At 68.8% G+C, this 56204-nt stretch carries 44 protein-coding genes and 11 pseudogenes; 26 read left to right on the top strand and 29 right to left on the bottom strand.

The window, feature by feature from the left end; all coding sequences use genetic code 11:
- The 16 genes from ACZ7M7_RS43360 to ACZ7M7_RS43435 form a co-directional block, all read right to left on the bottom strand.
- The coding region (locus ACZ7M7_RS43360) for a transposase (RefSeq protein ID WP_472127283.1) at nucleotides 1-177 on the bottom strand (177 nt) is incomplete at its 3' end.
- Between the two features lie 520 nt (nucleotides 178-697).
- Complete coding sequence (locus ACZ7M7_RS43365) at nucleotides 698-1735, bottom strand: hypothetical protein (RefSeq protein ID WP_472127222.1); 1038 nt, start codon at nucleotides 1733-1735, stop codon at nucleotides 698-700.
- Nucleotides 1736-1778: 43 nt separating this feature from the next.
- On the bottom strand, nucleotides 1779-2405 hold the full coding sequence (locus ACZ7M7_RS43370) for a hypothetical protein (protein ID WP_472127223.1): 627 nt from the start codon (nucleotides 2403-2405) through the stop codon (nucleotides 1779-1781).
- Nucleotides 2405-6385, bottom strand: coding sequence for a LamG-like jellyroll fold domain-containing protein (locus ACZ7M7_RS43375; protein ID WP_472127225.1), 3981 nt, complete (start codon nucleotides 6383-6385; stop codon nucleotides 2405-2407). Before ACZ7M7_RS43375 ends, ACZ7M7_RS43370 begins: the two co-directional genes overlap by 1 nt.
- Nucleotides 6382-7692 carry a baseplate J/gp47 family protein gene (locus ACZ7M7_RS43380; protein WP_472127226.1) on the bottom strand — a complete coding sequence of 437 codons (1311 nt, stop codon included), beginning with the start codon at nucleotides 7690-7692 and terminating at the stop codon, nucleotides 6382-6384. Before ACZ7M7_RS43380 ends, ACZ7M7_RS43375 begins: the two co-directional genes overlap by 4 nt.
- On the bottom strand, nucleotides 7689-8078 hold the full coding sequence (locus tag ACZ7M7_RS43385) for a GPW/gp25 family protein (RefSeq protein ID WP_472127228.1): 390 nt from the start codon (nucleotides 8076-8078) through the stop codon (nucleotides 7689-7691). Before ACZ7M7_RS43385 ends, ACZ7M7_RS43380 begins: the two co-directional genes overlap by 4 nt.
- Nucleotides 8079-8104: 26 nt before the next feature.
- On the bottom strand, nucleotides 8105-8416 hold the full coding sequence (locus ACZ7M7_RS43390) for a hypothetical protein (protein ID WP_472127229.1): 312 nt from the start codon (nucleotides 8414-8416) through the stop codon (nucleotides 8105-8107).
- Nucleotides 8416-10056 (bottom strand): hypothetical protein, encoded by a 1641-nt coding sequence (locus tag ACZ7M7_RS43395; RefSeq protein WP_472127231.1) that lies wholly within the window; start codon nucleotides 10054-10056, stop codon nucleotides 8416-8418. The genes ACZ7M7_RS43390 and ACZ7M7_RS43395 overlap by 1 nt, the downstream gene beginning before the upstream one ends.
- Nucleotides 10044-10415, bottom strand: a complete 372-nt coding sequence (locus tag ACZ7M7_RS43400) for a hypothetical protein (protein WP_472127233.1) — start codon at nucleotides 10413-10415, stop codon at nucleotides 10044-10046. The genes ACZ7M7_RS43395 and ACZ7M7_RS43400 overlap by 13 nt, the downstream gene beginning before the upstream one ends.
- Before the next feature lie 5 nt (nucleotides 10416-10420).
- Complete coding sequence (locus ACZ7M7_RS43405; RefSeq protein ID WP_472127234.1) at nucleotides 10421-10942, bottom strand: hypothetical protein; 522 nt, start codon at nucleotides 10940-10942, stop codon at nucleotides 10421-10423.
- A complete protein-coding gene (locus ACZ7M7_RS43410) occupies nucleotides 10939-14034 on the bottom strand; it encodes a hypothetical protein (protein ID WP_472127236.1) in 3096 nt (1031 codons plus the stop codon). The genes ACZ7M7_RS43405 and ACZ7M7_RS43410 overlap by 4 nt, the downstream gene beginning before the upstream one ends.
- On the bottom strand, nucleotides 14031-15836 hold the full coding sequence (locus ACZ7M7_RS43415) for a M15 family metallopeptidase domain-containing protein (protein WP_472127237.1): 1806 nt from the start codon (nucleotides 15834-15836) through the stop codon (nucleotides 14031-14033). The genes ACZ7M7_RS43410 and ACZ7M7_RS43415 overlap by 4 nt, the downstream gene beginning before the upstream one ends.
- A 16-nt stretch (nucleotides 15837-15852) precedes the next feature.
- Nucleotides 15853-16047: a hypothetical protein gene (locus tag ACZ7M7_RS43420; protein ID WP_472127239.1), complete on the bottom strand. Its 195-nt coding sequence runs from the start codon at nucleotides 16045-16047 to the stop codon at nucleotides 15853-15855.
- Nucleotides 16048-16049: 2 nt separating this feature from the next.
- Nucleotides 16050-16442: a hypothetical protein gene (locus ACZ7M7_RS43425; protein ID WP_472127241.1), complete on the bottom strand. Its 393-nt coding sequence runs from the start codon at nucleotides 16440-16442 to the stop codon at nucleotides 16050-16052.
- A 9-nt stretch (nucleotides 16443-16451) separates the two neighbouring features.
- Nucleotides 16452-17552, bottom strand: a complete 1101-nt coding sequence (locus ACZ7M7_RS43430; RefSeq protein ID WP_472127243.1) for a hypothetical protein — start codon at nucleotides 17550-17552, stop codon at nucleotides 16452-16454.
- A gap of 9 nt (nucleotides 17553-17561) precedes the next feature.
- Entirely contained in the window at nucleotides 17562-18383 is an 822-nt protein-coding gene (locus ACZ7M7_RS43435) for a hypothetical protein (RefSeq protein WP_472127244.1), read from the bottom strand.
- Nucleotides 18384-18804: 421 nt separating this feature from the next.
- Between ACZ7M7_RS43435 and ACZ7M7_RS43440 the strand changes: the two genes are divergently transcribed.
- Nucleotides 18805-21639 (top strand): AAA family ATPase, encoded by a 2835-nt coding sequence (locus ACZ7M7_RS43440; RefSeq protein ID WP_472127246.1) that lies wholly within the window; start codon nucleotides 18805-18807, stop codon nucleotides 21637-21639.
- Between the two features lie 78 nt (nucleotides 21640-21717).
- Here the strand turns inward: ACZ7M7_RS43440 and ACZ7M7_RS43445 are convergent.
- Nucleotides 21718-22394, bottom strand: a pseudogene (locus ACZ7M7_RS43445) (phenylacetate--CoA ligase); the annotation flags it as partial.
- On the opposite strand from ACZ7M7_RS43445, the pseudogene ACZ7M7_RS43450 reads away from it, so the two are divergent.
- The 3 genes and pseudogenes from ACZ7M7_RS43450 to ACZ7M7_RS43460 form a co-directional block, all read left to right on the top strand.
- A pseudogene (locus tag ACZ7M7_RS43450) lies at nucleotides 22385-22636 on the top strand (transposase family protein); the annotation flags it as partial. The pseudogenes ACZ7M7_RS43445 and ACZ7M7_RS43450 sit on opposite strands and share 10 nt — an antisense overlap.
- A 27-nt stretch (nucleotides 22637-22663) precedes the next feature.
- Nucleotides 22664-22822: a hypothetical protein gene (locus ACZ7M7_RS43455; protein WP_472127248.1), complete on the top strand. Its 159-nt coding sequence runs from the start codon at nucleotides 22664-22666 to the stop codon at nucleotides 22820-22822.
- 292 nt (nucleotides 22823-23114) lie between these two features.
- A pseudogene (locus ACZ7M7_RS43460) lies at nucleotides 23115-23819 on the top strand (matrixin family metalloprotease); the annotation flags it as partial.
- Between the two features lie 57 nt (nucleotides 23820-23876).
- Here ACZ7M7_RS43460 and ACZ7M7_RS43465 read toward each other — a convergent pair.
- Nucleotides 23877-26543: a hypothetical protein gene (locus tag ACZ7M7_RS43465; protein ID WP_472127249.1), complete on the bottom strand. Its 2667-nt coding sequence runs from the start codon at nucleotides 26541-26543 to the stop codon at nucleotides 23877-23879.
- Between the two features lie 157 nt (nucleotides 26544-26700).
- Here ACZ7M7_RS43465 and ACZ7M7_RS43470 point away from each other — a divergent pair, with 157 nt between their 5' ends.
- The 8 genes and pseudogenes from ACZ7M7_RS43470 to ACZ7M7_RS43505 all read left to right on the top strand — a co-directional run bounded on the left by ACZ7M7_RS43470 (nucleotide 26701) and on the right by ACZ7M7_RS43505 (nucleotide 31151).
- Nucleotides 26701-26826: a DUF8189 domain-containing protein gene (locus tag ACZ7M7_RS43470; protein WP_472127252.1), complete on the top strand. Its 126-nt coding sequence runs from the start codon at nucleotides 26701-26703 to the stop codon at nucleotides 26824-26826.
- Between the two features lie 41 nt (nucleotides 26827-26867).
- A complete protein-coding gene (locus ACZ7M7_RS43475; protein ID WP_472127254.1) occupies nucleotides 26868-27149 on the top strand; it encodes a hypothetical protein in 282 nt (93 codons plus the stop codon).
- A gap of 317 nt (nucleotides 27150-27466) precedes the next feature.
- Nucleotides 27467-27697, top strand: a complete 231-nt coding sequence (locus ACZ7M7_RS43480; protein ID WP_472127256.1) for a hypothetical protein — start codon at nucleotides 27467-27469, stop codon at nucleotides 27695-27697.
- A 142-nt stretch (nucleotides 27698-27839) separates the two neighbouring features.
- Complete coding sequence (locus tag ACZ7M7_RS43485; RefSeq protein WP_472127285.1) at nucleotides 27840-28046, top strand: IS3 family transposase; 207 nt, start codon at nucleotides 27840-27842, stop codon at nucleotides 28044-28046.
- 1 nt (nucleotide 28047) lies between these two features.
- The gene (locus tag ACZ7M7_RS43490) at nucleotides 28048-28407 is read left to right on the top strand and encodes a DDE-type integrase/transposase/recombinase (RefSeq protein ID WP_472127287.1); all 360 of its coding nucleotides are present in this window, start codon (nucleotides 28048-28050) and stop codon (nucleotides 28405-28407) included.
- Nucleotides 28359-29054: pseudogene (locus ACZ7M7_RS43495) on the top strand (transposase); the annotation flags it as partial. The gene ACZ7M7_RS43490 and the pseudogene ACZ7M7_RS43495, both read left to right, overlap by 49 nt.
- A 46-nt stretch (nucleotides 29055-29100) precedes the next feature.
- A protein-coding gene (locus tag ACZ7M7_RS43500; protein ID WP_472127289.1) for an IS5 family transposase occupies nucleotides 29101-29900 on the top strand; the annotation gives its coding sequence in 2 pieces (ribosomal slippage) (nucleotides 29101-29436 and nucleotides 29439-29900; 798 coding nt in all).
- A 66-nt stretch (nucleotides 29901-29966) separates the two neighbouring features.
- The gene (locus ACZ7M7_RS43505) at nucleotides 29967-31151 is read left to right on the top strand and encodes an IS701 family transposase (RefSeq protein WP_472127258.1); all 1185 of its coding nucleotides are present in this window, start codon (nucleotides 29967-29969) and stop codon (nucleotides 31149-31151) included.
- Nucleotides 31152-31313: 162 nt separating this feature from the next.
- Here ACZ7M7_RS43505 and ACZ7M7_RS43510 read toward each other — a convergent pair whose 3' ends face one another.
- The 4 genes from ACZ7M7_RS43510 to ACZ7M7_RS43525 form a co-directional block, all read right to left on the bottom strand.
- A complete protein-coding gene (locus ACZ7M7_RS43510; RefSeq protein WP_472127260.1) occupies nucleotides 31314-31436 on the bottom strand; it encodes a hypothetical protein in 123 nt (40 codons plus the stop codon).
- Nucleotides 31437-31623: 187 nt separating this feature from the next.
- Complete coding sequence (locus tag ACZ7M7_RS43515; protein WP_472127261.1) at nucleotides 31624-32574, bottom strand: hypothetical protein; 951 nt, start codon at nucleotides 32572-32574, stop codon at nucleotides 31624-31626.
- Between the two features lie 124 nt (nucleotides 32575-32698).
- Nucleotides 32699-33451 carry an AfsR/SARP family transcriptional regulator gene (locus ACZ7M7_RS43520; RefSeq protein ID WP_472127262.1) on the bottom strand — a complete coding sequence of 251 codons (753 nt, stop codon included), beginning with the start codon at nucleotides 33449-33451 and terminating at the stop codon, nucleotides 32699-32701.
- A 41-nt stretch (nucleotides 33452-33492) separates the two neighbouring features.
- Nucleotides 33493-33933 carry an AfsR/SARP family transcriptional regulator gene (locus ACZ7M7_RS43525; protein WP_472127263.1) on the bottom strand — a complete coding sequence of 147 codons (441 nt, stop codon included), beginning with the start codon at nucleotides 33931-33933 and terminating at the stop codon, nucleotides 33493-33495.
- A gap of 511 nt (nucleotides 33934-34444) precedes the next feature.
- Between ACZ7M7_RS43525 and ACZ7M7_RS43530 the strand changes: the two genes are divergently transcribed.
- From ACZ7M7_RS43530 to ACZ7M7_RS43540, 3 genes are all read left to right on the top strand, one after another.
- Nucleotides 34445-34657, top strand: coding sequence for a hypothetical protein (locus ACZ7M7_RS43530; protein ID WP_472127265.1), 213 nt, complete (start codon nucleotides 34445-34447; stop codon nucleotides 34655-34657).
- Between the two features lie 37 nt (nucleotides 34658-34694).
- Nucleotides 34695-35528 (top strand): cyanobactin maturation protease PatG family protein, encoded by an 834-nt coding sequence (locus tag ACZ7M7_RS43535; RefSeq protein WP_472127267.1) that lies wholly within the window; start codon nucleotides 34695-34697, stop codon nucleotides 35526-35528.
- Nucleotides 35529-35878: 350 nt separating this feature from the next.
- The gene (locus tag ACZ7M7_RS43540; protein WP_472127268.1) at nucleotides 35879-36688 is read left to right on the top strand and encodes a S8 family serine peptidase; all 810 of its coding nucleotides are present in this window, start codon (nucleotides 35879-35881) and stop codon (nucleotides 36686-36688) included.
- A 30-nt stretch (nucleotides 36689-36718) separates the two neighbouring features.
- On the opposite strand, the gene ACZ7M7_RS43545 is transcribed toward ACZ7M7_RS43540, so the two are convergent.
- Nucleotides 36719-40858 (bottom strand): hypothetical protein, encoded by a 4140-nt coding sequence (locus ACZ7M7_RS43545; RefSeq protein ID WP_472127269.1) that lies wholly within the window; start codon nucleotides 40856-40858, stop codon nucleotides 36719-36721.
- Entirely contained in the window at nucleotides 40855-43608 is a 2754-nt protein-coding gene (locus ACZ7M7_RS43550; RefSeq protein WP_472127271.1) for a hypothetical protein, read from the bottom strand. The genes ACZ7M7_RS43545 and ACZ7M7_RS43550 overlap by 4 nt, the downstream gene beginning before the upstream one ends.
- Nucleotides 43609-44545: 937 nt before the next feature.
- On the opposite strand from ACZ7M7_RS43550, the gene ACZ7M7_RS43555 reads away from it, so the two are divergent.
- The 3 genes from ACZ7M7_RS43555 to ACZ7M7_RS43565 all read left to right on the top strand — a co-directional run bounded on the left by ACZ7M7_RS43555 (nucleotide 44546) and on the right by ACZ7M7_RS43565 (nucleotide 47163).
- Nucleotides 44546-45088 carry a matrixin family metalloprotease gene (locus tag ACZ7M7_RS43555; RefSeq protein WP_472127273.1) on the top strand — a complete coding sequence of 181 codons (543 nt, stop codon included), beginning with the start codon at nucleotides 44546-44548 and terminating at the stop codon, nucleotides 45086-45088.
- Nucleotides 45089-45101: 13 nt separating this feature from the next.
- The gene (locus ACZ7M7_RS43560) at nucleotides 45102-46169 is read left to right on the top strand and encodes a hypothetical protein (RefSeq protein ID WP_472127274.1); all 1068 of its coding nucleotides are present in this window, start codon (nucleotides 45102-45104) and stop codon (nucleotides 46167-46169) included.
- A 64-nt stretch (nucleotides 46170-46233) separates the two neighbouring features.
- A complete protein-coding gene (locus ACZ7M7_RS43565; protein WP_472127275.1) occupies nucleotides 46234-47163 on the top strand; it encodes a YncE family protein in 930 nt (309 codons plus the stop codon).
- Nucleotides 47164-47201: 38 nt separating this feature from the next.
- Here ACZ7M7_RS43565 and ACZ7M7_RS43570 read toward each other — a convergent pair.
- The 4 genes and pseudogenes from ACZ7M7_RS43570 to ACZ7M7_RS43585 all read right to left on the bottom strand — a co-directional run.
- Nucleotides 47202-47603, bottom strand: a pseudogene (locus ACZ7M7_RS43570) (ATP-binding protein); the annotation flags it as partial.
- A 17-nt stretch (nucleotides 47604-47620) separates the two neighbouring features.
- On the bottom strand, nucleotides 47621-48022 hold the full coding sequence (locus tag ACZ7M7_RS43575; RefSeq protein ID WP_472127277.1) for a DUF6009 family protein: 402 nt from the start codon (nucleotides 48020-48022) through the stop codon (nucleotides 47621-47623).
- A pseudogene (locus ACZ7M7_RS43580) lies at nucleotides 48019-49212 on the bottom strand (DNA primase family protein); the annotation flags it as partial. The pseudogene ACZ7M7_RS43580 and the gene ACZ7M7_RS43575, both read right to left, overlap by 4 nt.
- Nucleotides 49213-49272: 60 nt before the next feature.
- Complete coding sequence (locus tag ACZ7M7_RS43585) at nucleotides 49273-49620, bottom strand: hypothetical protein (RefSeq protein WP_472127278.1); 348 nt, start codon at nucleotides 49618-49620, stop codon at nucleotides 49273-49275.
- Nucleotides 49621-49696: 76 nt separating this feature from the next.
- Between ACZ7M7_RS43585 and ACZ7M7_RS43590 the strand changes: the two are divergent.
- The 6 genes and pseudogenes from ACZ7M7_RS43590 to ACZ7M7_RS43615 all read left to right on the top strand — a co-directional run.
- Nucleotides 49697-49858, top strand: a pseudogene (locus ACZ7M7_RS43590) (IS5/IS1182 family transposase); the annotation flags it as partial.
- A 69-nt stretch (nucleotides 49859-49927) separates the two neighbouring features.
- Nucleotides 49928-51400, top strand: coding sequence for an IS21 family transposase (gene istA, locus ACZ7M7_RS43595; protein ID WP_472127279.1), 1473 nt, complete (start codon nucleotides 49928-49930; stop codon nucleotides 51398-51400).
- Nucleotides 51397-52167, top strand: a complete 771-nt coding sequence (gene istB, locus ACZ7M7_RS43600; protein ID WP_472127281.1) for an IS21-like element helper ATPase IstB — start codon at nucleotides 51397-51399, stop codon at nucleotides 52165-52167. Before istA ends, istB begins: the two co-directional genes overlap by 4 nt.
- A 62-nt stretch (nucleotides 52168-52229) precedes the next feature.
- Nucleotides 52230-52471: pseudogene (locus tag ACZ7M7_RS43605) on the top strand (IS5/IS1182 family transposase); the annotation flags it as partial.
- A 230-nt stretch (nucleotides 52472-52701) separates the two neighbouring features.
- Nucleotides 52702-53777: pseudogene (locus ACZ7M7_RS43610) on the top strand (IS110 family RNA-guided transposase).
- A 17-nt stretch (nucleotides 53778-53794) separates the two neighbouring features.
- Nucleotides 53795-54187, top strand: a pseudogene (locus ACZ7M7_RS43615) (IS5 family transposase); the annotation flags it as partial.
- A 27-nt stretch (nucleotides 54188-54214) separates the two neighbouring features.
- Here ACZ7M7_RS43615 and ACZ7M7_RS43620 read toward each other — a convergent pair.
- Nucleotides 54215-55017 (bottom strand): IS5 family transposase gene (locus tag ACZ7M7_RS43620; protein ID WP_472127291.1). Its coding sequence is split into 2 segments (ribosomal slippage): nucleotides 54215-54703 and nucleotides 54706-55017, totalling 801 coding nucleotides; the frame shifts between segments, so codons are not numbered across the junction.
- A gap of 202 nt (nucleotides 55018-55219) precedes the next feature.
- Here ACZ7M7_RS43620 and ACZ7M7_RS43625 point away from each other — a divergent pair.
- Nucleotides 55220-55357 (top strand): Imm1 family immunity protein, encoded by a 138-nt coding sequence (locus ACZ7M7_RS43625; protein ID WP_472127293.1) that lies wholly within the window; start codon nucleotides 55220-55222, stop codon nucleotides 55355-55357.
- Between the two features lie 150 nt (nucleotides 55358-55507).
- A pseudogene (locus ACZ7M7_RS43630) lies at nucleotides 55508-56110 on the top strand (hypothetical protein); the annotation flags it as partial.
- Nucleotides 56111-56204: the final 94 nt, after the last annotated feature.

The following is a 56204-nucleotide window of genomic DNA, read 5'->3' on the forward strand; positions in this document are numbered from 1 at the left end:
TTCAGCCGGAACATCCCGCCAGCTCACGCTCTTGCACAGCACGTAAACGATGCCTCTCAGCGCAGCGCGGTCATCCGCCGGCAACCGCCCGGGATACCGATGCCGTCTGGGCGGACGAGCAGGTAACAGCGGAGCCACTCGTTCCCACAGGTCATCAGGCACAAGATCAGCGGACACATGACAGATCCTGCCGACACAACACCCAACTGCCAAGCCCCACAGCGAACTTCATTCTGAAACGATCAGTTACTGCCCACGCATCTGATGGGCCCGGTGTTGGTGAGAAGCGGCGGAACACGTCGATGCGCTGTGCTTCACGGAACGGGCCGGTCATCATCGGATACCGCCTCACGCCAGGCCCTACGAACCCGTTGCCACGACCGGAGGACATCAGGCAACTGCTCCAGGATGCCTCCGACAGCGAACAGGAGTCGAACCGGTGGGGAGGCAGGCTCAGTTCGACCACGCCGTGCGTGGTTACTCACTCTGTTGGCGTGATGTCGTGGCTGACAAGACGAGCCAGGAGACACGCTCGACCAGCTCGTACGGGACGTCGAGCATGGAAGCATACGGAACCAACAGGGCCCCTCGGTTGCCGGTGTGATGAGTGAGATCACCACGCCAACGACGAGGGGCCCTGCCCTGTCACGCCCCCGCCCACCGGGTCGTTTCCCCTGCGGGGCAGGATGAAAGAGGCTCAGTATCGACGGTCGGTGACCAGGACGTAGGTGCGTGCGGCGCCGTAGCGCTGTTTCGCCACCGTGTCGGTGGTCAGCACGTCGACGGCGTAGACATCGCCGGGCTTCTCCTGAGGCCAGCCGTCGAAGGCGAGGTTGAGGTCGAGGCGGTCACCGGGGTTCAGCCGGGCGGTCAGTGTCCTGCCTGCCGACTCCGCGTCACGCCCGATGCCCACCCGGTCGAAAGGCGTGCCCCCGGGCAGGGTGAGGTACGGGATCCCATGCTCCTCAGCGGCCTGTTCGAGCTCGGGGACGCGCTGGGGGCGTCCCTTTCCGTCGTCCAACTTCACGGGACGCAGGGTGATCCGGGCCTGGAGGGGGCAGCGGTCGGTGACCGGGACCATGAGCATGATCGGGACGTCGGCCCGGATGCCGACCGGCTTGGGCACGATGGTCATGTTGCCCTGGCCGTGGCGGCGGTCGCAGGACGGGTCGAGGTAGTTGCCGACGAGGGGGCCGCCGTCCTGAGGGGTGCTCGGTGTGGAGTCGAAATCCGCCTCGGCGAAGACGTTGACGCCGAGACAGACATGGCCGCCGTTCGTGGCCATCTGCTCGATGGTGGGGGACCACAGGCCGCTGCTCTGGACCACCTGCATGGGCTGTGGGTCGGTGGGATCGGAGTGCGGGGGCAGGGTGGCGGCCGAGGCGCCGGTGAAACCGGGAAGAACCGACCCTCCCGGCCCGACCCCGCCGGCAGTGAACTCGCAGACCCAGGCTTGGAAGTTGAGGAAGTGCCGCTCCCGCTCCGGGTCGGTGTTGCGCACCCTCACCAGGAAGTAGTAGTCGTCTCCCACGGTCGCCCGCCGGTTCCACGGGCGTGCCTCCCAGCTCGCCGGGTCAGCGATCAGCCCCGGCGCGTCGCCTACGGTGGCCAGTCGGATGTCGGGGCAAAGCCACAGAGGCACGCCCGACGGGATGGGAGGGCGGACGCCGGTGTCGCCGGGTCCGTACGCGAGGAGCAGCCCCTGTGTTTTGGTGGTCGGGTTGAGACAGGCCATGGCAGGTCCTTTCGGGTGTGGGCGCGCTGACGGAGGCGGCCGGTCAGCGTGCGCGGTACAGGATTTGGAAGCCGGTGAGGAAGACGTTGTCCGCGGCGACCGCACCGTCGAGGCGGGCGAGTACGAAGTACGAGGACTCGGCGTCGATCACGTCGATGCCGCCGCCTCCGGAGGGGCTCTTGGACTCGTCGAAGAGGCGGTCGGCCGCCTGCCCCCGCACGAGGATCCGCACGATCGGCATCTGGCCTTGGCCGTCGAGGTCCTGGCGCATCAGGTCCAGCCGCAGCACCCCAGCCCCGGTGTTGTTGCCGAGGGCCCGGAATGCGGCGATCCGCCCCCCGGGCGGCAGGGCCACCGGCACGGCGCCTGAGGCGCTCGCGGCCCCGGCCTGCTTACGGGCGGTACCGGGGCTGGAGACGTCCCAGCCCGGCGTGCCGACCGAGGTGAGGACGGGCGCCACGTTCACCGCGCGTTCCAACTCCACCCCCTGAGCCAGGGAGTTGAGACTGTTGGTGACGTCGTCGAAGCGGGCGCCGATCGTGTCCAGGTCGGCCTCGAGCATCTGGAAGCGGATGTTGAAGCCGTTGTCCCCGCCGGCCGACACCTGGTCGACGGCGTCGGTCCAGGGCTTGTGGTGGAACAGGCGTTGAAAGGAGATGGAGAAGGCCATCACTCACCTTCCTGTGAGGTCCGGCTCCGCGGGCGGACCCGCTGGCGGTAGGTGGGATAGGTGTAGGCGGGAAACACGTCCAGGAGTCCGGCCCGCAGCTCCACGACATGCGCCCGCAGTGTGCGGGTGTCGATCTCGACGCCGATCGGGTGCAGTTCGTTGAGGACGTTCATGACGAGGTCGTACTGGTCCTTGCGGACGACGACGGGCGTGCCCGCCGCTTCCGCCTGACGCAGGTGCGGATGGAGTTCGATGCGCAGTCGGAAGGGAGCGCGGTCCGCGGTGTGGTGGTCGGCGGTGAGGAGCAGTGGCCCTGGGCGGCTTGGCCGGAGCAGGACGGCCGGGGTGCCCAACGCATCCAGCCGGGCCTCGGCGTCCGCGAGCGGGCGCAGGGTCCAGCGCAGTCGCTCACCGGCTCCTGTGCCCAGCGACCAGTAGGCGCTGATGCCGGTGTGGGGAGCCGCCGGGTCGAGCACGCCGACGGCGTCGGCGCCTCCGCGTGTGTCGTCCGCCCGGGTCACCACGTAGACGTGCGCGGCTCCGGTCGCGAGCGCCACAGGCGTGCCGACACAGCTCACCGACGCGCCCGTCGGGGGCGCTGAACCGTCGGCCGCCCGGCGCAGGACGCGGGCCGCGGAGGGGTCGGCGATGTAGAGGCCCGGGCCCGTGGGGTCGCCGACGACGGCCGTCGGCGTGGAGCCGACTCCGGGCACCCTCGTCAGGTCTCCGGTGGCCGGATTGTGAACGCACAGTGCCCTGTTGCCGGGGACGGTGACGTAGACACGGCCGCCCTTGACCGCGATGCCCGCGGGTGGGCCCGGCAGCCCGACCGTGGCAAAGAGGGCGAGGCCGGGCAGGGACGCGCCGACGAGGGTCGCGTCCGCGAGCGCCAGCCAGGCCGTCGTCCCGTCGGGCGAGAGCGCCAGGGCGACAGGCGGCGCGGGCAGCGGGACGGAACCGACAAGAGCCGTACCGTCGGACAGAGCCAGCCGGTCGGTCAGCGCTACGACGACCAGAGGCGCCGTGGGGCTGTGCGCCAGCGCCACCGGTTCGGCGGGCAGGGACACCGTGGCGCGGACCGACTCGGCTGCGGGGTCCGGGCCGAGGGACAGGACCGTGAGCGTCGTGCCCGAACGGTCCGCGCTGTAGGCGGTGGTGGCGTCCGGCGACACGGCGACGTCGACCGGACGCCAGCCGGACTTGACCGCCTTCTCGACGGCGCCGCCGGGCCCGAGCACGGAGACGGTGTCCGTGCCCGGGTTCGCGACCACGAGCCGCGCGCCCGCTGTCGCCGCCGCGCACGGCAGTGCCCGCGGGCGGACCCGGAAGACGGCCGTCCCGTTCTCCGGCACGACGGCGGGACCCTCCACCCGCACCGGATCGCCCGTCAGGTGGGCGATGCGCAAGGCGGATCCGGTGTGCGCCACATGGCCGAGACCGGCGGCGTGCGCCAGGGCGCCCATCCGGTCCAGGGCGACGGAGCAGCTCCCGCGTTCGACGGTGACAGCCCGTCCGATGGTCTCCAGGCCGCTGCCGTCGGGCCGCCACCCCGAGGTCAACCGGGGCCGTCCGGTGGCTCCTTCGGCTGCAAGGGTCTCCAGCCAGGCTGACAGGGCGTCCGCCAGAGCGGGATGCATACGGCGGGACGCCACGTCCGTGACCGTGAGCCGGGAGTCGTCCATGGTGACCAGCTGGGAGGGCGCGACGCGTGGGTCGGACAGGGCGGCCAGAACCGGCTCCGGGGTGTCCAGCCCACCGTCCGCCGCGATCGAGCGGTCCGCCGCCAGGGACGCCACGCCGATCTCTACGGGGCGCGCGGCGGTGAAAGTCCGTGAGCCCATGCGGACGTCGGCCTGGAGCAGCAGGCGGCCCGGGTGACCGGCCCGCATCGCGGCGGAGGGGCCGGTCCAGGGCCCGTTGACCGGGGCTCCCGAAGCGTCGAGGAAGTCCCCTCTGCCCTCTCCGGTGCGGACCACGGACCAGCGCACGGTGGCACCCGGATGTGGGCGCGGATCGAGCGTGACGTCGGCGGTCTCCGCCACCACAGTGTCCGCGCAGTGCCGCTGGGCAGCGGCCGAACTCCTGGGGACGAGCAGGATGTCGTATGCATCAGTCGAGGCGACCGATGCATAGACGTGGCCCAGATTGCGCACCCAACTGAAACCCGCCTGCTGTGCCATAGCCGCGAGACGGGCCGCCGGCACACTGTCGTGATCGAGCGTCAGCGCCCGGCCCACTGCCCGTAGATCGCCGGCCGCCGGGTCGTGGCCGGAACGGACCCGGAGCGCGCCTGTGGCCCCCTCCGCCGAAAGCCGGTCGAGCAGCGCGAGGAGGGCCCGCCGGGTGCCGACCCGCATACGCGGCGGCGTGCCGGGGGAGCCCGGGAAGGACACGCGGGGCGAGGCGGGGACGGTGACCAGCACGGACGTATCGAAGTTACGGTCGTCCGCGACGGAGCCGGATGCCTCGCTCTCGGGGTGGCCTCGTCGGCCGAGCGCGTCGACCGAACTGCCGGTCGGCACGTGCTCCACGGTGACCGTGATCGGCAGCGAGCCGCTCGCCGCGGCCGGATCGGCGTCCTCGACGGTGAAGGGTTCCAAAACGCCCAGCACCGGGCCGGCCGCCGTGTTCACCGCGGTCTGCAGACCCTCCGGAGTGGGCAGCGTCCACCGGCGGAAGACCGTCAGGCGGCGACGGTAGCTCGCGTCGCTCTCGCCGAGCACCGGGTGGAACGAGGTGAGAGCCCTGTCGCAGATCCGCACTTCGTCGACGGAGCCGTGCCACACGGCGGACGGCGCGGTGTCGGAGCGGCCGATGCGCAGTGGTGCCGTTGTGGTGAGTGAGGTCAGGGCACCGAGCGGCGCGACGCCGCGCATCACCCCGTCGACGTGCAGTCGCGCCTGCCCGGCGGCCCGGTCGACGACCCCAGCGAGGTGCTGGAAGCGGCCGGTCGCCAAGGAGAGGTCGGCGAACAGCACGACCTGCCGTGTGCCGTCGGCGACCAGAAAGCGGACGTTGCGGTCGATGCCCCGGCCGAAGCCGCCCACCGACAGCGCCCAGCCCGCCTTGGCCGGGGACGACAGGTCGGCGTGCTTCGACAGGACGGCCCCCTCCCAGGTGCCGGAATCGGGCCGGATCAAGCACTCCACGGTCAGGCTCGCCCCGGCCGGCAGCGTTAGGTCCGGATGATGGGCGATCCTGATCTCGGCGGGGAGATCGCCGAATCCGGCCCCCGTGCCGAAGCGGCCTGGAACCCCGAGCACCGCGCCCGACACGGTTCCGTGAAGCCCCGTTCCGCCGTACAGCGCCGCCGCGTCGGCGACGCGGTCGCTGCCGAGCGGCTCGTCGAGGTGGTACAGGGCGATGGTGCCGGGCTCGTCACCGTGCGGCAGGGGAGGGAACCTCGGCACGCTGAGGTCGCCGCCGATGCGGTCCAGAGTGACGCCACTCGCCCGCCCGACCGTGCGGATCCCCCGCAACAACCGGGCGTGGGCCGCCAGGAGGTCGCGCTCCGCGCCCAGCACCCAGCACAGTGCGGCCAGATCGCCCAGCAGCGCGGTGACCGTCCACGCGTCGGCGACGGTGGCTCCGGCGAGCGGCGGATCCACACTGAGGGTGGTCAGCCGGGCGGCGGCACGGGCGTCCTCGGGCAGCGGGACCAGGAACGACCCGCCCGGCAGTACCCCGTCCGGCAGGCCCACCAGCACAGTGCGGCTCATCGCGCCGATGTCGTAGGCGATGGTGAGGGTACGGGCCCCGGGCACCGGGGCGAGGGCGCGCACGACGTAGCGGGGTACCGGATCGGTGCCGAAGGCCGCGCTGTGTTCCGTGAAGGCGTACGGCTCGAACTCCGCCCGGCCGGGCGTGGCGCCGGCCCGGAAGACCAACTCCCACCGGTCGGCGCCGCGCGCGAAGGGCGTCGTCAGATGCGCGGCCATGCGTGTGTCGGCCGCGACGAGGCGTTGCCGCGCAGAGCTCATCGGGCGGTCACCTCCATGTCCAGGAGTTCGCCGTCCACCCGGAACACCGCGATCTCGGTCGGCCCGAGCGCGAGGTTCTCCCCGACCCCGACCTCCACCACCTCGCTCTGGAAGGGCACGGCGCCGAGGGTGAGCCGCCCGAAGGCCGGCGGATTGCGGCGCAGCCGCAGGTCCTGCACGTCGAGCACGCCGGGCTGCTCGGTGAACGCCCGCATGACCTGCGAGAACAGCACGGCCTCGCCCAGCCGGTGGCGGCCGATGTCCGCTGCGAGCCGCTGGGTCAGCGCCGCCCGCAGCACCTGGGGATCCTGACCGGCGTCGATCGTGACCCGGGCCCGCACCCCGATCTCGATGTGGTCGGCCGGCACGATCCGAGGATGGACGCCGACCGGCCGCAGCCGCTCCACCTCGTCCGCCACCCGCTCCCGCACACCGCGCACCGGACCGTCGGTCCGCCAGGGCAGGGCGGCGTCGTGAGCCACCACGACGTCGAAGAAGTACGGCTCCCCGAAGCGACGTTCGCCGAGGAAGACCCGCTGGTCGAAGGCGAACAGGCCGAAGTGACTCTGCGTCACGTCCACCCCGCCCAGCGGGTCCGACAGCAGCACGTCCAAAACTCCCCGCACCCGCAGCACGGCCGCTTTCACCGCCTCGCGCGTCCACATCGTGCGCGGCGTCCCGAGGAGCAGAGCCCGGTAGGCGGTGTCGTCGACGGTCAAGTCTCCGCCGGTGAAGGGCGCCTGGTTCGTCACGGCGATCGACGTCGGCGGCAGTACCCCGGCGATCTTGACGGCATAGAGCTGATCGACGGTGGTGATCGCCGCGGCAGCGACATCGCCGGACGGGCCGGGCAGATCGGCGACGGCCGGGACGTCCACCACCGGCCGGTCGGCGCCGAGCCGTACGACGTCGTCCGTGCGGAAGGTGAGGACCGGCGCGGAGCCGGTGAGCAGCACCGTGCCTTGCGGCAGGGTGTAGGCGCGGTCCGGCAACGGCTGGTCGACGGTGAGGCGCACCACGCCGCGTGCCGACGCGAAGGGGCGGGGAATACCGAGGTCCTCGCCGAGCCGGTCCAGATCGGCGCCGGTCGCGGTGGAGACGAAGGAGCTGTAGTAGAGGTCTTCCAGGCGGCCCCACAGCAACGCGTCCTCGTCCGCGGTGATCTGGAGGATCTTGCCGAGCACGCCGGAGGCCGACAGATCGGCGTCCGGGCCGAACACGGCGCGGGCACGGCCGATGGCGTCCCCGAGGATCTCGTCGAAGGGCTTGGGGACGAACCCGCCCTCCGTGACGCCGTAAGCGGTCACGGCCCCACCTCGACGCCGAGCGCCGTCGCCGTGCCGTCCACGGTGACCAGCCGTACCTCCGCGGCCCAGGCGTCGCGGCGCCCCGCCTCGGCCGCGGGCCGGACCAGCACGTCGCTCACCTCCCGCACGCGCGGGTCGGTGCCGACGGCCCGCACCAGGTTCAGCCGCAGCACGTCCCGCGCGGCGCCGGCCGACGCGGGCGGCCCGGTGAACAGGGCGCGCACGTCCAGGCCGTAGCGGGTGTCGTACCGGTCGCTGCCCAGGGGTGTCAGGACCCGGTTCCGCAGGGACTGCGCGAGGGCGTCGAGGCCGGTGATCAGGACCAGGTCTCGGCCGTCGAACACGAGGTCCCCGGCGTGGACCTCGAGATCCGTTCCCAGCGTCATGGGCCCTCCCCCTCCGTTCGTCGTGGTCACCGGGCGTCCAGCAGTCGCTGTCCTGTTGAGACGACCTGGAATTTGCCCTGGTCCGTGGTTCCCTGCACGGTGTCCAGGACGACGGGTGAACCGGCCACCCGCAGCGCCGTGGACGTGCCCCCGGTCACTGACATCACCTTGGCGCACGGCTTGGGAGCGGCAAGACACAGGACCGTCGCGGCGAGCAGATCGCCGACCACCAGGACCGGTGCGCCGCCGGCCGTCAGCCGCTGCTGCGAGGCGGTCACGAGCAGCGTGCCGCCGTGCTGGCACATGAGCTGCGCCGAGGAGTTGAGCACCTTGGGCATCACGTCACCTCCACGGACTGCGCGTGCAGCGTGATCCGGGATCCGGAGAGGGTGATGGACGCCTGGCCGTTGCCGAGGACGATGTCCTTGCCGGCGGTGGTGACGTTCACCGCGCCGTCGGCCGCGACGGTGATCGTCGTGCCCTTCTCATGGCTGATGACCAGGGTCAGCTCGTCCGGAACCTCGGGGCGGCTCCCGACCTCCGGGAGCTGCTGTTCGGCGACCATGATGGACAGGCCGCGCGCCTGGAGCACCCGCCGACCCATGCTGTCCGTCAGGTCGTTGACGCCCTTGCCCGCCGGCCGGCCGTCACGGACCTCCGTGGGCAGGCACAGCCAGTAGTCGCCCTGCTCGGCGGCGGGCGGACGGTGGCCCGCCGCACCCGACCAGACGAACCCGGAGACCACGGCGTCGTCCACTGCTCCCCGATTGTGCGCTAGCACGGCCCGCATGCCCGGGTAGACGGGCACGACGAGCCCGCAGCGGTCCCAGGCGAACGGGGCCGCGACCGGGCGGTCGTGCAGATGCGGCGGGTCGTCCTGCAGCGGGTCGTCCACCACCGGCGCGGACGCGTCCGAGGCGGGCGGCTGACCGTAGGCGAGGGTCGCTCGCTGTCCGGGATCGTCGGATCCCGGGCGGGTGGCGACGACGTCCCCGATGTCCACGGCCGGACGGTCGGCGAGCGTCGTACGGACCATCCCGCGGAACAGGTCACCGACCCCGGCCGCCCCGGTCCGCCGGCCGTCCGCGCCCGGCAACTCGGGCGCGGCCACCAGATCGCAGACGTACCCGGAGTCCTTGCCGAAGCGATGCCGCACATACGCCAGCCGCAGCGGGACCGGCTCGGGAGCCCCTGCCGACGCGAGGAGCACCGTGCCTCCCGCGCGCAGCGCCGGGTCGCCCAGCACGGTCAGCTGATGCCCCCGCACCGCCCCCGCCGCGGAGTCGGGCTCGTCGTCCGTCCTGCCCTGCCGGACGATATTGGTCCCGGGCTCGAGCAGCACCGGGGGCCCGTCGGCAACGGCGGTACCCAGCAGCGCCCTTGCGTCCCGGACGACCAGGTCGACTCCCGCGGCGGCGGCGACCTCGCCCAGCGCGGACAGCGACGTCGTGGTACGTACGGCGGGGTCGGGGCGCGTGCCGGTCACGCCGCCGTCCACCACGGTGACCCCGGCCCGCTCGCCGATGCTCAGGGCGAGTTCGGCAAGGGGCGTGTCGCCCGACCTGCCGAAGTGGAACGGCTTGCGCAGCAGGCGGTGGCCGGCGAGTCCCTGCCCGTGCACCTCGGTGAGCAGTTCGCCGTCGTCCGACACCCGGGCCCGCACCGACGTCACCGCACCCAGCAGCACGGGCGCGGAGTGCTGGTCGGGCCGGTCGAGATAGCCGAGCCGGATGTCGACGAGGAGGGGGCCGGCCGAGGCGGACCGGCGGTGCCGGAGCGCCAACCGTTCGCCGTGCTCCAAGGGGAGGTCGTACAGCACGACCGTGAACTGTTCGGCGTGCGGCCCGCTCCATGAGGTGACGGTGACGTCCGCTTCGACGGCGAACTCGCCGCTGACGGCGTCGTTCGACACACGCAGCGACGGTGCCGCGTTCTCCGCGTCCAGGAAGGCCACGCGGTACCAGATCACGAAACCCATCGCGGGGCCACCCCTCCCACGATCCGCGAGCCGTGCGCGCCCGCGCCGTTGAGGTTGCGCGGATGCACCCTGACCGAGGTGAACACCAGCGCCAGCCCGCCGACCTCGTACTCCAGGCCCGGCACCACCTTGCGGCGCAGCAGCGGCACCGCCCCGCCGGCGCCCTCACGCTGTACTCCGATCACGAGGAAGGCTCCGTCCTGCGGCAGTTCGAGCGGGTCGGGGGAGTCGAGCAGGGCGTCGTCCACGACAGTCACGTACGCCTCGATCCGGTAGACGCGGTCGCCGAGCGCGAGCCGGAAGGACTGCGGGAAGCCTTCGTCTGCGTCGATCGGCAGCTGGAGGTAGTCGTCGCACACGCCGCTCACCCCGCCGCTCGCAGCGGGACCGAGGGGACCCGCGGCAAGGGGGATCCGGCCGCGGGCGCGGACACCAGTGGCACCCCTGCGGCCAGGGCGATGTCGGCGGCCTCCCCGATCAGGAGGGTGGTACTGCTGCGCGGCACGTGCTGCAGCGACATCGACAGATCCAGCGCCGCCCGCCGCTGTGTGCTCTGGGTGAACCGCAGTTCGGTGATCTGCATGTCCAGGCTGACGGTCAGCCCGCACACGACCGGGATGCCGGACAGCCTGAGTTTCGGCGCCGCAGCTGCCGCCAGCACCCGGGACACCAGTGCGAGAACCTCCAGTTCCTTCTTGATGCGCAGCCGGTCCGCGCCGAGGAGCACCGCCTCCAGGGAGATCGTCTTCCGGGTGGGCGCGAGGGCCTGCGAGAACGGGCTGTCGGCGATGCGCCTGACCTCGTAGCCCTCCGAGATCGTGATGCTCTGCACGTAGAGGAGCGGCACACTGCCGATGAGGACGGGGGGATTGGGGGCCGGTGTCATGGGGCGCCTCCCTTGTCGACGCGCTTGCCGCCCCGGTACACGAGGATTTCCGGGGTCTCGTCCGCCGCGATCTCGAAGGTGATCTCGGGGTAGCGGGCGCTGAGTTGTTCCAATGCGCCGCCGTGGGCCCGGCAGGAGGAGCACACGGGCTGGTCCACGCGCATCCAGACGGTGCCGCCTGCCCGGTCCCGGGGCGTGAGGCGGGACAGATCCCGGTCGAGTTGCTGGGCCAGAAGGACCTCCGCGTCTTGCACAGAGCGGGGGGTGACGCTCAGACCGATGGGCACCTTGACCCGGGCCCCGGGGTCGTACTTGTCCAGATCTTCGAGCGGGCCACCCGCACGGAGTTCGGCAGGGAGCCGGTCGAAGGTATCGGGAGACGCGGCTTGGTAGAACCTGTGACGGAGCGGGGCGATGTTCGTACGCGAGACGCCCAGAGTGCCGCCCTGCCCGGCCCTCTGCTTGCGGGTCGGGACGACGGGCTCGGGCCGGCGCCGATCCTTGGACCGCGACCGCGACCGCTTGCGCCGCCCGGTCTGCAAGTGGTCGCGCCGGAGCTCGTCGGTTCGCTCGCGCACGGCGACGAGGTCGCGGTTCAAGCGCTCGTGCATGGCCCGATTGGACGGCGGCTGGACCAGATAGGGGCGCCTTTGGCCGCCGAGTTTCTCGTCGAGCCTGGCCGTCGCGACCGAGTCGCCCTGCTTTTCGAGCTCCAGGAGCGTTGGCGTCGAGGCATTCTCGTACCTGGACAGCCGGGCACCGGCATCCGGATCATGGACTGCTGCCTTGCGCAACTCGATGAGCGGAGCTCTGCGCTCCGCGCCCGCGGGCGTGTTCACCGGCCGCGCAAGCCGCGGTCGGACCAACTGGTAGGCCTCCCGTTCGCCCTTGGCGAGCCGGTCCAACAGTCGTTGGTAATCGGCCGGATCCGTGACCGTCGTCCGCAAGCGGTACAGCAGCGCCACGAAGTCCTTGAACGCGTCCATGTTCTTGGCCTGACGCCGGAAGACCGTCACCAGCAAATCCGCCCCGGAGTCGTCGAGCAGTTGACGGGCCAACGGCGACTTCGCCAGGGAGAGCAGGCGCACCCCGGCGCCGAGTTCACGGAGCTGCTCCGGGCGCAGCCGCCCGGCGAACTCCAGGAGCACCGGGAGTTCCCCGGCCGGGATGCCGTCCAGGTAGGGCAGGAGCCTGCCCCGGGGCCAGCCCGTCTCCAGCACTCGGTGCAGGCCGCGCGCCATCTCGGGCGTGACGGCCGCCGACCCGCCCGCCTTGCGCTCGACCAGAGCCGCCAGCTCCAGCCCGTCCCGCAGGAAACGGGTGACCCGGCCCTCGTCGGACGCGCGCAGCAGGACCCGGGCGGTCACGCCCACGGGGGCGCGTTCGGCGAGCCCGGCGGCCTCGGCGGCGTAGACGTCGGGAAGAGTCCGGAGCAGACGCGCGGCCTCGGTGCCGTCGGGCAGCTTGGCGGCGTCGGCCAGGAGCAAGAGCAGGGCCTCCAGGCGGTCGATCCGGACCGCGCCTTCGGCCGCGCGCTCGGCCAGCTTCGCCCCCCTCAACCCCTGTACCAGGGCGATGAGTTCCCGGCTCCGTCCGGCCGTCGCGGCACCGACCACGCGGATCTCCTCCAGGCCTACGAAGGCGGAGAGGACCTCCAGCGCCAGCAGCGCGCGCAGCCTGCGCCCCAGGGACGCGGTGATCGGAGCGCCGGTGGGGCGGGTGCCGTACGGCAGCCCCAGCCGCTCCGCCAACTCCAGGCCGGCCAACGCCGTCCACACCGTCGTCCCCATGCGCCGGGTCACCTCCGCGACCTTGAGGAGCGCCACGGGATCGGGCGGCATCGCCGTGGCCCGGAGCATGATGTCGGCGGCGCGGGCCAGTTGTGGTACGGCCGTGGCGAGCACGACGGGCAGCAGGGGGAGGTCCTTGAAGGAGGCGACCGTGCCCCGCAGCCAGTCCCAGCCGGTCTCGCCCAGTTCGGTGAGCTTCGTCAGCGTCGAGGGGGACGAGAGCATCTCCTGGAGCAGATCCTGGAGGAATCGAGGGCCGGGCCGCCGCGCCGGCCGCAGCTCGCCGAGTGTGACCAGGAGCGTGAACACGGGCTTGTCGAACCGCGTGAACAACCGCTCGTACAGGCCCTCGTGACGCAGGACCGCGAACATCGCCTCGACTTCGGAGAGCGAGCGTGCCGACGCGACCAGCTCGGTGATGGCCGCGCCCGTCTGCGCGGGGTCACCGAAAACGGTGTCCTGAAATCGCGTCAGCCGGATGAGGTGGCCGGCCCGTTCCTGCCAGCCGAGCGTCGCGAACACGCGCCGGTCCATCATCGAGAGCCGGTCCACGACGGCGGGGTCGTCCTCCGGAGCGTCCAGCCAGCCGCGGGCCGCCCGGGCCGCCATCGCCGCCGTCACGCGGTCCTGCGGGGTGGTCTCGGCAAGCAGACGTTCGGCGCGCTCCGCCGACCACCGCGTTCCGGGGGCCTCCTGCAGGACCGGGTACAGCCGTCCGCCCGTCGGCCCGCGTCCGCCCAGCCCCACGGCCACGACGTGGTAGGCGCCCGCCCGGAAGACGGAGTACCCGGACCCCACGCCGTGCGCGGCCACACCGGGCGGCAGCCGCAGGCCCTCCGCGCCCTCTCCCCAACCGCCGAACGACGCGATGGTCAACGGGGCGTCCAGGGCGGTCACGGTGAAACGCCCGGGCAGCGACCTCGCCTCCAGCACCGCGAACCCGCGGGCGCCGAAGAGGTACTCGCCCCATTCGAGGGCGCGGGCGAGGCTCGCCGTCTCCACCGTCGCACCGCCGGCCCGGGCCCAGAACGGCCCCCACGCCGTGGGGTTGATGACCGGCACCGGCGGCAGCATGCCTTCCGGGCGCAGCACATCGCCCTGGGACGTCGTGAGCCGCGGGCCGACCTCGGCAGCGCTCGGCCCGGAGAAAGCGAGCGGCGCGGGCGTCGGGTCGGCCGGGACCGGGGCGTGCCGGGCGGCGCGGTGCTCGGCGAGGGCCCGGTCGACGCCGCGCCGTACCGCCGCACGGATTTGCACTTCGTCGGCCGGGGCGGCGGCGCTCGGCCGCACGGGGGAGGTCACCGCTGCTCGCCGCCTTCCCCAGGGGTGCCGGGATCCTGGCGCGCGGCCCGGTCGGCGGAGGACGGGTACAGGTCCGGGAGCTCGCGCAGTTCGAAGTGCATGAAGTCCCGCGTGGTGCGCTCGTGCGAGCCGAGCCAGCGCAGCCCGCGCGGGCCCGGTGCCGTCAGCGCCGCGACGATCCGGTCCGGGATGCTCAGGAAGCCGTGCGCGGCGATCTGCCCGAGCGTCGGCGAGGCGGAGGTCGGACCGATCCTGACGGGCTGTCCGTCGCGCATCACCCGCGCGCCGGTCCGGTCGTGCCGGAACGTGGCCTCGAAGGTCAGCACCATCCGGATCAGCAGCTCGACGGTGCTGCGCCTGTGCTCCCACTTTGTGAACGGCTCCGGCCCCAGGAACGGCGAGGGCGGGAAGAGGAGGCGGACCAATTCGTCGTGCCGGACACCATGCGGGGCGCGCCGTGCCCGCCGGCCCGTGGGACCGCCGTAGGCCCAGCGCACCGAGGGCCCCTCCGCGGCGGCCGCCCGTACCGCGGCCAGCAGTCCGGGCGGGCCGACGGACGCCGGCGGGCCGGCACGGCGGGCGGCAACCTCCCACACGCCCGCCTCCAGGCTCGCCTCGTCACGGAAGACGTCGGTGAGGCGGCTGCTTCCCCGGCTCTGCGCGCGGGCCTCCGCGAGCGCCCGGTCGGGCTCCTGCCCCAGAAGTGCGGCGATGATCGCGTCCAGACCGCGCCCGGCGTCCGGGCTTGGGGAGAGCACATCGATCCCGGTGACATCGCGCACGAACTCCGCAGGAAATCCTGGAATGTTGGGGCTCAGCGTCGGATTGATGTCCACTGCCGCGCCGAAGCTGTGCCAGGACAGGGCGAGCGGGTTGTTCCGGTTGGAGCGGATGCGCAGGGTGCCCACCGAGGTGATCAGGGGCAGCAGTTCCCGGCGTTCGGCCGCCGTGAGCGTGGCCTCGGCGGCCTGGAGACGCCAGGCCAGCTCCCGATGCACGAGCAGGCCCGGATGCCCGAAGACCGAGATCCGCGTCAGGGGACTGGCGCTGCCCGGCCAGTAGTACTCCTCGGCGTGGCGCAATGCCCGGGCCGTGCCGTGCTCCAGCGCACCGAAGGCCACGAGGAAGCCCGGGCGCAGGGCGCGGTAGCCCTCGAATCCGCCCTCGAAGTGATTCTGCATCGCGCTGCCGAAGTGCGTCCATTCGGCGGCGGCGTCCTGGGCCGGGTCCGCGCCCAGCGCCGTGTCACGGCTCGTCAGCAGGGAGTCCAGGACGCGGCGCAGGACCTCGGCCGGTTCGCCGCCGCGCGCGTCGAGCACCTGGAGGGCCCGGACGAGGTACGGCTCGTACAGCCAGGCGGGCGCGTTCTTCCTGCGCCCGGTGCGCGGGGAGGACACCTGGCGCGTGACATGCGGCCAGATGCCGGAGGCGGCTGTGCTGCCCGCCGCCGGGGTGAGCCCGAGGAGCAGGGCCTCCGTCGCCGTCTCCACTGCCGTGGGCGGGACCGGTGGCCGCAACTCCCTGTCCAGGAGACGGAATCGGCTCGTCCGGATCCGTATGCCGCCGCCGATGTCGGTGTTCGGATCCGGTACGGCGCCCGAGGCGTCGTCCGCGGCATCGGAGGGGGCGTCGGCATCGGTGGACAGTGGCCCGAAGTCTTGGCCGGGGAGCTGCTCGTCGGCCTGGCGGAGGCGCAGCAGCACCGAGCGCCGTACGGCCTCCTCCAGCTGCCGCAGCCGCTCGTCGTCGAGCCGGCCGACGACCCGGACCCGGACGGGCACGCAGCACACGAGCCGCTCCATGGTTCCTCCTCCCTTCTCAGGCGGTGCCGCGCAGGGTGGCGTCCAGCTCGTCGAAGACGTACTGGGCGATGCGGTGCAGCTCGTCGCCGTCCAGCCGCCCGACGATCTCGATGTGCACGGGGAACCGGTAGGTGACGCCGGTGGCCTCGTCGAAGCGTGTGTCGTCGTCGCGTCCCGGCGGCGGGAGCGGTCCCTCGGTCGCCTCCGTCATGGTCAGTCATCGATTCCCGGTTGCAGGCACATGCAGGTGAAGGTGGCCGCGGGCGCCCCGTCGATCACCACATTGCTCGGGTTGGCCGAGGTCATCACGCAGCGGGTGAACTTCATCGCCGTGAAGGACCAGTCCTGGCCGTTGCGCTGGGCGACGCCGATGTCGAACTCGGCACCGCTGAGGGCGAGTTCGGTGAGGTCGGCGACGACACTGCCAATGGCCTGGACGGTCATGGTGAACGTGAACGTCTGCGGCTGGCGCACATAGCCGACGTTGTCCGCCTCGATGCTGTGGATCACCGTGTGCGGCACGTTGAAGGTCGGGGTGAACTGGGAGATGGGGCTGATGAGCTGCGTGCCGAGGCGCACTTCCAGTCGGGTGTTCCAGTTGCCCATCCGATCCCCCTAGGCGAATTTCAGGTCGATGGAGATCCGGTGCATGGCGCCCGCGTAGTCGACCGACACCAGCACCTTCGCCAGACGCTCCGTCTGGGCCTTGTCGATCTCGCCGCGCTGCTCCTTGCTGAGCGTCGCGGGATCCGCGTCCAGCAGACGCAGCAGCGGGATGGTGACGACGTAGCCCTCGATCACCTCGTCCGCCACGAGCGGGCCGAGGACCGAGTCCATCTGCAGGACGAGGGAGCGCAGGCCCGAGCGGCTGATGCGCAGGGTGCCGACGGCCTTGATGAGCCGGGCCTTGAGCCGGAAGGACACGTCGTCGACGGTGCGTACGACGTCGATGTACTTGCTGCCGTTCGGGTTACCGGTGTAGCCCTCCCCGAGGTGCACGCCCGCCCCGGGCAGGAGCGGAGGGTCCACCAGCCAGTTGACGCCCTGCCCGGCCGGCGGGGTGCTGTCCGTCTCCGCGCCGTTGATCTTGTCGATCTCCGCCGCCGTGAAGGAACCCGACGTGACACCGACGGGCTTGAGGACCATCGAGACACTCGGGCCGTGACCGGCGATCACCGCGGCCACGGCCGCGGCCACGTCGTCCGCGCTCTTGTGAGCGACGTAGACCATACGGTCCACGGCGAGTTTGCCCTGCACCACGGAGGGGTCGGCGCTGTCCCGGGCCAGCATGGCGACACCCATGCGCTCCTTGCCGTCACCGTTCTGGGAGACGGCCTTCACATGGGCGGCCAGCTTGCCGATGGACCCGTCGTCCTTCCCGGAGTCGGCGTCGAGGGAGGTCCCGGCCACCACCACGAACTGGACGTTCAGGTCCTCGACGGCGGCCAGCGCGCCGGTGACGTCCGCCCCCGCCTTGACCCCCCAGACCTGACTCGGACCGGGAGCCTGCTCGAACGCGACGTGCAGGGCCTTGGTGAGAGCGGACACCTTGGGGCCCCCGAACCTGGCGGTGGCGTCCGTGGGGCTGGTGACCTGCACCGGCACGCCGTCCGTGCCGTTGGCCGCCTCCCCGACGATCGCCAGGTTCCCGGTCGGACGGACGACGGGCGCGAACATGTCCACGACCGGATTGACACGGACGTACCTGACAGGCATGGGCACTCCTCAGGGATCCTGGAAGACGGCGAGGACGTTCTGGCGGGCGAAGAACGCCGAGAGCTGTTCCCGGCTCGGACCGCCCGGCGGCAGCCCGGCCGACGAGAACACCAGCAGCGGAGCGAGCGGCGCCCGCGCCTCGGCGTCCGCCGGACCCTGGCGCCGGTAGGCGAGGGCGTGTTCCGCCGTGTGCAGCAGTGTCCGTACGTCGCGCAGGGCCGCCGTGGTGTCCACCGTGTCGCGAATCAGCACCGCCAGCCGCAGCGGGAAGCGTCTGCGGTGGGCGGGGTCGTCGGGGTCGAACGCGGGCAGCGGGCGCAGCTTGACCTCGCCGAGCAGATGACGGAAGGCACGCCGCAGATCCTCGGCGGTGCGCAGCCCGTGCTCAGCCATGAACGCGTCCAAGTCGAACGGGCGGAACCGGTCGCGGAACTCCTCCAGCGTGCCGAACTCCTCCAGCGGGGCGATACGGAACGACTCCACCTCACCCGGGTCGACGACGAGCACCAGGGTCACCGCGAGCTCGGCGTCGAGGTCGATCCAGACCGGGCCGGCGGCCTCGCTCCCCTCGTACCGGACATCGGTGCGCCGGTGGTCCGGGAGTGTCTGCGTCCAGCTGCCGGTCAGCAACCGCGCCGGAAAGACGGGATGTTGGCACTCGGTCTGCAGGACCTGCACGTCCGCCACGTCGTGGATCGCCGCGAAGGGCAGGTCGTACACCTCCGCGAACAGCGTCCGCAGCCGCTGGTCGTCGCCCGCCGGGAACACGAGGTCCCGCAGGGCGGCTGGATCGGACAGCCGCACCAGCGTCGCGTCCACGAACGGACTCAAGGTTCCCCCTCGGACATGGGTGGTCACGCCACACCTCACTGGGCGGCATCCCACTACGGCGCCAGGGCCCGGCCTATTGGGGAACTCCCTCGGTTCCGGACGATTTCCAAGCGGATCATCTCCCGTGCCTGTCGCGCCGTGCGCCGGCCCGCTCGCACGGGAGGACGCTTGGGCCCCGACGGAATCCACGGTTTCGTTCCGCCCCCGATACGCCCGTCGTACGACGTGCTCCGCCCGCCACGACCGACGCGATCCCATCCTGTCGCGTATCAGAGAACTCCCTATGTCTCACTGGGAGTTGCCGTACCGCCTCGGAACCGCGAACCTGCCCGACCCGGCACCTGGATCACGCCCGGCGGGGCAGTCTGGGGCGTCGAAGTACGGCCACTGGGTGGTCGCCGGGGGGGAGCATGGGGGCGTCATGAACGAGCCGACGGTGTACCGGACGTCCACAGCCCGCGACGAGCTGAGCGTTCCCGTGGGCAGGGACGGGGAGCGCGCCCTCATCGACGGCCTGCTCGACACGCTGCCCGGACAGGGAGCCGCCCTGCTGCTGGCCGGCGACCCCGGCATCGGCAAGAGCGCGCTGCTCGACTACGCGGCCCGGCGCAGCCGCGCCCGGGTCCTGCGTGCCTGCGGAGTGGAGGCGGAGGTCGCCCTGCCGTACAGCGTCCTCAGCGATCTGCTCCTGCCCTTGCGGACGCACTTCGCCGACCTGCCGCCGTGCCAGTGCCGGGCGCTGGAGGCGTCCTTGGCGCTGGCGGACGCCGCGGTCGAGCCCAACCCCTACGCCGTCTGCGCAGGAACACTCGGCGTGCTCTCCGCCGTGGGCGAGGCGGAACCTCTCGTCCTCATCGTCGACGACGTGCAGTGGGTGGACCCCGCATCGCGACAGGTGCTGCAGTTCGTGGCCCGCCGTCTGGCGACCGAACGGGTGGCTTTGGTCATGGCCGTACGAGGCGAACCGCACGCGACGCAGGCCTGGGACGGGGTCCCGAGCACGACACTGGAGCCGCTCCCCGAGAGGGACTCCTGGGCGGTGCTGCGGGCGGGCGGCCTGACGGAGACGGACCCCGAGGCGGCCCGCCTGGTCGGCCTCGCCCAGGGCAACCCCCTGGTCCTGGTCGAGTACGCGGCGGCGTTGCGCCGGGCGCGTGGCAGCGGGGCGGAGAACGGGCCCGAGGTCTGGAACACGCCCGGCCCGCTGCTGGAGGGAGCCTGGCGGGGTGCCCTGCGCTCGCTGCCGCGCCGGACCCGCAGAGCGCTGGCTTACGTGGCAGCAAGCCGTACGCCGGAACTCACCGTACTGGAAGGGGCGTTGGTCGCCGACGGCCTGGACCTCGAGGCCCTCGACGCGGCCGAGGAGGCAGGACTCTTGGTGATCCGGGACGACGGCTGTCGGCTGCGCCATCCAGTGCTGCGGCCCCTCGTGCTTCGCAGCTGCACCACGGCACTGCGGCTGCGGGTCCACCGGTGCCTGGCCGAACAGTCGACGGGCGAACTGCGCACCTGGTACCTGGCCGCGGCCGTGCCCGGACCCGACGAAGAGGTCGCGCTGCGGCTGGTCGCCGAGGCGGAACAGGCCCGTGGACGCGGAGCACTCTCCGTCGCCGCCCATGCCTGGCACCGGGCGGCCGAGCTGTCGCCCGACGCCGTGGACGCGGCGCGCCGCCTGGCCGAGGCAGCTCACGACGCCCTGTACTCGGGCGGCGCCCGGGACGCGGTCGCCTGGTGCGAACAGTCCCTGCGGCGGAGCCGCGACCCGCGGCTCACGGCCGACGTCGAGCTGCTGCGCGGACAGGCCTGCACCTGGCTCGGTCAGCCCGACAGGGCCCACCGGCTGCTGGTCGCCGCGGCCCGCACGGTCGAAACCGTGGACCCCGTCCGCGCCGCCGTGCTCTACGGTGCCGCCGCCGTGCCGGCCACGATGGACGGCTGCCTCGACCGGGCCGTCGACGTCACCGCGCGCGGGCAGGAACTGGCCGACACCCAGGGCTTCGCCACGTCCACCACCAGTACGTCGGCAACGCACCGTCGGCTGGCGACCGTGATGCGGGCCAAGGTGCTCGCCCTGCGCGGCGACGTCTACGAGGCACGCCTGATGCTGCTCAAGGTCCGGGATGAGCTGGATGGCGATCCGGGCCTGGAGGAGCGGCAGTTGGCCGTCGAGATCGGGCAGGGCCTGGTGTGGACCGACGACCTGGAGGACGCACGGCAGCTGCTGGGCGGGGTGATCGCCAGGGCCCGCCGGGATGCCGTTCCCGCACTGCTGCCCTTCGCCCTGGCGAGCTGCTGCGAGCTGGAGTCACGCGGCCGCTGGCAGGTTGCCCGCGCCGACGGGACCGAAGCGCTGCGCTGGGCGCGGGAGTTCGGGCACACGGCCCTGGCCGGCCATGCCTACCTCCTGCTCGCTCGGCTGGACGCGCTGCGCGGGGACCGCGCCGGCTGTGAGGCGCACGTCGCCCGCTATGAACGGCAGTGCGGCCAGCGGATCCGCGGCCTGCGTATGTCCGCCCGGGCGGCCCTCGGCTCCGCCGCACTGGCCGACGGTGACCCGGAAGGCTGCCGCACCCACCTCGAGGAGGCCTTCGCCCAGGCCCGCGACATGGGGCTCGGCAACCCCAACCTGCTGTCGTACGTGGCGGACCTGGTGGAGGCCCACGCTCGCACCGGGAACCGGGACAGGGCCACCGAATTGACGCATTGGCTCGCCGAGACCGCCGAGGAGACCGACCTCCTCTGGCCGAGAGCGGCCCATGCCCGATGCCGGCTGCTGCTCGCCGAGTCGGCGGACGAGGCCGAGCGATGGCTGGCGACGGCCGAACAGGCCTTCGCCCACGGCGACATGCCCTTCGAACTGGCCCGAATACGACTGGCGGCAGGTGTCGCCCTGCGCCGCCACCGTAGGCCGGCCGCCGCCCGGGAGCCGCTGCGGGCCGCCCAGCACAGCTTCACCGACCTGGGCGCCCGGCCGTGGATCGCACTCGCGGCGAGGGAGGCGGCTGCGACCGGCGGACGTCCGACGGGGCGCCCCGAGCCCGACCGACGACCCGTCCTGGCGGAACTGCTCACAGCCCAGGAACTGCAGGTCGCCAGGATCATCGGCGCAGGCATGAGCAACGTCGAGGCCGCCGCGGCCCTGTTCCTGTCACGCAAGACGATCGAGGCCCACCTCACCCGCGTCTACCGCAAACTCGGCATCCGCTCACGCTCCGAACTGGCCCGCTGTCTCACCCTGGCAGGAGTGGTGCGGTGATCGCGGGAGCTGGGTGCGGATGCGGGTACGGGGTGGACAAGCGAGGCGGGGTGGAGACGCGAGGGCGACGTCCCGCCCTCAGCCGCCCTTCCGGCCCGGCCGCTCGTCCACGATCCGCCTGATCTTGCCCACGGACCGTTCCAACGACTCCGGTTCGACGATCTCGACCACGACCGACACCCCGATGCCGTCCGTCACCGCCACCACGATGGCCCGCGCGGCGGCGTCCTGGGTCTCCGGGGAAGCGTCGGGGCGGGCTTCCGCCCGCACGGTGAGGGCGTCGAGCCGGCCTTCCCGGGTCAGGTGCAGCTGGAAGTGGGGTGCCACGCCCAGCGTGCGCAGCACGATCTCCTCGATCTGAGTGGGGAAGAGATTGCCCCCCCGCAGGATGACCATGTCGTCACTGCGCCCCGTGACCTTCTCCATCCGCCGGAAGACTCGGGCAGTACCCGGCAGCAGCCGCGTCAGGTCTCTTGTCCGGCACCGGATGACGGGCATCGCCTCCTTGGTGAGCGAAGTGAAGACCAGCTCGCCCTCCTCACCGTCCGGCAGCACCTCACCGGTGATCGGGTCGACGACCTCGGGGAAGTAGTGGTCCTCCCAGATGTGCAGGCGTCCTTGGTCTCGAAGCACTCCTGCGCCACGCCCGGCCCGATCACCTCGGATAGCCCGTATATGTCGACGGCGTCGATGGCGAAACGCTCCTCGATCTCGCGGCGCATCTGCTCGGTCCAGGGCTCGGCACCAAGCGTGCCTGACCCGGCAGATCCTCGTGCTCGCTGACCGGGCCTATCAGGGAGCCGGCGCCACCGTTCGCACCCCCCACTACCACCACCGCGAACAACCGGCGCATTACCAGGAGTTCAACCGCGATCACGCCCGACTGCGGGCTCCCGGAGAACGTGCCTTCGCACAGCTCAAGACCTGGCGACTGCTCCGGCGGGCCAGATGCTCCACCCGCCGCATCGGCACCATCGTCCAAGCAGCCGATCGGTGAGCGAGGGGAGGCCGTCTCGTCAGGCGGGTGTACCTCCTCGGGGGCACCGGGCAGGCGCAGTGCCACGGCGAGGTCGACGTCGGCGCACTCTGCTTCGGCCAGCAGCAGTCCGGACCGGCCGGGGGCAACGCTGACGGCCTGGGCGGCCCGCTCGGCGGCAGCGCATGTCTGTCCCAGATCGGGTGAACTACCGGACTGTGTCGGGGTGGTGGCAGAGACGGGCTTGGTGTGCCCCTGCAACGCGGCGTCGGTGCCAGGGGGTGTTCTATGGCGGGATGGATGGGCCCAGCTCCAGCGGTACGGCTTCGCAGTCCGCCTTCGTGCTGGGCCAGCGGCTGCTGGGGGGTCGTCTGCGCTGTGACCTCGCCGATGTGCTTGCGCCGAACCTGACCGGCGCATCCCCAAGGACCGACGCATGACCGGCCGTTCCGAGGGCTTCAATTCCGGTTGAGGCCCGTGCAGGTAGGGGGATTCGTCGATGCAGTCGCCAGAAGTTCGCAAGGTCGCAGACGTGCCGAGGGTGGCGGTCGGTGAGGAGTCATCAGACCTGGGGCCCGTGGAAAGCTACCTTGTCCGCTTCGGTTACCTTTCCTCTCTCGAGGATGAGTCAGCCTCGGCCGTTACCCGCGCGGCTTTCACTAACGCGGCACAGCTTCCCGGCCCCTTCGAGACTGGAGTCTTCGACGACCCGACATTCCAGGCCTTGGCCGCGTTCCAGCGGTTCAACGCCATAGCGGTGTCCGGGGAGTTCGACGAGGCGACTCGCGATGCCATGAGCCAGTCACGCTGCGGCCTACCGGACGTGGGCAGCGGGCTGGCCTTTGCGACACTCTGCGCGTGGGGGAAACGCGACCTCACCTTCGCCTTCGACGTCGGAACCGACGACATTGCCGGTGACGGTGAACGACAGGCAGTGCGCAACGCCTTCCGCACCTGGAGCGCAGCGACCGCGATGTCCTTCACCGAAGTACCGCTGCGTCCCGGGTCCGTCGACATCGTGATCGGCTGGCGCCCAGCTGCGGACCCCGATCACGACATGCGCGGCGATGTCCTGGCTCACGCGGACTTCCCTCCCGACTGCGGTGTTGTCACCGGCCGGAGCCTTCCCAAGCCCGTCCACTTCGACGACGAAGAGCATCAATGGTCGGTGGGGGCGGCACAGGGAGCGTTCGACGTGGAGAGCGTGGCTCTGCACGAGATAGGCCACGTGTTGGGTCTGCTGCACACCGACGTGGCAGGCTCAACTGGTGTGACGGATGCCGACCGACACTCTTGTTCTAAGCGTGGCAAGAAGCCGCCACACCCCATCTGGTTCATGGATCTCGTGCAGGGCTTTGGAGAAGGCCAACTCATCGTCTTCGGGATCGAGCTGCTCGCGCAGCGCCCGCCAGGTGGTCTCATAGTCCGCACATGCTTGCTGGACAGCGGCCTGCATCACAAAATTGGGAAATGTTCCGCTGTGCTTGACTGCTTCAACCCACTGATCGCTTCGGTGGATGGGTGACACCACGTTAGGTACCCCTTCGATCGCTCGGCTCAAAATGCTCAGCCGCTTCTCGATGGACAGCCTGAATTTTCTGAGAATCTCCTTTGCCGACCCGTCCTCAAACCATGTGGCGTCATCCAAGAGATCGTCCAGCTCGGGCATCTTGGATGGAAGGCCGTGCTTTGCCAACAGCGTCGAGTCGGCAATCGCCCGGACGGTCTGCAGGAGCTTCGCCCGGTCACGCCAGTCCCGGCCTTGATTGGCGGCCACACGATGCACGACCTGCCAGACCAATTTCTCAGTTATGAACCACTGAGCAATCAGGTGTGCCTCGGCGGGGAGAAGTTTCCCGCGCAGGCGCCACGTGTGCTCCATGACCTGTGCGGTGCCTCCCAGCAGTTGCTGATCGTATGCCATCATTTCAGCCCACAGCGGACGCTTGGGTCGGTCGCGATCGGGGGCGCCGTGCGGATAGGTCTCGCGTTCGAAGCGTATGAATCGGTCGTCCGGGCGCAACCCTTCGAGGTCCGGATCTTCCGTGAGTAGCCAGGAGCGCATTATAGGCTGAAAACCGGCCAAGTCCGCTCTCGCGGCGGCCTCAAGTTCCCCCACAGCTTGCGCAGCGAGGTCGTCCCGTTTCCGCCCTTCCTCATGGCCGCTCATCGCCACCGCGTACACGCACGCTGCGTTGTAACTGTCCTGCCATGGCCGGGGCGGCCATAGGTTCCAATTCCTGAACAGTTCCGTCATTCGCCGCCAGATCCACCAACCTCTCGCCTGCTCCACTCGCTCCACGAGATCCTCCGCCCTCATGGGCCAAGAAAGATCATTTCGCAATCCCTGTACCCGGCCTCCTTCGGTTTGATTCTCCCGGCCCAGTGGGGACGGCGGTACTGGTAGGGCATACACAGCCCGTGCCAGACGCAGAGGCGCCCACACGTCTCGATTGAGTCGGAGCGAGGTCCAAGTGAGTCCTCTGCTCCGCCGTCTGCTGGGATGGCCGAGGAAGCGGAGGATGGGGTAGTCGCCGGCGAGTTGATACATCTCCTCCACGCAAGCAAGCTGAAATATGAAGCTGACGGTCTTCTCGTCGAGACGCTCTTCCCCAAGCTCACGCTCAAGCCAATCTCGGGCTCTCTTTTCGTCGCAAATAGGCATCTCCTCCCCAGGTGGTGTGATATAGGTGACTGTTCGCCAGTATCTATCGACGAGTGCGGGGGTTAGCGACTTGCGGATCTCCCTTCGGGTACGTGCGCGTCGCGGGCACGTACGGTGATCAGCAGGATCTATGGTCGGCCTGCACCACTGATGAGCAGTACGCTCGGCCATACCGAGGACGACGGCATATCGGAATCGCGCTTCAAGCAGGCCATTGCGCCACCATCGGTAACGCTTACAGAATGATCGGCGTGGATTCCAGGGGCCCCTGCTCAGGCGGGCGCTCCGCTGCTCCCTGCTCTGCCCATCCAAGAGGACTGCTCCGTGATAGGTCTCAAGCGCATCGAGATGCAACCACAGCTTCTCCTGTGTCACCGCGATCTGTTTGCGCAGGTGCAAGTTCGTGGGATCGATTCGCAGCGCCGCGTAATAGCGGTCGAGGGCATCATCGAATTGCCGTTCCCGGCTGAGTTCCCTTGCCTCTTGGTAGGCGGCGAACAGCTCAGGTTGCAGATTCCGACCGCGCCATTCCTGCCAGGGCGCCCTCCGGCTTGCCTGCGTGACTGGCACCAGTGCTGCCATCACCCAGTAGCCGGCAGCCTGCACCGCGTCCTCCCGTGTCTGTCGCCAAAGCGTTTCCGCACGGCTCCCCCTCATCGCGTAGGAGGTGACTGTGACGGTGACGCCGAAAATGGGCTCCTGCTCCCGCACGCGCAACACTCCGCGCACCGTGTAGGCGACCTTTGGTCGAAGGCGACTGAACAAGCGCATGATGCTCATCCCCAACTTCTTTGGCTCGAGGTCTATGTCGCCGAGCAAATCAAGGAAGTTTTCTGCTGGGGATTCGGCGGGGAGCACAGATGGGGGATATAGGTTCGTTTCTGACAGCTGCTTACGCAACTGGGCGGTAAGACCCTCGAGAGATTGATCGCCCTCTGCGGTCGAGGAGACAAGGTGCTGCACGTCTACCGGCCCGGGCTTGTACGCGTTTCGCTGGAGCATCCAACGGCGCAATGCCATGAAGGACAGGATCAGCAGGAGCAAGCACAACAGACGGAGGCTCAGGCCGGCTCCACCCTTGCCAGCTGTCACGATCCGCTCAACGCCCCCAAAGAACCGCATGAACCACTCAGAGACAGCCTGGAACCAGCTGAACCAGCCCTCCGGGGCCTGCCAGGCTGGTTCTTTTCCCCGGCCCACACCGCAGACAGCGCCGATGAAGAGTGTAATGAAGAGAATCGCCTCGGCGCCTGCACGCATCACGTGTGGTACGGGCAATGATGACGAGTCGATAGGGGAGTGTCGCTCAGAACGAGAGGACATGTCGACCTCTAGTGGTCCTAGCCGTTAGGCACTAGTCTTCTACGCTTTCCACGGGGAGCAAGTCGATCAGGAAGGCATCCGACCTGGATGGCTTCGGATGTTGTTCGACCTGGCCGGCGGCCACACACCCGATCCTGCCGTAGCGGCCAATCACGATGGACGCCTGGAGGTGTTCACACGCGGGGCGAATGACTGGCTGTTCCACAAATGGCAGCAGCAGTAGCCCGCAAGCCCCGGCCGACAGACACCGATCCTCCACCGCCCATGGGGGACGTCTGGGCGGATGCCGTCACGGCTGTGGTCGCGGCGGGCGGCGAGCAGGCTCGTTTCGCGGCTCAGCTACGAGCCCTGCGCCGGGCCCCCGCGGGCAGGCCCACGTATCGCGAGATGGCCCGGACAGCGCACTACTGCGCACCCGTCCTGTCGAAGGCGGCGGCCGGCCGGCGCGCGCCGACCTGGCCCTGCGTGCAGGCGAATCTGCGCGCGTGTCACGCGAGCGCGAATGCGGCGGCCGGAAACCTGGTACGGCCTCCGGCGAGGTGGTGACGGTGGGAGTCCGGACCCAAACCCCCGAATTCAGCAACGAATCGCTGGCCAAGGTCTGGCAGTTCACTCCCCAAGGCTGCGGGAGCTGTGTCTCCTGCGGCCGCGACGAGCATCTGGCCGCCGCCCCGGCACCCAGGTGATCTGGCTCGACGGCACGGCCAGCATCAGTGTGAACCGCTCCGGGTCTGATGGAGGCTCGATTCCCTGAGAGGATCGAGTCATGGCACGTCCGTCCCCCTACCCTCCCGAGCTTCGTGAGCGTGCGGTGCGCATGATCGCGGAGATCCGCCCGAACTACCCCGACTGAGTGGGCCGCGATGAAGGCGGTCGCAGCCAAGCTGGAGATCGGTGCGGCGGAGACGGTGCGGACCTGGGTCCGCAAGGCGGAAGTCGACGGCGGCCGGCGGCCCGGCGTCACGTCCGAGGAGGCCGCGGAGATCAAGCGTCTGCGGGCCGAGAACGCCGAACTGCGGCGGGCCAACGAGATCTTGAAGGCGTCGTCGGCTTTCTTCGCGGCCGAGCTCGACCGGCCGTCGAAACGCTCGTAGCGTTCATCGACGCACACCGCCTGGTGTTCGGAGTCGAGCCGATCTGCCGTGTCCTGACCAGCCACGGACTGAAGATCGCAACGAGCACCTACTACGCCGCTAAGAACCGCGCCCCAGCGCCCGGTCGGTCCGCGACGCGGAGCTGAAGACGCAGATCAGCCGCGTCCACACGGACAATTTCAGTGTCTGCGGCGTGCGAAAAGTCTGGCGGCAACTGCACCGCGAGGGCATACCGGTGGCCCGCTGCACCGTCGCCCGGCTGATGCGCGACCTCGGCCTGGAGGGCGCCCTACGCGGGAAGAAGATCCGCACCACCATCCGGGACGACGGCCAGGACAGGGCTGGGTGACCTGCTCCGGCGCGACTTCACCGCGTCACGTCCGAACGAGCGGTGGGTGGCCGACTTCACCTACGTTGCCACCTGGCCCGGGATCGTCTACATCGCGTTCGTCGTGGACGTCTGCTCCCGCACGATCGTGGGCTGGTCCGCCGCCACCAGCAAGCGGGCGAAGCTCGTCCTCGACGCGCTCGACATGGCCTTGTGGCGTCGGGACCGCGCCGGAACTCCCGCTGGACCGGGGCTGGTTCACCCTTCCGACGCGGGCAGTCAGGGCGGATTCAACTGGTCGTCGCAACACCTCCTACGCATGGAGGTGTTGGGATGGTACGTCGTCAGCAGGCAGCGGACCGGGCGGTGCGTCCGAAGCTGAGGTCTCCGGGGCATCCGAAGTATCAGCGCCATGTTGAGGAGGCGTTCTGGACGGAGATCGCCAAGGGCCTTCTGGCCGAGGAAGCGGCCGCCGTCATCGGCGTGGCGCCGGCGGTCGCGACGCGCTGGTACCGCCGGTGTGGCGGCATGCGGCCGTTCGATTCGAAGCCCTCCTCGGGCAGGTACTTGTCGTTTACCGAGCGAGAGGAGATCGCGTTGCTCAGGGCCCAGGGCAAGGGCGTGCGCGAGATCGCTCGAGACGTCGGTCGTGATCCAGGCACGATCTCCCGCGAGCTGCGACGCAACGCCGCCACACGAGGTGGCAAGCTCGACTACCGGGCTTCGGTGGCGCAGTGGAAGGCCGATATGGCGGCCCGGCGTCCGAAGACAGCGAAGTTGGTCGCCAATCCGAGATTGCACGCCTACGTCCAGGAGAGACTGTCCGGCCAGATCACCACGGCTGGCGGCATGCCGATCGCGGGGCCGGTGACGGGCACGTGGACGGGGCGGAACAAGCCACATCGCAAGGATCGTGCGTGGGTTCAGGTATGGAGCCCGGAGCAGATCGCGAACCGGGTCAAGCTTGATTTCCCGGATGATGAGTCCATGTGCATCAGCCACGAGGCGATCTATCAGGCCCTCTACATTTAGAAGTCATCTCATTTGGATCGGTAGGCTGTCGGTCGTGGTCTCGATTGTTGAGCGGCTGGTGCCGGATGAGTTGTGGGAGCTGTTCCAGCGAGTGGTTCCGGAGGCTCCGTCGCGGCCTCAGGGTGGCGGTCGGCGTCGACACGGTGACCGGGAAGTATTGGCCGCGATCGTGTTCGTGGCTACGTCGGGCTGCACGTGGCAGCAGCTGCCGTCCGCGTCGTTCGGGCGGTCGGGAGCGACCGCTCACCGGCGCTTTGCCGAGTGGTCGAAGGCCAGGGTGTGGGCCAAGCTCCACCGCCTGGTCCTTGACGAGCTCGGCTCCCGCGGCGAGTTGGACTGGTCCCGCTGCGCGATCGACTCGGTGAACATGCGGGCCCTGAAAAGGGGGATCTGACAGGCCCGAATCCTGTAGACCGGGGCAAATACGGGTCGAAGATCCACCTGGTCACCGAGCGGACCGGTCTGCCCCTGTCCGTCGGAATCTCGGGGGCGAACCTCCACGACAGCCAGGCACTGATCCCGCTGGTGAAGGGCATACCGCCGATTCGCTCTCGCCGCGGACGCCGGCGGCGCAGGCCGGCAAAGCTCGACGCCGACAAGGGATACGACTACGACTACCTGCGGCGATGGTTACGCGGGCGCGGCATCCGGCACCGCATCGCCCGCAAGGGCATCGAGTCCTCAACCCGCCTTGGCCTGCACCGCTGGACCGTAGAGCGCACGATGTCCTGGCTCGCCGGATGCCGCCGACTGCACGGCCGCTACGAGCGCAAAGCCGAGCACTTCCTGGCTTTCACCAGCATCGCCTGCACCCTCATCTGCTACCGCAGACTCACCAAATGAGATGACGTCTTAGTACTGCAACGGTGCTTGCCGTGACTGCTGGCCAGCTCAGTCGTTGATGTGGTCATGGGTGGGGACCTTGCTGATGTCAGGCTGTGGGCCGGTGAACTGGACGCTCTGCATGACCGGTTCGTGCACCGGTTCAACCGGGAAGAGCCGCGCCAGTCGGCGCTCGCTTACATGCGAGGCCTGGTCGCACCGCTGGAGCGGAAGAACGGCTGGACGCTGGCGGAGGAAGCCGGGCACGAGGGTCCCGATCGCATCCACCGGTTGCTGAACCGGATTGAGTGGGACCCCGACGAGGTCCTGGACGACGTACGCGCCTACGTCGTGGAACACCTCGGCGACCAAAACGCCGTGCTGATCGTCGACGACACCGGCTTCCTGAAGAAGGGCCTGCGGTCGGCCGGGGTGCAAAGGCAGTACTCCGGAACCGCCGGCCGGACCGAGAACTGCCAGATCGGTGTGTTCCTCGCCTACGCCACCGGCCGCGGCCGCACGCTGATCGACCGGCGGCTGTATCTGCCCACGTCGTGGACGGACGACCGGGAACGCTGTCGTCGGGCCGGCATCGGCGACGAGGTCGCCTTCGAGACGAAGGTGGCCATGGCCAAGGCGATGGTCCGCAAGGCCATCGCGGACCGGATCCCGTTCGCCTGGGTGACGGCGGATGCCGCCTACGGCTTCAGCAAGGGATGGCGCTTCGAGCTCGAGCAGGCCGATGTTTTCCATGTCATGGCCACCACCCGGCACGACACCGTCGTCACCCGCTGGGCACTCGACCACCCCGTGCACGACCTGTTCCCTGGCCTGCCGCGGCAGAAGTGGAAGCGTCGTTCCTGCGGCGAAGGGGCACACGGTCGGCGGATCTACGACTGGGCCCGCGTCGAGGTCAGGCCCTGGCACCGCGAAGACCGCCGGCACTGGGTCCTCGCACGCCGCAGCGTCAGCCGACCCGAGGAGATCTCCTACTACATCGCCTACTGCCCGGCCGACACCACACTGGACGAACTCATTCGCATCGCGGGCAGCCGCTGGGCTGTCGAGGAATGCTTCCAGACCGCCAAGCAGGAGTGCGGCCTGGACGACTACCAGGTCCGCCGCTATCCCAGCTGGCACCGCCACATGACCTTGGCGATGGCCGCCCACGCATGCCTCACCGTCCTGCGGGCCCGCCAGCTGGACACGGAGAAAGCAGAAACGGATCCTCCCAGCTCATCCACCTCAGCCTCGCCGAGATCCGACGGCTGATCACCCGCCTCACCGGCCGCCGTCCCACCCCGATCGGTCACGTCCTGCACTGGTCGACCTGGCGCCGCCGACGCCAATACCAAGCCCGCATCAGCCACTACAAACGACGCGGACACAGCCCCTGAAAACTGCCCAGCACTCAGCACAAACACCGTTGCAGTATTAGTGCTCGTCCGGCGTCGGGGGGTGTGCGTTGGAGTGCGGGCCATCGGATGTGAGTGCGTCGAGTGCCCGCAGGGCGCGCTGGAGCTCGGTGATGGCTCGGTCCTTCTCTACGTCCGTCATGCGAGGATCTGTGCGGATCATGTCGATCCTCCCCTGGATGAAGGCACGCTCAGCGGCGGCGTTCCGGGGGACCCGACGCGATTCGCAATCGAACTCCTCGCGCCGGTCCCCGGGCGAGCCCGCGGGCCCGTCAGCGTCCGGAGGAATACGCGGCGGAGGCTCGGACATGTCGGCGGTTTCTGTGGGATCAGCTCTTGACGGCGAAGTTGTAGTTGTGGTCGATGAACTCGACATGGAAGCCGACGTTGTCGGTGCGGACGTAGCTTTGGTTGTACGTGAGCAACCCCCAGGGACCCCAGTTTCCGGCGCTGTCCCGCGTGCAGGTGGAGATGCCGAGGGCTCCCAGCGGCTTGGTGCCCGAGTACGCGGGCTGGAATGTCTCCACAATTGCCGCCCAGGTCCCGTTGAAGTCGAGCGCTATCTGCTGGGCCAGGGTCGCCGGGTAGTCGAACCGGTAGACGAGGTCCTGCCGGTTGTGGGCGCGGTTCCAGAGGTACACGATGTTGCTCCACGTCCCGGGGGAGATCTCCACAGTGATGTTCGTGACACTCATGACCTGTCGGGTTAGACCATGAGAACTGACCTTCCGGAGGTACTCGCCCAGGGACGACCAGGGCAGGTCTAGCCGCAAGTATGGAGGGTTCTGTGCCCAGTCCCACACCAGGAAGCGCGGCGCGTTCTGCGCGTAATAGGCGATGAACGCTTCAAGCCCCTTGACCGCGCGGTTCATGCCCGTCAGGTAAAGGAAGTTGTTGACGTTGCCGCCCGGCTTGTCGGGGCAGATGATGTCCCAGCCCAGCGCCGTGCCCGTCGCGAAGGCCCTCTTGAACGGCTCGTGGTAGTAGAAGCCGTAACCGACACCGCCCGGCACCGGCTCTTCCTTAACGCCGAAGTCCTGCTCGAACCGCTCGGCCAGGGCAGACACCATGCGGTCGCGGTCTTCGAGATCCCCGTCCGGGTGGGTCCTCGCCAGGCGGAGCCTGCTCTGCAGAAAGGCCCGCTGGAGGGCTTCCGCGTTCTCGTCGGGATATTCCTTGGTTATGCGCGCGAACTTCTCACGCTCGTCCGCCGGCTCGCCCGGCATGTCAGGTCCGATGATGCGGGATGGTGCGGAGACATCGACGTAGGTAGCAGTCATGGGGAATTCACCTGCTCTCAAGGGCATGACACGGAGGACAGGGCCGTGAGGCAACGCGTCCGACCACAGGGTTCGGAAATTCGGTCTCACTTACGGACGATAGGGGGCGTGTGTCACCACAGCGTCATTCCCCCTCCTTCCGTCCTCCAGGAGGTCGTGGGCCGACGGCCTCCCGGAGGATGTCGGCGGCCGACGAACGGACGCCGACAGTCAGCGATAGCATCTGAGTGAACTGCGGTGACGGCGGAACTCCGAGTTTCTCGTGCAGCGCTTGGCCAAAGGCTCGGTAGTGCCGCACAGCCTCGTCTACATTGCCCAGTGAGAGATGCGCAGCGACCACTGCCCGGTGCGCGCTCTCCCGCAGCGGTTCGGCTCGCACGCTCTCCAGCGCGGTCTTCAGGGCGAGCGCAGGCCGTCCCGTTCGCGCCAGGCTGTAGGCCAACGCGTCGAGAGCATGCAGACGCAATTGCCTCAGCCGTTCCCGTTCGAACAGCACCCAGTCGTCGTCCCATCCGGGCAGCAGTTCGCCCTCGCCGAACAAGACCGTCGGTACCGGCTCGGCGCCCGGCACTCCCGGCGGACCCACCACGCGCAGCGCCGTTTCGGCGAGTTCACGGGCATCCACAGTCACGGAGTCGGCGATCGATATTGCATTCCTGCCACATGTGACCAACGCCCAGCTGCCATGTGGCAGCTTGCACAAGGTGCTGCGTAGACTGCCCCGGGCGTGCGCTTCGGTAGCCTCCGGCCACAGCGTCCCAGCCAGGAGGGTTCGGCTGACGCTCGAGCGCAGTCCCACGAGGGCCAGCAGACGTTGCGCGTTCCCGCACAACTGCACCGTCTTGCCGCCGTACACCAGCTGGAATTGCCCGAGCATCCGGAGGCAGGGAGCGGAGCATGATTCCGAGCAAGCCATCGTCATCGCCGTGGTTGACAGCGCCGCTTGAGAGGGATCGTCCGCGTGAACCAGGGGGACGGTTCAGCTCCGAGCTCCGTGCGAAGCAGGTGCCGGAATGCCTCGTAGTGTCTGAGGGCTTCGATCATGTTGCCCTCGGCGAGATGCGCCGAGACCGCCGCCCGGTGCGGGTACTCGCGGAGCGGTTCGATGCGGATGCTTGCTAGTGCGGCTTCCAAGGCGAGAGCTGGCATGTTGTGCCGTGCAAGCCTCTCCGCCAGGATGTCGAGTGCTTTTAGGCGCAGCCGGCGCAGCCATTCCCGTTCCAGAACAGCCCAGTTGTCGTCCCAGTCGGGCAGCAGGTCACCCCGGTCGAGAAGCCCTATCAGCAGGGGGTCGGCAGTGAGGGGACCGCGGTCCCGGGCGATGTCCTGTGCAGTCCGTGCGAGGGTGCGAGCGTCCACTCTCACACCGTGGCCGAGCCTGAGCGACTCCTGCGTGCAGTGGACGAGTTCGAGTTTCGGGCAGTCGCTACTCAGGTGCCACAGCGCAGTCCGAAGGCTCCCGCGAGCGTGCGTTTCAGTCGCGGCCGGCCACAGGGTCTGCGCGGCCACAGAGCGGCTGACGCGCCGACGGAGTCCGATGAAGGCCAGGAGACGCTGGGCGTTGCCGCACAGAGGTACGGGCTCGCCGTTGAACTCCAAGCGGAACTGGCCGAGGAGTTGCAGGTGGGTGTGCTGTGGAGGTGAGGGGAATGGATTCATTGCTGTCCCTGCGCGCTGTTCGCGAGGCAGATGGCTTCTGTTTCACCGCCGCACTCATCATAGGGCGGCTTCCTGCGGCAGGCCTGTTGTTGCGTCGGGCCAACTACTCGTTCGACCTCGTCGGCAAGTTCCCTTCCCCTCCGGATGCGGGGCGTGGTCGCACAGCGGACAATGAACGAGCAAGGGGGGGTCGACGTCAGGAGCACCCGACATGGGCAGCCGGGAGCGCGACGAACGCCAGAAGCGCGGCGGGCGTGCGCGTCACGAGATCCGTCTCCCCGGGTTCGTCCGAGAGGACGAGATCGGCCTCGGCGACGTAGTGGGCCGGGCGACGAGCGCCGTGGGTGTACGCCCGTGCGGCGGCTGTGCGCGCCGGGCCCGGCGGATGAATGAATGGGTCACCTTCTCCAAGCGGCGCCGCTGACATACGCGGCCAGCCGATGGGACACCGGGAGCCACTCATGAGCGACGAGACAGTCACGCCAGAGGCGGCGGCTGCCCCACTGGGCGCCGAAATGCCCCACGAGCACCGCCATCCCTACGTTTTCGCCATCGGGCAGATCCGTGCCCGGTTCCGCGACCCGGGGGTCGAGAAGGAGTTCATCCAGGTGGTGGGGGCGACGAACACCAAGGGGCTGACGACGGACGAGGTTCTGCGGACGGTGCTCGCCCGGCCCGAGAACCGTTATCTGGCCCGGCAGATGCAGTACGTCCTCGCGATCCAGGGCGTGGACACGTATGACGTTGTACCGAGGTACTCGGACGACTACGACAAGCTCATTGAGGCCCTCCGCCCCGCTCCCACCCCGCTCGATCTCGATGTGGTGGTCGGAGTGCGCGACCCCCTCACGGCGGCCGACTCCTGCGCCGGACTCCCCCTTCCCGTCCTGGAGTTCCACCAGCTCTACTCCTTCGACCGCCCGTCACTCTTCAAGGCGATCAAGAAGCCGGACGGCATGTCGGCTAAGCGATTCCGGGCGCTCTGCGACGACGTGCTGACCAAGATCCTCCAGATCACGGAGAACGCGGGTTCCACGCCCGAGGACCGCGCCGCGAACTTCGTGGCCTGCCGGTACGAGGCCGTGTATCTGAAGACTTTCGAGGCGTTCGCCGGCGACTACGCGCTGACCTCGATCAATGTTCGCCCGGCGGCGGTCGGCGGCGACCAGGGCGTCATGAGCTTCACCGTGACCTACACCAGCCGTACCACCGACCTCACGGAGAAGTACTCCGTACTGGTCTCCACCCAGTATATGAATCCCTATCTGCTGACCCGTCTCGGGCCAAGCCTCTGAGATGAGGTGATCGCGGTGACAATTCCCGGATTCACCGCCGAATCGAGTGTGCGCGGCGTCTACGGCGTCTTCCCCGCCCAACCCGACCCTCTAACCTGCAAGCTCGAGTGCAAAGGTGCTTGCGCCCATACGTGTAAGAGCAATCCGTCCCAGTGCCAGAAGTGCCGGAGCCGGTGCGAGAAAAACTGCCTCTGCGTTTACCAGTGCACCACGGAGCGGTACTGCGACGAAAACGGAGCAACCATTGAGGTTGAGACCTGCAGGGACTGCGAGGGGAACACGTGGGAATCGCAACGGAAGGTGGTCAACTACGAGTGCATCCTCTAACTGGCGTCTTGGACCCGGCCCAGTTGACCGCTCTCACGGCACGCACCGCCGGACGCTCCGACGTCGTGGTCGGTGTGGTCGACGGAGCCGTCGACCCCGGCCACCCAGATCTGGCCCTCCAGCCCGTACGGTTCATCGGCGCCCCGGTCCCCGCCCGGGGCCCGGACGCTCCCCCGGGCCACGGGACCCTTGTCGTCTCGTCCCTCGCCGCCCGGCCCACCGCCCCCACACCCGGTATCTGTCCGGGCTGTTCCTTCGTCGTACGTCCCGTTCCTGGGGTCGACGTCCCGCCCGCCACGCCCGCCGACTTGGCCGACGCGCTGGCGGATGTCGTCACTGCCGGTGCCCGGGTAGTCAATCTGAGTCTGGCGCTTCAGCGCCTCCCGTCCGCGGGCCCCGTGGACGACCCCGGTATCGGCATGCTGCTCGACGCCGTCGAACTGGCCTGCCGGCACGGCGTTGTCGTGGTTGCCGCGGCGGGTAACGACGGCGAACTCGGCGGCCCACCGCTCGTCCGCCATCCCTGGGTGATCCCGGTGGTCGCGTGTGACGACGAGGGCCGACCGCTGCCCACATCGACGCTGGGCCGGGCGATCGGCCGCCACGGTCTGACAGCACCAGCACTTCCCTATGGGCTCTCCGGTACCAGTGCCGCCGCGCCCGTCGTCACCGGGGCTGTGGCGCTGCTGTGGTCCCTCTTCCCGGGCGCCTCCGCCGAAGCGGTACGTGACGCGGTCACCAGACCCCGGCCCCCGGCGCACCGTACGTCCGTGGTCCCCCCGCTGCTCGACGCGGCGTACGCGTATGACTTGCTGCGCCACGTATCGGCGTAACCCTGCAAGTGCAGGGATCAGAGGCAGAAATCAGATGGGGATCGTGTCGAGGTAGGAGATCCGGCGCGTCGTCCGGCCTGGCTCCGGGCTGTCAGGGAGGACGTCGTACTCCCGTACCACCACACGCATCGGTCGGGATCCCACGTCCGCCGGAAGCGCCACGTTCCGGGTCCACACCCCGACCTCCCCGGCCTCGGGGTTCATCTGCGCGGCTGGCGCGCTGTCCATCCAGCCGGCGTCGTTAGGCAGCAGCGGGTCGCGGACCTGCATGCTCACGGTGAACTGGGACGTCAGGCCGTCCCGTCCGGGCGGCGGCTTCGGTCCCACGACCGACACCGTCACCGGCGCCCCCTTCGCCGTCCCGCCGACGACGATCTTCGCTCGTCGGTAGGCGGGGAGCTGGACCCAGCCGGCGTCGACCACGGGGGATGCCCGCAGGTCCTCAGGGGCCGTCAGCGAGTCGGGCTGGAGCCGGACCACCATCAGATGGACGAAGGGCTGATAGAGGGTGTTCCCCTTGAACCGTATGTCCGCGTACCACAGTTGCCGCTGCTCGTCGTAGTCGACGGGGAAGCCGAGGGCGTGGCCCTGGTCGAGGCGTACGCTGACCGCGCGCTCGTCCAGTTGCGCAGGGGTGGGGTACGCCATGATGGGCGCGTCCCCCTTATCCCGGATCGGGTCACGACCCCAGGTAGTGGCCCATTTCTGCATTGACGGGTCGGTCGTTGTGGTCATGGCGTCGATGACCCGGACTCCGAGGAGTTCGCCCTCCCCGGTGAGATACCAGGGCCGCTTGAGGTAGACCCGGACCGTGCCCTCCTTGCGGATGCTGGTGGTGACGTTGCCTGCGGTGGTTCGCTGCCAGGCGAAGGCGGGCACCACCGAGTGCACCACGGGCGCCGGAGGCCGTACGGTCGACGGCACGTGGAGGGTGACCGACGGCCCGGTGCGGGTGACGGGGGGCACGACGTACGAGACCTCCACCGATGCGCCGTTCGCGATCGTCCCGGTGGGGATCCGGGTGACCTCGCCCTTGTCGTCGTTCACGGTCACATCCGTGCCGATGCGGTACGTCGCCCCGGGCCTGGCCGGGGTGCCGTCGTCGTTGAGCGCCTTGACGGCGGCCCGTACGACAACGGTGCCCGGGACGAAGGATGGGGCGATCTTCTCGGACTTGATGCCGGTGAGGACGACCGTACGACGCTGGGTGAAGTACGGCACGAAGCGTGACGCGCCGACAGGTTTGTAGGTGATGAGCCGGTGGCGGGTGTCCCCGAGGTCATGGCGGCTTCGGAATGGCATCTTCTTCAGCGCCGGGCCGCCGGGGGCGCCGAGGGAGTCGGTCTCCGGGCGGAGCACGGCCGACGCCGCAGACTTCACCAGCCCTTTGCCGGTCATGTCGGAGTACTCGGTCCACGACGCCTGGGTGTGCACGGTGAGGGTGGAGGCGCCGTGGACGGCCACCGCGGCCTCATCGAGGGCGTACACGGTCTGTGCGGGCTCCCGCAGGATTCGCGGGCCCGCGAAGGCCGGCGGGGTGACGGGGCAGCGGACGGCGTGGACCATCGTCAGCCCGGTCGTCGGGGTGAGCTGTCCGATCCCGCCCGCGAGGACGGCCTGCAGCGCGGCTTCGTAGTCGGCGCCGGATAGGACGGGGATCGTGTCGTCCCGCTCGCTGCTCCCGGCGGGCCCGAACTCCTCGGGTGCCGTGCTCGCCATGTCCGCGAGGAGATCGTGGACATCGGATTCGACGCCTTCGGTATAGGTACTGGTGACCGGTCCGGTCCTGGCGCCGTCACCAGTGCTGTTCCCGGTGTCCGGGCCCTCGCCCGAGTCGCCGTCCTGTTCCTCGACGGCCGTCACCCGCTCGGTGTACCACCGCCACTGGCCCAGCAGGTCCTCGTCGCCTCGCGCCAGTATCGAGCTGAGTGCGGCAGGGAAGGACGCGGCCGGATGCAGCTTCACGCGGATCGTCCGGGTGGCGGCGTCGGCGACGGCCGTGGACTGGGCGCTGTTCATCGGTCCGGCCTCGACGATCAACCGCATCGGCAGTCGCTGATACCAGCCTGGGCCCCCGGCGGGCCAGGTGGTGAGCAGTTCGGGGGTGCCCGGTACGCCGCGCAGGGCCGCGCCCTGGGACAGCGGGTCGCGCAGCCACGGCAGTTCTATCGTGTCGGTGTCCTTGTACGGGCTGCCGCCCGCGCCGGGATCCGGGGTACCGGTGATCTTCCCGCCGTCGTACTTTGCCAGCAGGGCGTGGACGGCAGGGTCGGGCCGGTGTCCGGCTGCGAGGTCGAGCACGCCGTGCCGTTCCGCCAGTTCCACGGAGGCCTTCGGCGGGAGCAGGTGCCGCTCGCAGGTGAGCCCGGTGACGGGGGCGGCGGGATTGGTGTTGTCGGTCCGGACGACGATGTCGACCAGGGATTCGCCCGTGGTGACTGGACGGCGGAGCATCAGGACGGGCGCGGGCACCGGGTCGTATCGGGAGAACCGCAGGGGAACGGTGGCCGGTTCGCCCGATGTGGGGGTGGTGGTGAAGGGGGTGCTGCGTCCCGCGAGGTCGACCAGTCGGGCGCGGAAGCGGTAGGTGCGGCCGAAGCGGAGGGCCGGCAGGGTGTTGGCGGGGCAGTCGACGGCGGCAGCGAAGGGCAGTGCGGGGTTCGTTTCGGGGCCGGGGTCGGTCACTTGGCCGTCGACGCCGATGGTCCTGCCATGGGGTTTGGTGACCAGGTTCCAGTTGTTCCAGCGGAGGATGGCCTGAGTGAGGCGCCCCTTGTCGTTACCGTCCTCGTCAGCGCCGCGGGTGAGGGCATCGGTGACACAGCCCTCGTCCTTGATGGGCACGGCGCCGTAGTCGTCGACGGTGTACTTCCCCTCGCGGCAGCACAGCGGGTACCAGCGGTTCGAGCCCGCGTCGTGGACATCCACCCGGATGCCCTGCTGGACAGTGGACGCATCCAGGGTCTTCGCGTCGCCCTGGCCGCCGTTCTTCAGGTCATCGTCGATGGCGGCGACCACGTCGAGGAGTTTCTGAAAGGTGACCTGGCGGTTCGCCTCGGCGACGAAGATGCCCGCGGAGCGCAGCGCGGGTGGCTTGATCTCGGGTGCGGCTTCATCGCGGGGCAGGGAGCTCAGGGCCTGGGCGTAGTTCTGCAGGGCGAGTCCGCCAGCGTCGAGGTCGACGTCGATCGGGGTGTAGACGCTGCTGTCGTTCAGCGGCAGCAAGGGGGAGGCCGAGGTGCCGTCGGGGCGGGCGAGAGTGAGTCTCCCGTTGCGGGCGAAGCACCGGGTCCGTGGCCGGTAACTGTGAATGAACTGGAGCGAGTGCGGTACGGCCTGGATGGTAACGGGCTCGTTCAGGTCTGTGGGGAGCGAGATGGTGAAGCGGCGGACCAGCCCGAGGGGGACCATCAGCGTCGGGTGGTCGGCGAGCGCGGCGAGCAGGGCGTGGAATTCGTACGGGCTCGGCGTGCCGGGGCCCATGCCGGTGAGTTCGCGGGTCGTGGGCTCCATGGGGCGGTGAAATTCGGCGAGCCGGGCCCAGCCCTCGGCGTCGCGTGCGTCGTCGTCCTCCACGGCTCTTGTACGCAGCAGTTCGCGGCGGAGCCCGTCGACGTCGGTGTCCGAGCTGTCGGGGGCCCCGACGCGCCGGATGAGCCGTTCGACCGTCTCCCAGTCCGAGTCGGCCTGGGGCGCCTCAGCGGAGCCGTGAGGATCCTCGTCGGGCTCCCGGACGGCGGCGTCGACGGCACCGGCCATCAAGCGGGTGTACACGTCGGACAGGGCCGCTCCTACCTTCGCAGCGGGATAGGACTCGATGGGGTCGGTCATCGCGTGCTGGGCGAAGACGAAGGGTTCGACGAGCAGCGACCCGGGGAAGAGCGCCTGCCAGAGCGCGGGGATCGGCGGGTCGTCGACGAGGGTGGCGATGGGAGTGACGGAGGTGTCGTTTTCCTTCTTGACGATCACCGTCAGCGGTTGGAAGCCAAGGGTGGGGAAGGCTGCAATCTGTGTGTAGCGGGAGAGGGGGAGGACGGCGGTGCCAGGTGGGCTTCCCTCGTTGTTCGAGAGCCGGATGCTGAGGACGAGGGACAGCTGGGTCGTCCCGGCGGCGGTCGGGGGCGCTGCCGGGTCCGGCAGCAGGGTCCACACCAGGGTCTGCTTGATCATGACGCGTCCTCCAGGGCGGCGAAGGCGGCGCACCTCTTGCTCCACGCGTTCTGGGTGGGAAAGGCATCGCTGTACGAGGGGTCTCCCCCGCCGCCGAACCGGCGCTCCATCGGCAGGCTGACGGACTGGGAGAAGAAGGCGACGCGTACACGGACGGTCACCCTGGCGCTGCCGACGATCTCCTTGCCCGAGTCGGTCGTCTTCAGGGAGAGGTAGAACTCGACAGAGACGCTGATGATGCCGAGGACCTCGAGGGCACCGACGGCTCGTAGGAAGCCCTCCAGCAGGCTCTTGCCGTTGTCCAGCTTGAAATACACCCCGGCGGTGATGGAGACCGAGCCGCTGGCGACGCCCAGGTCGAGCGCGGCGGCCGCGCCGAACTCCAGTTGGGCTTCCAGGACGGTGACCTTGCCGGATTCGACGGTGAGGGCGAAGAATCCGCCGCCGCCGAGGAGGGACACGGTGACGAGGAAGGGGTGGTCACGGGAGGAGACGCGGAAGGTAGTTCGGACGGGCGTGCCGTCGAACGGGAGCCGTACAGTGATGGACAGGGCCAAGTTCTGGAGCAGGAACACGCCGGCGCCCACGGTCGGTACGGCGAGTCCGTAGCCGACCTCGACTCCCTTGGGGTCCATGTTGATGCGGGGCCCGCTGGCGGGCGACGGCAGGTATTCGCGGAGCTTGTTGAGGAAGCGGAGGTCTCCCTCGAAGCCGACCTTGCCGATTTTGACGTCCAGGTCGGGGGTGGTGCCAGGTTGGCTGGTGAAGGCCATCCGCCGGAACTCGATGGCGAGGACGTTCGCGAAGCTGAGCTTGAAGTCCCGCAGTTCGCCCCGGACTTCGGCGGTCGGCGGGGATCCGCCGAACTCGGCGAGGCTGGTGGACGTGATGTCGAGGCTGTCGGGCCGGCTCGTCGTCAGCGACCCGAGGGTGGTGACCTTGATCGTGGGGCGCCAGGTCATCTCCGTCCGGACAGCGGTCGGCAGATTGGTGGTCCCCGGGGCGTGTACAACGGTGGTGATGATCTTCGGTGGGCTGCCGCCAGGCTCGACCAGCTTCGTCAGGTCGATCACCCCGAGCAGTCGGGTGGGCAGATCACCGGTGCCCGCCGGCGGTTTGAAGTACGTGCCCGGGTCGAACTGTCCGGCGGCGAAGGTGTCCAGTTTCCCGCCGACTAGACCGGTGGTGGTGGAGAGCCCGCTCACGGGCAGCGCAAGGGCGGCAACGGCGCCGGAGGCGGCGGGCGGTGGTGCGAAGTCGGCGGCCTTCGCCAGGCTCGCGTAGACCTGGCGGGTAGCTGCAAGGCCGCCGGTCACGTACTTGTCGTACAGCTTGAGCTGGTGGACGGTGCCGGTGACGGCGGCCGGCTCGGCGGCGCTGACGCCGGTACCGGCGGGCGGGGGCGCGAGGGCGTCCAGGGCTGGGATCCGGGCGCCGACAGAGAGTAGCCGAGGGTGTGCGGCCAACCGTCCGGCGGCCATGAGCTGGGCGGAGGTAGCCTGCGAGGTTTGGGCTCCGACCCGCAGTTCAGCGACGTCGACCGTGCTCTTCTCGTCGGTCGTGCCGCTATCGGCCTCGGCGAGTGCCAGGCGGCCGGTGGCGGGCAGCGGAAGGTTCTTGGTGATGTTCTCGTACGTCGCGAGGGGGCCGCTCAGGCCACCGTAGGCGAAGTCGCCCCGGATGAAGACGAGAGGAGCGGTGAAGTGAACGCGGTGGCCGAGCCGGTCATCGGCGCTGAGGGCGAAGGGCAGCGGCGTGGCGGGCGCATCGGCGCGATGCACCCAGTAGCCGACCTGTCCGAGGTCGGTCCCGACGGAGATCTCGGTATCGGTCGGCTGGTCGACCCGGACCCGAACGAAGGGGAAGGCCCGGCCGCCGTTGGGAAGGGCGGCGACGCCTTCGTAGGTGATCTCGGGCTTCAGAACGGTCAGCCGGATCGACTGGACGAGTCCGTAGTCGAGCCGTCGCTCGGTGCGGGTGGTGACCTGGACTGGGAATCCGAACGGCAGCAGGAAGCCGCGTTCATCGACCTGGACGACGATGTCACGGCCGCCCGCCGAGCGGTGGCGGTAACCCTTGATGCCGAGCGCCGGGAACTCCTTCCAGTCCCCGGCGAGGTCGACGTTGGCGCCGAGCGCGGACAGCACGACCCCGTTGGCGGTCACCGGCCGGGCGCCGGTGGCGTTGTGGATCTGCTGCCGGTGAGGCGCGGAGAGCGAGCTGGTGAAGGGCTGCCAACCCCGCGGTGACGCGACCCCCACCAGGCCCACCGGGCCGCCCAGGGGCGCGGACTTAGGGGAGATCCGGGTGTGCCAGATGCCGGTGGCCCCAGAGCTGCCCGTGACAGGCGCGGTCACGTGCCGCCACACCAGGTCGGCGGAGGCGGGCCGGAAGAAGAGGCCCCAGACGCATTCGAGGACGGTGCCCGCCTGAACAGCCTCCAGCGCGGCCCAGGACAGCAGCCCGTCCGCCGTGAACGGCACGGACGTGCCCGGGGGTACGCGCAGGGCGATGGTGCTCTCGCCGGAGTAGCGCACCCGTTTGGTGCTCGTGTACGCCTCTGCCAGCAACGTTGCCTCCTCCAGGGCGGACTGCGGCGGGAAGTGGACGGTGATCGTTCCCGCGGTGCCCGGCGTGGTCGGGCCGAGGACGACAGCGCCCGCCGTGCCCGAGCGGGAGATGTTAGAGAAGGTGAAGTCCAGGACGAGCATGTCCTCACGGCGGAGGAAGGAGACGGTGGTCCCGTCCATGGGCGTCCCCGCGGCCGCAGCGCACATCGGCACCAGCTCCCGTGATCTATCGGACCCGGCCGGGTAATACACCCCTTTTGGCCGTTCACCTCAGGGGGCGAATCCACACCGCACAGGTCGGTGTGTCTCGCACGTTAGGCGGGAGCCGTCATCCCACCGTTAACGGTGCAGGCCGCCTCGGCGCGAGGCCCACGCCGAGGCGAAGCGCGCAGGCGGCGTCGGAGCCGGAGTCCACGTCGATCCAGAACTCCGGATCGCAGGCATGCCACTGGCCGACCTGCGTCAATCTCGGCACCACGGTCATAGCTGGGCAGCGGTGACGGCGGTCCATACGTCCGCCGGCCCGATGCACACGGCGTCCAGCAATGCGCCCCGAGAAGTCCGGCCGCACTCCCAGGGCGGCGAAGGAATACGGTCGGCTCGGCATGAATTGATCCGTCTTGCTGTCTCCGCGCCGCAGGCTGGCCAGCGTGCGGTCCAACCGCGACAGCCCTGGTTTCCAACGCGATGTCCAAGGCCCGTGCCCCATCAGTGCTCGACCGCCAGCCAGAGCCCGACGTCCACACCAAAGATCTCTTCGGTGAACTCGTTAGGTTCAGGATGGTCCGTGGGCCAGGACGGACCTGCAGCAACAAGAGTATGTAGGTGGGCCATTCCTTGCTGCCATCTGTTGAGCAGGAAACCATGCCCGCTGGCGTACCGCCGGCTGCTCGCCGACATACCGAGAGACTCACAGGAGGGTGAACGCTGAGCAGTTGACATCAGTGCACTACCGGTTGGAACCTGAGATCAAGGACACATTCCCTAAGAGTGATCCAAATAGACGGCGCGACAGCAGTTCGAAGCGCCTCGAGGGTCGGTTGGGGTGCTCTGGTGACTACCTGCGCGACAATCGCGTTTCGTCACGGACATTCAAATTCCTTTAAGGGGAGGCACTATGCCTCACGTCGCCGTCAATCTTATCTACGTCGGGTGGGAGAACTTCACCACCAGTGACAAGGAAGTCGTCAACGAGGCTTGCTGGGCCACCCGCCGAACCTATTGGCAGGTCGGGTTCGACATCTTCGGCTTCGACGCCTACTCGATCTCGGTAGCCGATGCCCAAGGATATGCATACATCGACAGCGACGTGGAAGCGGCTTGGCTGACGTCTGACTACACCATACCGGGGAAATCCATCGACATCTTCCTCGTGAGGGACTATGCGGGTGAGAAAGCTGGCATCTCGCCTGTGTACGGCCCGTGCAACAAGTATGATACTTACCCGACTCGAACTGGAGTGGTCGTGGAGCTCATAGGAGCCTGGACCAACGTCGGAATGCCACACGAGATCGGCCACTATTTGGGTCTCGGTCACAGTACCGATCCGACCAACTTGATGTATGAGTCCACGACTTCCGGCAACCCGCCCATCTTGCCTATTCTCACCCACGCTCAAAACGTCAAGATAAGGCAGCACTGCTTCACGAGCCTGCCGTGAGGGGTTGACCGTCATGCTCTATCTCGACATCCCTGCCGCGCAGTTGCAGCGCGACACCATTGCAGCCGCACTACGGGGCGCCTCGGCGACTATGACCGCCCAGGAGGCCATAAGCGTCCTGTCGAATGCCGCTGTCGACCTCCCGGGCCGAGATGACCTCTTGGAGGAGGCCGTCGCCTCGCACGACGTTGCCGACGCTGTCCGCGGAGCATCCCTGGGCGCCCTCGCCAGGACGGCTCCCGCACGCGCCGTCACAGCGGCTCGCAGCCTGCGCAATCCGGGTGAGAAGGTCGTCCTCGCTGCACTCACGGCTCTGGGGCGGCTGGGCGAGCCATCAGACATGGAGACGGTCGCGGGGTTCGCCGATGCCTCTGAGATGAGCCCGGTGGTGGTCACCCGGGCCGACTTCGCCCGGAAACTGCTCGCACACCGCTTCGGGCTGCCGGGCCCAGACGAGTCGACACCGCTCGCTCTGCTGTCCGACCCCGGATCGACCGGTGACGCGTTCGTGGCGACGGAGACCGGCGCGACGCGTGCATCCATCGTTCTCGCGGCCGTGCACGACTGGGCACCTGAACTATCTGCGCAGGCACGCGTCGTCCTGGACATCACCTGCAGGGAGCAGCCCACCTACATTGTTCTCCGTCGCGACCTTCTGAGTGCCCAGAGCCACGACCACCTGCTGTCGGCTCCCGCAGTGCTCGGCTACGGCGTGAGCACGAGCGCGGGGAACGGCACTCTGAGCGTCGCTCTTCTCATCCTCTACCGGCCCGCTTCGAACGGTGTTGCGCTGCAGGTGACCCGGACCACCGGCGAAACGGTGTATGCCGGCAGGATGGAACACGCTGCTGACTCCGGTCTGTCCGCAAACCTTTACGCCGTCCGCCGCCCCGGCGCCCCTGCCTGCCGCATCCGCGGCCTCGCCTCCCAAACAGGAGTTGAGGTCTTCGGTCGTTCCACTCGCACTGCTGTGGTTCCCAAGCACGTGCCCGAACGGCGCCCAGAAGGCGACCCGACCGATACCTTCGTACAGCATCCGGAGCAGCACCAAGGCAAACCGCCGTTTGCCCAAGACACATGATCCCCAAGCCAGGAGCGCCAGTTCCTGGCAAGGCATGACGGTGATAAAAGAAAGTCGTGTAGCGATGAAAACATCCAACACTGAAAAGCCGCGTGTCGTGGCCACCATCCCCGTGGGATGGAAGCCGGTCGGTGTGGCGGTCGACGTTCATGACCATGTCTTCGTCACCAACAGTGGTGCCAATACCATGTCGGTGATCAATTCTGTGACGAACACGGTGAGCGCCACCCTCAACGTCGGACTCCAACCGGAGAGCGTGGCAACCGATCCTCAATTCGGCGTCTACATCGCCAACGGCGGCAATTCCACGGTGTCGGCGCTCGACAGATTCCACGCCCTCGTCACCACCATCGTCGTCGGAGGCTCGTCTGGCCCCGCGCCACCCGACAGGCTGAGGGTGGCGGTCGATCACTTCATGGGTCGGGCCTACGTGGCCAGCCGCGGCCTTGACAGTGTGTCGATCATTAAAACCAGCAGCAATCCCCCCTTCCTTTACCCTGACTCCACCGAAGTCGAGGGACCTCTCGGTGTGGCGGTTGATCCCGTAAGTCACCGCGTCTTCGTCACGCGACCCGACCACAACAAGGTGGCGGTGCTCGATGCCACGAGCACCGCCAACCCCGTGGTCATCGAAAACATCCCCGTCGGACAGCACCCCACGGGCATTGCGATCGATCCCCAAAAACGCCGCGCCTATGTCGCAAACTCCGGCTTCAAGACGGTGTCGTTGATCGATATGACGACCGGCGGCGTCGCCAATATCGACGTCGGCGCGAGCCCGACCGGTGTGGCGGTTGATTCCCATGGCGCCGTCTACGTCACCCACCCCGACGGCTTGGTGAGGGTGATCGATCCCACCTCCGCCACCGTGACCGACAGGATCCCCGTCGGCTCCCACCCCCAGGGCCTGGCCTTCGAACCGCACAGCAACCGCATCTACGTCGCCAACCGCGGCGACAACAACGTATCCGCGATCGACCCAGCGGGCGGTTAGTGCCCGTTTCTCAACCTCGGTATGGATCTCTGGGCGGGTCACAAACGGGCCCGGTGGCCGGGATCAACCCTGTGCGGGAACGGCGTTGTCCGGGGTGCGGTGACTGGCTGAGTCCGGATGCCGGGCTGCGGGCGGTGCTCTGCTCGATAGTGTGCCGTTCCAGGCCATGGCTGCCGTCTGAACCGGGGTACGGCTTCGGACGGCCGCCATCGAGAGACGAGGGCCGGCGGATGTGCCCGGTGTGCGAGGCGGTCTGAGTGGCCGCAGTGGATCACCGCATCAACGCGGTGTACTGCTCGCCACAGTGAAATGCCGTTCTTGTCCTCACGCTCGGTGAGGACCTGGAAGAGCATCTCGGCGCCGCGGCGGTCGAGTTCGAGGTAGCCGAGTTCGTCGATTTCGAGAAGGTCGACGCGACCGCAGCGGGCGATCGTCTTGCTCGCCCGACAGGACGTGATTACAGCGGGAGTTGTATGCCGAGTTCCTGCATGGCGCGGGAGGGCGGGCCGCCTTCGGAGCGTTCGGTCTTGTAGCCCTTGACCCGGGGCTGGAGGGTGCGCGGGTCGACGGCCTCGGCGGGAGCGCTCCTGGCGTACAGGCCGTCGGGCTCGGCGTCGCGGTCGTGGGGCAGGAGCCAGAAGACGCGGCGGCGGAAGGTGCCTGAGGCGCGGGATGCCTTGGCGTCGGGGCCGAGGATGGCGTAGCCGACCATGCGCCCGTCGCGGTGGTAGGGGGGTTTGCCCTTGCGGGTGGGCAGCCGGTCCAGGCTCTGGCGTACGTAGTCGAGGTCGTTGATGTCCTCCAGCCACACGAGTTCGGCTTCGTGGCTGATCTCGTCCGCGCTGATCAGGGAACTCATGCGCCGGCTTCCCTCTCCTCGTCGGTGAGCAGTCCGATGCCCGGGTAGTACTTGCGCTGATTGGACACCTTCATCTCCTTGGGCGAGGCCAGTCCGACCAGTTCCCTGGTCCGGGAGGCGAACGCGCGTGAGGAGATGATCTGCGCGCCTTCATTGTGGCACCAGGCGGTATAGGCGGCGTAGAGCGCCGTCTGCTCGGCGCGCAGGTCGGGGCCCATACGGCAGCACTCGTCGTAGAAGCGGCCGGTGTGGTCCTCGGTCTCGGCGTAGGCAGTGGTGGCGATGCGGACGCGTTCGGGGCCGGTGAGGTCGCGGTCGCCGCCGAGGTAGCGGCGGGCGCCGTCGATGAGCCAGGCGAGAATGCCGGGGCCTTCCTCCATGACGAGGAGGTCGGCCAGGTTGTCGATCTTGCGGTCGTCGGGGACGACGCATTCGAAGGGGATCAGGCGCATGCGGCGCCAGAACGCGAAACCGCCGGTGCCGACTTCGGGCTTGTGGTTGCCCAGCAGCCACAGTTTGTGGGTCGGTTCGAAGCTGAACGGGTCCTGGCGCATGCGGCGCGCCTTGATCCGATCGCCGCCGGTCAGCAGCTTCACCCGGGCTTCGTCGAACTTGTCGCCGGGCTTGATCTCCGAGCAGACGTAGACGCGCCGGCCGTGGAGTTCGGCGAGGTCCGTCGGGTGGCCTTCGAACGGCTTGGCCATCAGGAAGCCGGGCGGGGCCGCATCGGCGTAGTCGCCGAGCAGTTTCATCATGACGTCCAGGAGGACGGACTTGCCGTTCTTCCCCGTTCCCCACAGGAAGGGGAGGATCCGGGCTCCGACGTCCCCGGTGATCGAGTACCCGAGCAGCAGGTGCAGGTAGTCGATCATTTTGAGGCCTTCGGCGTCGTCGCCGAAGGTGTCGGTCAAGAAGCGCAGCCAGCGCGGGACGGGCATCTGCTGGGGGCCGACGGTGGTTGAGCGGGAGTGGAAGTCCTTGTTGGGGTCGGGGGCACTCAGCAGGCCAGTGCGCAGGTCGACGACTCCGCGCGGGGTGCACAGGGCGTAGGGGTCGGCGTCCAGTCGGTCGGCATTGAGCACCATGCCGGGCGCGGACCTGGCCTGGGTGAGCATGGCGTTGATGCCGGTGGGCGACATGGCACGGGTGCGGTGCTTGTGCAGGGCTGTGGTGGTGAACAGGCCCCTCGGGCAAACGACCTTGACTCGGCCGGGATTCGGCCAGTGTCACCGGCATCGCAGGATGCCGCCTCAGGGGATCCGCCGTCCCATCCGCGCCGACCGCCTGTTGCGGCCCTTGGTGTCCCACCACTCTTCCAGCAGGGCGTGGACGATGTGGACCAGCTGCTGCAACCGGTCCGGGTGGGGAGCGGGCGAGGTGAGCACGTCCACGAAGGACTTGTCGTCCCATGGAAGGGGGACAACCCAGCTTTCGTCCGGGTGGTCGGGTCGTTCCACAGTGATCGTAAACGTCAACGTCGCCGTGCGGTCCGGATGGTGCTCGACGGTCAGTTGGGTGATGTTGAACCCGACTGCGTCACCGGTGGTGTACGAACGCCCCAGAGCCCGCTCTGCCGGCGTCCTCTCCCCATGCATCATCCGGTCCTTTCCCTTGTCCCGGGCCCCCACCTTAGACACTATTTCAGTTGGCGTGATCTTGCAGCACTATGGGGTGATGACTGCTGCGCTTGTCGAGCGGATGGCGCCGGAAGAGCTGTGGACGTTGTTTCAGCGGGTGGTGCCGTCGGCGCCGGTCCGACCGCAAGGCGGAGGACATCGTCGGCGCGGGGACCGCGAGGTGCTGGCGGCGATCATCTTCGTGGCCACCTCGGGCTGCTGTCGGCGTACACAGTTACGTCCCCAGCTTCGTACGGATGAATAAGGACGGTTGTTGGTGCGGTGAGGCGTGTTGCTCGGCACTCTGCTGCTGGTCGGTGTGGCAGCGGAGAGGGGCCTGGCGATGCTCTTGGACGCGGAGCGTTGGTTGGAACTGCGGCGGTTCCGCGGGCTATTGGAGTCCGGTGCGCTGAGCCTGTCGGAGATCGCCCGGGAGACGGGGCTGGACCGCAAGACGGTCCGGAAGTACCTGTCGGCGCCGGGGCCGGCGACGCCGCCGCGGCGGTCGCCGAACGGACGGTCCCGGGCGAGGGTGATCGACGAGTTCGCGCCGCTGGTCGATGCAATGCTGCGGGCCGAGGTCTTGATGAAAGCCGCGGTCATCCACGAACGCCTGGTCGCGGAGTACGGATTCACCGGGACCTACCAGCGGGTCAAGCTCTACGTCCAGGAAGCCCGCCCCAGGATCGCCGAGGAACTCGGGATCACGCCGAAGGAACTGGCGGGCCTGCACCGCCGGTTCGAGGTGATCCCCGGCGCCCAGGCGCAAGTCGACTGGGGTGACGAGGGGAAGATCCTCGCGCAAATGGGCATCGGGAAGGTCTATTCCTTCCACATGACCCTTTCGTACTCCCGTGATCCGTTCTGCTGCTTCACCACGAGCCAGGATCTGGAGACCTTCTTCGACTGCCACCGGCGGGCGTTCGCGCACTTCGGCGGGGTGCCGATGACGATCGTCTACGACCGCACCAAGACCGTCGTGCGCCGGCATGTCGCCCCTGGTGAGGCGGTGCCGCTACATCCGGAAGCGGTCGAATTCGCCGGGCACTACGACTTCGACATCGACGTGCTGGCCGCCTACCGGCCCACCGGCAAAGGACGGGTCGAACGCCAGGTGCTGATCGTCCGCGACCACGTTCTGTCCGGGCGGGCCTTCTCCTCGATTGAGGAGATGGACGCTGCATTCACGGCCTGGGTGCCCAGACGGCGGGCACAGATCCACAAGACCCACCGTGAGGTCATCGGGCACCGGGCCGCACGGGACCACGCAGCCCTCAAAACGCTGCCGCCGGCCCCGTATCTGGTGGCCGAACGGCACCTGCGGCCGGTCGGCAAGGACTGTCTGATCGCGTTCGGCGGCAACCTCTACTCGGTGCCTGCCCGCAAGGTTCGCCCGCGCCAGCTCGTCGAGATCCGGGCCACGAAATCCCAGGTCATGCTGCATGCCACGGTCCCCGACTCGGGCGGCGAAACGCTGCTGGCCATGCACCCGAGGGCAGTCGGCCGCGGGGTCCGCGTGGTCGAGGAAACACATTGGGACGGGCTTCCCACCGGCAAGGGCCGCCGGACGACCACCGGCGAAGTTCCCGTCCAGCCGCGTCACCACCGCCCCCTGGGCGAAGCAGCCGGACCACTGCAGGCCCTGCTGAACCGGGCCGCCGCCACCCAGGTCGAGGTCGGCCGCCGACCGTTGTCGGTCTATGACGAACTGACCGGCACCCGCCCCTTCACCACCCACCGCACCCCGAAGGAATCGTCTTGAGCGAGCTGACCGGCAACCGCATCCGCACCACGGCCGCGAAGCTCGGCCTGCCCCATCTGGCAGAAACCATCAACGAGTTCAACCGACGCGCGGACGAGGGAAAGCTCGGCTACCTCGACTTCCTCGACCTGGTCCTCTCCGAGGAACTCGCCGTCCGGGACGACCGCCGCTTCCGCCAGGGCCTGCGGCTTTCGAAGCTGCCGCACCACAAGACGCTGGACGAGTATGACTTTTCCTTCCAGCCGGACCTCGACCCGCGCAAGGTCAAGGACCTCGCCACCCTGTCCTTCGTCGAGGCCAAGGCCAACGCAGCCCTGCTCGGGCCGCCCGGAGTCGGCAAGACGCACATCGCTGTCGCACTGGTGGTCGCGGCCTGCCGGGCCGGTTACTCGATCTACTTCACCAGCCTCGACGACATGGTCCGCAACCTCAAAGCCGCTGAAACGGCAGGACGGCTGACCAGCAAACTCGGCTCCTACCTGCGGCCGAGCGTCCTGGTGGTGGACGAAGTCGGCTACCAGCCTCTTGAACGCGCCGAGGCGAACCTGGTCTTCCAGGTGATCTCGAAGCGCTACGAGAAGGGCTCGATCATCCTGACCTCGAACAAGACCTTCAGCGAGTGGGGACAGGTGTTCGGCGACGAGGTCCTGGCCACCGCGATCCTCGACCGGCTACTGCACCACTGCGATGTCGTCGCGATCAACGGCCCCAGCTACAGGCTCAAGAATCGCCTGCAGGCCATCGAGCGCGAGACGGACGTGGCCTGACAGGTGAGGACGAAGAAAGGTACGCGACTGGGGATCTAAGTCCGTACGTCGACAGCTGCACCTGGAATCAACTCCCGCCAGGCTTCGGCCTGTCCGGGGTCACCGCCTTCCGGCGGTTCACCGAGTGGACCGAGGCCAGGGTGTGGGCCAAACTCCACCGCCTGGTCCTGGACGAACTCGGCGCCCGGGGCGAGCTGGGCTGGTCGCGGTGCGCGATCGACTCCGTCAGCGTCCGGGCCCTCAAAGGGGGCAGCTGACAGGACCGAATCCGACCGACCGCGGCAAGAAGGGATCGAAAATCCACAGTGATGATGGCTGGGTGATCGCCTCGGACCTGACCCAAAAATCCACCGACGCTGTTGAGTTGTCCTGGCGAGGATGCGTCGGTCCGGGGCGATCATGCGCGTGGCCAGCCGGACTTTCGTGACCTGATAGGAGCCTGACCAGAGGTCCCATCACTGTGTTGTCCGTCTGCCCGACCGGCCCGTGCTATCCCCTCTCCAGAGCGTGGTTCGGAAGGACAGCATCACCAGCATGACAGCCAACGAGGCAACCGAGATAACTGTGGTCGGCGGGATCGACACCCACACCGACTTTCACCAGGCCGCCGTCATCGACACTGTGGGCCGGCAGCTGGCCACCGAATCATTCGAGACGACCCCGGACGGCTACTGGCGACTGCTGGAATGGTTCACCTCCCACGGCGAGATCATCGCTGTCGGGATGGAGGGGACCGGCTCCTACGGTGCCGAGCTCGCCCGCTTCCTGCGCGGCAACGGACTCACCGTCCTCGAGGTCGACCGCCCTGACCGCAAGTCCCGCCGCGCCAACGGCAAGTCCGACCCCGTGGACGCCTACGCGGCCGCCACCGCTGTGCTGTCAGGCCGTGCCAACGGCACCCCGAAGACCCGCGACGGCATCGTAGAAGCCATCCGCGTTCTGCGCGTGGCCCGCAACTCCGCGGTCAAGGCCCGCACCCAGGCCATCAACCAGATCCGCGCTCTGATGATCAGCCCCCCAGCGAGGTCCGCGACAGATTCCGCGGCTTGTCCGCCAAAGACTTGATCGGCACCCTCGCCCGCTCCCGCCCCACCGGAAACCTCGAAGATCCCGCTTACACGACCAAAGTCACCCTGATGCGACTGGCCCGCCGATACCAGGCACTGGCCGAGGAGATCAAGGAGGCCGAAGCCGAGATCGGCCCGCTAGTCACCAAAGCTGCCCCCAAGCTCATCGCGCTGCCCGGCGTGGGCCCCGAGACTGCAGGTCAGCTCCTGGAAACCGCTGGTGACAACCCCGAACGTCTCCGCTCCGAGGCGTCCTTCGCTCACCTCTGCGCAGCCTCACCCATCCCTGCGTCCTCCGGCCGCACCCACCGCCACCGGCTCAATCGCGGTGGCGATCGCCAGGCCAACAGAGCCCTGCACACAATCGTCCTGGTCCGCATGAAGTACGACATGCGCACTCAGAAATACGTCGCCCGACGCACCGCCGACGGCCTCTCCAAGAAGGAGATCATCCGGTGCCTGAAACGCTTCGTCGCCCGCGAGATCTACCGTCTGCTACCCCGCCCGCAACTCACCACCGAACAACTCTGCCCCACAGGTTGACGACCTATAGGAGCATCCTCATCGTCGACCGCCAGGGACTGCCCCTGTCGATCGGCATCTCCGCCGCCAACCTCCACGACAGCCAGGCCCTCATCCCTCTGGTCCGTGGCATCCCGCCCATCCGCTCCCGTCGTGGCCCACGGCGCAGGCGCCCCGGGAAGCTGCACGGTGACAAGGGTTATGACTACCGCCACCTGCGCCGATGGCTCACTTCCCGTGGCATTCGGCATCGCCTGGCCCGCAAAGGCATCGAGTCATCTCGGCACCTGGGCCGACACCGCTGGGTCGTGGAGCGGACCGTGTCCTGGCTGTCCGGCTGCCGACGCCTGCACCGCCGCTACGAACGCAAGCCGGAACACTTCCTCGCCATCGCCGCAACCCTCATATGTCACCGCAGACTGACCAAGTGAAATGGCGTCTAATAGCTCGTAACAGGATCATGAGCGGGTCTTCTTCAGGCGTCGCCAGCAGATGATGCTGCAGGCCAACGAGTGGAAGGCGTCGTGGAGTTCGAGGCGTCGTTCCCATCGGACGGCGAGGCGCTTGAACTGGTGGAGGAGCGCGAAGGTCTGCTCGACGACATAGCGGAGCTTGCCCAGGCCCTTGATGTTCGGGGAGCCCTTGCGGGAGATTACCGGCAGGATCCGGCGCCTGCGCAGTTCGCGGCGCACGGCCCGGGAGTCGTACGCCTTGTCGCCGAGCACGGCCTCGGGGCGTCGGCGGGGACGGCCGGGCCGTCCGGCCACCGGCGGGATGCCGTCGATCAGCGCGAGGGTCTGCGTGATGTCGTTGACGTTCGCGGCGGTGGTGATGACGTGCAGCGGGGTCCCTTTGCCGTCGCAGATCAGGTGGTGTTTGCTGCCCGTCTTGCGCCGGTCGACCGGCGACGGACCGGTTGCGGTTCCCCCTTTTTCGCGCGGACGTGGGAGCCGTCCACGCACGCGCGGGACCAGTCGAGTTCGCCGGCCGCGTTGAGCTTCGCGAGCAGGATCCGGTGCAGGTGCTCGAAGACGTCGGCCTGTTGCCAGCGGTCCAGACGTCGCCAGCAGGTCTGTCCGGAGCCGAACCCCAGCTCCAAGGGCAGGAGTTGCCAGGCAATGTCCTGGTGCAGGACATAGAGGATGCCTTGCAGACACAGCCGGTCGTCCACCGGCTTCGGTCCCGGCGACCGCTCAGGCCAGGGCGGCAGCAGCGGCTCGATCAGCTCCCACAGGTCGTCGTCCACGATCCACGGCCGAATACTCACACGGTCATCAACGACCAGATCATCACACCAGACACGCTCGACCAGCACGCTCACTCAAGATCGCGACGAGCTCATAGGGAGCCTGTCTTGATGCACGCCGCTGGTGCGCCGTTCTTGCTCCGGTGGCGCTCCTTCAATCGGGTGAGTTCCGTAGTATGGGGAAATATGGGTGGGCATCAGATAAGTTTCCTACTTCATTGTGGGGAACGAGAATGAATTCCCTGACCGGTCAGAGATCTCCATCAGTCTCGTTCGCCAGGCCGTCAAGGAATTCTTGACGTCTGGCGGGAAAAGGCCGACATGTATCCAATGGCAGGAGCCAGAGATCTGGTGAAACCCTGCCGCGGCGCGGCCCATAGGGTCGCGCCGCATGGCTCCGAACCAGCGGCTACTCGGGTGGAGCACCCGGGGCCTAGGTGGGGCAACATCGTTCGGGGCTGAGTGATGAGGGGTCCGTGCCGTGTGCGTCACCGGCACGGACCCCGGCGACGAGAAGTGCACCCGCACTTGGTACGCCCGCAATGACGCCAAGGGCATCAACTCCCTCGCCTCCCGTACGCGCACAGTCAGCAGGCTCTGTTCCACGGCCGATTCCGCACTGGATCTGCCCGCGGACTCCAAGCGTCCGGGCGACGTCATCGCAGACACCGCCACCGTCTACGACGACACGGCGGCCACTACATGGTCGGTCTCCCAGACCCCGACCAAGGGCGATGCGACCTGGACCGGACGAGCCAAGGGCTACGGCAGCGACGACGCCCCCGCCTGGCAGAAGGTGGCCACGGCGACGTTCGACTCGCTCGGCCGCCCCTTGATCGTCAAGAACACCAACGGCCTGCAGGTCTCCAAGACGACCTACACGCCAGCAGCAACCGGTCCTGTGACGGCGACCGCCGTTGAGGACGCCAACCTGTACAAGACGACGACGGTCGACTTCGCCACCGGCACCCCGACCAAGGTCACCGACCCCAACACCAAGGTCACAGAAACCGAGTACGACAGCCTCGGCCGTCTCACCAAGGTCTGGCTGCCCAACCGCCTCAAGGTTCTAGGCAAGACACCCAACTACGTCTACGCCTACAACGTTGAACCGCTCCGGGTCTGATGGAGGCTCGATCCCCTGAGAGGATCGAGTCATGGCACGTCCGTCCCCCTACCCGCCCGAGCTTCGTGAGCGCGCG

Source organism: Streptomyces sp. NPDC111606, assembly GCF_055656945.1.

Coding starts and splice junctions, on each gene's coding strand:
- ACZ7M7_RS43365 (WP_472127222.1), bottom strand. CDS start 1,735: ATGGCCTGTCTCAACCCGACCACCAAAACACAGGGGCTGCTCCTCGCG.
- ACZ7M7_RS43370 (WP_472127223.1), bottom strand. CDS start 2,405: ATGGCCTTCTCCATCTCCTTTCAACGCCTGTTCCACCACAAGCCCTGG.
- ACZ7M7_RS43375 (WP_472127225.1), bottom strand. CDS start 6,385: ATGAGCTCTGCGCGGCAACGCCTCGTCGCGGCCGACACACGCATGGCC.
- ACZ7M7_RS43385 (WP_472127228.1), bottom strand. CDS start 8,078: ATGACGCTGGGAACGGATCTCGAGGTCCACGCCGGGGACCTCGTGTTC.
- ACZ7M7_RS43390 (WP_472127229.1), bottom strand. CDS start 8,416: ATGCCCAAGGTGCTCAACTCCTCGGCGCAGCTCATGTGCCAGCACGGC.
- ACZ7M7_RS43395 (WP_472127231.1), bottom strand. CDS start 10,056: ATGGGTTTCGTGATCTGGTACCGCGTGGCCTTCCTGGACGCGGAGAAC.
- ACZ7M7_RS43405 (WP_472127234.1), bottom strand. CDS start 10,942: ATGACACCGGCCCCCAATCCCCCCGTCCTCATCGGCAGTGTGCCGCTC.
- ACZ7M7_RS43415 (WP_472127237.1), bottom strand. CDS start 15,836: ATGGAGCGGCTCGTGTGCTGCGTGCCCGTCCGGGTCCGGGTCGTCGGC.
- ACZ7M7_RS43420 (WP_472127239.1), bottom strand. CDS start 16,047: ATGACGGAGGCGACCGAGGGACCGCTCCCGCCGCCGGGACGCGACGAC.
- ACZ7M7_RS43425 (WP_472127241.1), bottom strand. CDS start 16,442: ATGGGCAACTGGAACACCCGACTGGAAGTGCGCCTCGGCACGCAGCTC.
- ACZ7M7_RS43430 (WP_472127243.1), bottom strand. CDS start 17,552: ATGCCTGTCAGGTACGTCCGTGTCAATCCGGTCGTGGACATGTTCGCG.
- ACZ7M7_RS43440 (WP_472127246.1), top strand. CDS start 18,805: ATGAACGAGCCGACGGTGTACCGGACGTCCACAGCCCGCGACGAGCTG.
- ACZ7M7_RS43470 (WP_472127252.1), top strand. CDS start 26,701: ATGTTGTTCGACCTGGCCGGCGGCCACACACCCGATCCTGCCGTAGCG.
- ACZ7M7_RS43475 (WP_472127254.1), top strand. CDS start 26,868: ATGGGGGACGTCTGGGCGGATGCCGTCACGGCTGTGGTCGCGGCGGGC.
- ACZ7M7_RS43480 (WP_472127256.1), top strand. CDS start 27,467: ATGAAGGCGGTCGCAGCCAAGCTGGAGATCGGTGCGGCGGAGACGGTG.
- ACZ7M7_RS43505 (WP_472127258.1), top strand. CDS start 29,967: ATGGGTGGGGACCTTGCTGATGTCAGGCTGTGGGCCGGTGAACTGGAC.
- ACZ7M7_RS43510 (WP_472127260.1), bottom strand. CDS start 31,436: ATGACGGACGTAGAGAAGGACCGAGCCATCACCGAGCTCCAGCGCGCC.
- ACZ7M7_RS43515 (WP_472127261.1), bottom strand. CDS start 32,574: ATGACTGCTACCTACGTCGATGTCTCCGCACCATCCCGCATCATCGGA.
- ACZ7M7_RS43520 (WP_472127262.1), bottom strand. CDS start 33,451: ATGCTCGGGCAATTCCAGCTGGTGTACGGCGGCAAGACGGTGCAGTTG.
- ACZ7M7_RS43530 (WP_472127265.1), top strand. CDS start 34,445: ATGGGCAGCCGGGAGCGCGACGAACGCCAGAAGCGCGGCGGGCGTGCG.
- ACZ7M7_RS43535 (WP_472127267.1), top strand. CDS start 34,695: ATGAGCGACGAGACAGTCACGCCAGAGGCGGCGGCTGCCCCACTGGGC.
- ACZ7M7_RS43545 (WP_472127269.1), bottom strand. CDS start 40,858: ATGATCAAGCAGACCCTGGTGTGGACCCTGCTGCCGGACCCGGCAGCG.
- ACZ7M7_RS43550 (WP_472127271.1), bottom strand. CDS start 43,608: ATGGACGGGACCACCGTCTCCTTCCTCCGCCGTGAGGACATGCTCGTC.
- ACZ7M7_RS43555 (WP_472127273.1), top strand. CDS start 44,546: ATGCCTCACGTCGCCGTCAATCTTATCTACGTCGGGTGGGAGAACTTC.
- ACZ7M7_RS43560 (WP_472127274.1), top strand. CDS start 45,102: ATGCTCTATCTCGACATCCCTGCCGCGCAGTTGCAGCGCGACACCATT.
- ACZ7M7_RS43565 (WP_472127275.1), top strand. CDS start 46,234: ATGAAAACATCCAACACTGAAAAGCCGCGTGTCGTGGCCACCATCCCC.
- ACZ7M7_RS43575 (WP_472127277.1), bottom strand. CDS start 48,022: ATGAGTTCCCTGATCAGCGCGGACGAGATCAGCCACGAAGCCGAACTC.
- ACZ7M7_RS43585 (WP_472127278.1), bottom strand. CDS start 49,620: ATGATGCATGGGGAGAGGACGCCGGCAGAGCGGGCTCTGGGGCGTTCG.